Genomic DNA, 57,671 nt, shown 5'->3' with positions numbered 1-57,671 from the left:
ACGGCGCTGATCCGCGCCTGTCGGCCGCCGATGGGGAGACCCCCCTGCAGATCGCTGAGCACTACAACCACGAACCAGCGAAGCGGCTGCTCCAACGCTTCCTCGCACGCAGTGAGAAGCCTGGGAACTGAACCGTCCGGTAGAAACCTGGAGCTGAAATCTGTGCAGCATCTTTGTGCGGAGCCGTGCCGCCACACCCCGCACACGTGACATCGCGGCCTGATGGACCGTCGGGAAATACCTCGTCAGAAAGGCTGTAAATGACCGAGATTCAGCTTCGGGAACACCAAGTAGAGGCACATACACGAATCCGTAGGTGGGTGGGATGGCCTGCGAGGTCATCTGTGCCCCCTCAGGGTGCCCGTGGCACGGTCGTGTCAGCGACCGGATCCGGGAAGACGATCACAGCCGCTGCGGCCGCGCTCGATTGCTTCCGGGACGGCCGGATCCTCGTGATGGTGCCCACCCTGGACCTGCTCGTACAGACCGCCCAGGCGTGGCGCCGGGTCGGCCACACCGCGCCGATGGTCGCGGTGTGCTCGTTGGAGAAGGACGACGTCCTGGAGCAGCTCGGGGTGCGCACCACCACCAACCCTATCCAGCTTGCCTTGTGGGCCAGGTCCGGGCCGGTGGTCGTGTTTGCCACGTACGCCTCCCTCGTGGACCGCGAGGACCCCGAGGACATCACGGGCCGGGTGAAGGTACGCGGCCCGCTGGAGGCCTCTCTGGCAGGCGGAGAGCGGTTGTACGGTCAGTCGATGGACGGCTTCGACCTCGCCATCCTGGACGAAGCCCACGGACTCGCCGGGGACACTGGCCGACCGTGGGCGGCGATCCACGACAACACCCGGATCCCGGCGGACTTCCGGCTGTACCTGACCGCCACCCCGCGCATCCTCGCCTCGCCCCAACCGCAGAAGGGCGCGGACGGCCAGGAGCTGGAGGTCGCGACGATGGCCAGCGACCCTGCAGGCACCTACGGCGAGTGGATTTTCGAGCTCGGGCTGTCCGAGGCGATCGAGCGGAACATCCTCGCCGGGTTCGAGATCGACGTGCTGGAGATCCGGGACCCCTCCCCCGTGCTCGGGCTGTCGGAGGAGGCGCTGCGGGGCCGGCGCCTGGCACTGCTGCAGACCGCGCTCCTGGAGCACGCCGCGCGCCACAACCTGCGTACGGTCATGACGTTCCACCAGCGGGTGGAGGAGGCGGCCGCGTTCGCGGAGAAGATGCCGCAGACGGCCGCGGAGCTGTACATGACCGAAGCGTCCGACCAGGCTCTGGCCGACGCGGACGCATTGCCGAAGTCGTCGATCGACGCGGAGTTCTACGAGCTGGAGGCCGGCCGCCACGTGCCCCCGGACCGGGTGTGGTCGGCGTGGCTGTGCGGCGACCATCTCGTCGCCGAACGCCGCGAAGTCCTGCGCCAGTTCGCAGACGGCATCGACGCCGACAACACGCGCGTGCACCGGGCGTTCCTGGCCAGCGTGCGGGTCCTGGGCGAGGGCGTCGACATCGTCGGCGAGCGCGGGGTGGAGGCGATCTGCTTCGCCGACACCCGCGGCTCCCAGGTCGAGATCGTCCAGAACATCGGCCGTGCCCTCCGGCCGAACCCCGACGGCACGGCCAAGGTCGCACGGATCATCGTGCCCGTCTTCCTGGAGCCCGGCGAGGACCCCGGCGACATGGTCGCCTCCGCCTCGTTCCGCCCGCTCACGGCCGTCCTTCAGGGCCTGCGCTCACACTCGGAACGCCTCGTCGAACAGCTCGCCTCCCAGGCACTGACAAGGCAGCCGCGGACCAAGCCGCACCACCTCGTCCGCGACGAGGACGGGCGGATCGTCGGGGCCAGCGGCGTCGGCGCCGGCGCCGAGGAACTGGACGGCACGCAGGGTGCGGTGGAGTCCGCGCTGCTGAACTTCTCCAGCCCCCGCGACGCGGCGACGATCGCGGCGTTCCTGCGCACGCGGGTGTACCGGCCCGAGTCGCTGGTGTGGCTGGAGGGCTACCAGGCCCTGCTGCGCTGGCGGAGGGAGAACGGGATCACCGGCCTGTACGCCGTGCCCTACGACACCGAGGCCGAAGCCGGCGCCACCGAACGCTTCCCCCTGGGGCGCTGGGTCCACCAGCAGCGGCGCACCTACCGCGCCGGTGAACTCGACGACCACCGCCGGGAACTGCTCGACGAGGCCGGGATGGTGTGGGAACCCGGCGAGGAAGCCTGGGAGAACAAACTCGCCGTACTGCGCTCCTACCACCGCGCCCACGGCCACCTCGCCCCCAGACGCGACGCCGTATGGGGCAACACCGACAGCGAACTGGCCCCGGTCGGGGAGCACATGGCCAACCTCCGCCGCACCCACGGCCTCGGAAGGAACCCCGAACGCGCCACGGCCCGAGCAGTACAGCTGACCGCGGTTGACCCCGACTGGAACTGCCCCTGGCCCCTGGACTGGCAACGCCACTACCGCGTCCTCGCCGACCTTGCTGCCGACGAACCCGACGGTGTCCTGCCCGACATCAGGCCCGGAGTGCTTTTCGAGGGCGACGACCTCGGACGGTGGCTGCAGCGACAGTCCCGCGAGTGGTTCCAACTCTCCGAGGAGCAGCAGCGGAGACTCTCAGCACTGGGGGTGAAGCCCGCCGAGCGGTCGTCGCCAGCCGCCCAGGATGGCGCGGAGAGCGCCGGGGGAAAGACGTCGACGGCCTTCCGGCGGGGGGTCGCGGCCCTTGCCCAATACATCGCGCGGGAAGGCAGAACTGTTGTTGGAAGGGCACACGTTGAAGAGCTGCCGGACGGTTCGGTGGTCAGGCTAGGAGTGTTTCTGAGTAACCAGAAGGCCAGGCGTGACCGTCTGGACGCGGAGCAGCGAGCAGCCTTCGCTGAACTGGGCTACGCCTGGGCCGTAGAGCAGTCCGAGCGCGGCTGACAGCACGTCTGCGGGGTCGGGGGCGCCCGGCAGGACCGGCGGACCTGGGTCTCTGGCACGCGTTTCCCTTTGGCTTGTTATGCCCATTACCGGATGAGCCGACAAGACGTTTGGCTCTGTGTGCGGAGCGCGGAATGGGATGCGGCAAGGGCCGGGCCGGCCGATGTCGGAGCTGTGGACGTACGGTTCTTGGCTGCGGGCGGGACGACGGAGTGTTCGCCGTGGCTGGCGGCGGCCGCCGAAGTGGCCTTCGAGCAGTGTCCGCCGCTGAGGCCGTTTTCAGCCCGCATGGGCAAGCGCACGGCGCCGGGATGGTGGTGGTCGGCGACCACCGGACGGCTCGTGCACTACGGGTCTGGGGCGATGCGGCTGCATCTGATGCTGCTCGACCGCGATCCACGCGTCAGTGGCCTGGCCAGTCGGCCACTGGAACTGCGGTGGCGTGCGCCGGACGGAGTGCGTACGCATGTCCCGCAGGTAATGCTCCGGCTCACCGACGGCCAAGGGGTCTTGGCGGACTGCACCGCCAGAGGGGAGCTTTCTCAGCGGCAGCGGTCCCTCGCGGCGGTGGTGGGCGAGGTGTGTGCGGCGGTGGGCTGGCGGTACTGGGTGCTGGGCCCGGTCGATCCGGTGTATCGGCGCAACGTGACCTGGCTGGCCGGGTACCGGCATCCGCGGTACCAGGCAGAACGGCAGCTGGCTGCGGCGTTGCGGGAGTCGTCCGCCGACCGTACGCCGCTGTGGGAGGGCGTGCACAGGACAGGGGATCCGGTGGTGGTCCTTCCCGCGCTGTTCCATGCTCTGTGGGCGGGGCAGCTGTCCGCGGATCTGGGCGCTCCGATGCATGAGCGGATGCCGGTGTGGGCGCGGGCGGCGTGATGGGTGCACGGGGCCGGGTGTCCGGCGGGCCGGTGGTCGAGGTGGGGGCCCGGGTGCGGTTCGAGGGGCGGGCCTGGACGGTAGCCGCCTTCGCTGGCGGTCAGGTGCGGCTGATCGCCGAGAACGGCGAGATGGCGGCGCTGCTGCTGTCGCTGTTGTTCGCCGACGAGGGGTTCGAAGTTGTGCATGCGCCCGCCGCCTGCCGGGTGCCGCCGTTGGGGGGCCGGCGCCGAAGAAGCCCTCGTCCACGCTCGCTCCTACACCGCCGAACACGGACACCTCGCTCAGGTCAGCGCGACCACCGTGCACCACGGATACCCGCTGGGCCGATGGCTCGCCGGCCAACGAAGCCAGCAACAACGCAAAGTCCTGTCCCCCGAACGGCAACAGGCTCTCAATGCCATCGACCCCTGGTGGTGCCCGCCCTGGAACCTGCGCTGGCAACGCTACTACTACCGCGCCCGCGACACAGCAGACAGCCGCTTCCTCCAGGCCGAGAACGGCTTTGATGACCTCGACGATTCTCGGGCCGCCGACTGGCTGTGGCGCCAGTGCGCCACGTACGACGAACTCCACCCCAAGCAGCGGCAACTCCTCGCCGACATCGGCATCACCACCGACGTGGCCCGCACGGCCCTGCACCATGCACGTACGGCCCCAAAATCACCGGCTGCCGCCTCGGCTCCAGGGACAAAAGACAAGACCAGCCAAGCCAGAAGGGCTGCAGATCCTCCAACTCCCACCGGTCAGCGTCGCGCACGGCGTGCCGCCGAGCCGAAGCGTCCCCGCGAGCCCCGCAGCCGCCTCGGGCACCGCCCCGATCTGAGGCCGGGCTTCGAAACAGCCCTGGCACACGCCCGGGCCTGGCACGCCGAACACGGCCGCCTCGCAGCTCCCCGCGACACCCGGCACCACGGCTACCCCCTGGGCATGTGGCTGTTCAGCCAACGCAACCGCGCCAACAACGCGCCCGCGCAGGGCTGCCGCCCTCACCCCACCTGACCGAACTCACCGCGATCGACCCCTGGTGGAACCCTCCGTGGGACCTGCACTGGCAGCGCAACTACTACCGCGCCCTCAACCACATCAAAGCTGGCGAACCGTTCGACCCCGTCGCCCGGATCCCTGCCCCGGGCACCGTCCTGGGCAGTTGGATCACCCGGGCGGGTCTCCAGTACGACCAGCTCCACCCAGACCAGCAGCACCTGCTGAACGCGATCAGCATCACCGCTCAGACAGCCGAACAGTGGCCGCCCAGCCCTCGCCCCCGGCCCCACGCCGAAGCCCTCACGCACGCCCGTACCTGGGCTAGCGAACACGGCCACCTCTGCCCTCCCATCAAAACCGTCCACAACGGCTTCCCCCTCGGCGAATGGCTCAACCGACAGCGCGAACTCGCGAAGAAACGCAGCAGCCCCTCCCCCACCCAGCAGACACTCGCCACGATCGACCCCTGGTGGAACCCTCCCTGGCCCATCCTGTGGCAACGCGCCTACCACTACGCCCACACCCACCCCCGCCACCCCACCACCCGCCAATGGCTCCAAAACCAGCGACGCACCTGGCCCCTCCTCCACCCCCACCAACAACACCTCCTCACCACCACCGGACTCATCGCAGGCTGAACACCGCCAACACCCGTACCCGGCTCCCTTCCTGTCCCGACAATGGGCAGATGGCCGACGCGCACTTCTTCAATGACGAGCCCTTCCTCGACCACGAGGAAGGGCCTGATCTGCTCGGACACGGGCAATACGCCCAGCATGTGCTCAGCCTGCTGGACCGTGTACGAGCCCAGACCGAAACCGGTGTACTCGCGCTGATCGGCTCCTGGGGCTCCGGAAAGTCCAGCGTCCTGGGCAAAGTGACACGCCGGCTACGGGAAACGGAGAATGGTGAAGGCTGGCTGATCGCGGAACTCAACCCATGGCTGTACTCCGATCTGGAGTCCCTGACTCAGGCGCTGTTCAGCGAGATCCGCGAAGCCCTCCCCAAAGACGAACGGTGGTCCGAGGCGCGGCAGAAGATCGGTGGGTTCGGACGGGCAATCAGCCCTCTGGGGAAAGCCACTGCCGTCTTCGGCCTGGACTCGGAGGGACTGATCCAGGAGGTCAGCAACCGCGTCAGCGGCGACACGAGCGCGTCCGCAGCGAAACGCAAAGCTGAAGAAGCCCTGCGCAAAGCGGGCCGTCCGGTCCTCGTCGTCATGGACGACCTTGACCGCCTCACCCCCGAAGAACTCCTCGTCGTCTTCAAGCTGGTACGCCTGGTAGGCCATCTACCAGGCGTGTACTACCTGATCAGCTTCGACGAACGGACCCTGCTGGACGTCCTGCAACGCAGTGAGCTGGTCGGCAACAGCGAGCCCCGCGCACGCGAGTTCCTGGAAAAGATCGTCCAGGTCCGGCTGGACCTTCCCGCGTTCCGCGAGCGCGACGCCGACCTCCTGGTCGACCGCTCCCTCGCCGCAGTCCTCGCCTCGCACAGCCTGACCCTGACGCCTGGCGAGCAGCAGCGGCTCTCCGAGGCCTACTACCGGCACCTGCAGGCCCGGCTGCGCACCCCGCGCGCCATCAAACGGTTCTTCGGCCAGGTGGATGCCACCCTCGGCCAGCTCACCGGCAACGTCGACATCGTCGACTTCCTGCTCGTCACCTTCCTACGCACCAGCGAGCCCCGCGCCTACCAGTTGCTGTGGCAGCACCGAGCCGAACTCACTGGTACCAGCGTCGACCTGCCCTCGCGCCGCGACGAGCGGCCGGAACAGCGCATCGACCGCTGGCGCACCAGGCTGCAGGACACCGGCGTCGCAGAGCAGCACCTGGACGGCGTGATCGGCCTGATGAGCATGCTGTTCGCACCACTTCGCCAAGCACTCGGCTACGGCGCCGGCACCCAGGCCATCGCGCTGCGGCGCGGCATCGGCAGCATCGACTACTTCGACCGGTACATGGTCTTCGGCATCCCCGACGACGACCTTCCCGAGCACACCTTCGACACCGCCCTGCAGCAACTGGCCGACGGCGCCGCAGAAGCCGAAGCAAGCGAACTGCTCCTGCGCTTGCGCGACGACACCCAGCGCATCACCCGCCGCATCCAGTACAAACGCGCTGCCGCCACTCCCCTGCCAGTGGCCGCACTCCTCAAAGCCGCAGCCCGGCAGTACGGCCACCTCACCTCCACCCCTCAAGGGGTCTTCGGCCTGTTCACCGCGGACCGCGCCATGGACTTCCTCGCAAAAGACCTCCTGACCGACCTGGCCGAGCCCGAGCGGCCCGCAATCCTCAAGACCATGGCTGAAACCCCCGACGGAGCCGTCCTGGCTGCCCGCACCCTGCAACGCGTCATCGCCCGGGAGGACTCCGACAGCCCGGACCACACACAGGCAGCAGCCACCCCCGGCTGGATCAGCGAGGCCCGCTCCCTGATCAGCCACGAGATCGCACAGCACCTCACCCCCGCCGTCAGCCGCCCCATCCACGAACTCACCGAGCTGGAGATCACCCTCATCTGGGCATGGCGCCACGCCGAACCGGAGGCTGCCCGGACCTGGATCAGCCAGCGTCTCGACCAGGAGTGGGCCCCGCTCGATCTCCTCGCCGTACTCCTCCCGCCCGACCGGGCGCCGTCCCCCGTCATCGACAACGACACCCTGCAAAGCCTCGACGCGCTCATCGGCCTCGAAGCGCTGTACAGCCGCCTCCGCCTCCACCTCGACGCCCCCACAACAGACCCCGACAGCCCTCAGGACGAACACCGGGCACGCATCCTCCAAGCACTCCGCGGACACCGCGGCAACATCCCGGGCAGCGGCTGACCACCACCCGCCCCACGCATGCAGACAACACGGAGCAGCAAGCCGTGACAGACAATCCGTTCGCCCTCGCACCCGAGCAACGGCAGCGCCACGTGGACGCCCGCTCGCCAGGCGCCCCGACTGCCGAGCGCACCTCCTCGCCTCCGCCCGCCAGACCTACACCGACACCGTCAGCCCGTACGACGAGTAGACGTAGGCGTGTTGGCCATCCGTGCTATCGGCCGCGCGGCCCGCTGCCGGCGCTCTCGGGACCGGTTCCAGCGCGGGCAATACCCAGGGTTGTTCGGCACTGACGAGACGGCTGGCAAGGGGTAAGACAGGCCTGCCACCCGCCGTCGAGAGCCCCTGTGACCGCTTGGCACAGTCGGCGCACGCCGCGGTTCAAAGGGGCCGGCTCCACGAGCGGAGCCACGCATGCGTCGGCCGCCCCTCTTGCTGAGCAGCGAATCGAGCGCAGCGAGGTCCGGCCACGCTGAACTGTCGGACTGCGCCATCCGTCGCAGATCCCGCGCAGGAATGGCTGTGCGCAAATCCCGCAACGCGCGCATCCTGCTATTGCCATCCAACAGCCACAAGCCAATGTTCCTCTTGCCCCCGGCAGCCTTGGCACCGACCCCTTGGGTCCCCAGGGCCTTCGGCCGGCCCCGCGAAGGCATCCACTCGGACAGCTTCCACCGGAAGTACTCGCTGTATGCACTGCTTTCCGGCATGGCCCGCTTGGCATCCCGGGTGTCCGGGAACACCGCGTCAGTCTCTGTGTAGTCGAGAAACCGGTAGGGCATCCGCCGCCCTTTCCGTGAGCGCACCACCCTGAACCATGGGTTGGACAGCGCTGTGGGAGCCGCTGCGCGCTTGGCGGGCTGCTCAGCCCGCGCACCGCGGTAGGCAGCCTGCTTGCACGCGTCGCTGCAGTACTTGCGCGTACGCCCACGGGCCTTTTGCACGAAGGGCGGCGTGGTACAGCCGACACGCTGGCACCGATGGACAGGTACCTCTTTGACACCCTCCCAGACCAGGGCCGAGTGCTGCGGACCCGTCCGGCTCAACAGCTCCTCACGCAGTTGGGGCCCGAACTCCGAGTCCCGCAGTCTGATCAGCAGGCTCCTGATGAGCTCCTGCAAGCCCTCTACCGTCCAACCAAACTGTCGGGCCATCTGAACGAGTGGAGCCCCGTGCAGATAGTCGAGCAGGAGCCGCCGTTCGGAGTCCCGCAACACCTTGCGCAGGGCACGCCCGAGGACGTCATCGCCGATCCGGCGGCTGACGGGATCCTTGTCCGGCCAGTACTGTTCTCGCCTCACTGCGCTCCTCCCCCGCCCGGCTCCGCAACTGCCGTACTGTCCGGCGACGTCGCACCGCCGGAGAGCGCGGGATCGGCCACCGGCCCCTGCGGGCTTGCCCCCGGTCCCGCACTGAGGCCAGCCTGCCCGACTCCCACCCGCAGCGACTTGAAGAGCCCCAGAAGCGTCCGCCCGCTGCTGTCCAGCATGACCGGCAGATCTTCGAGCCGCGCACGGCGGATAGCCAACGCAGCCAGAACGGCGTGGGCGACAAGCGCGGCCAGACAGACCAGGGCGAGCAACCCCACCACCGCCACAACTGCCCACGGGACGTCAGACATCAGCTTCGCTCCTTCGAGACCGAAAACGCCGATGGCCCCGACGCGTCTTCGCGTCGGGGCCATCGGCGTGAGGCATGAAAAAACCCCGCCGGAGAAGGCGAGGTCGTCTGGTGCAGGCACATGTGTGCCACCACCAAGGCGAGCATAGCCAGGTACAGCCCAAGCAAGACCGGTTCCCGGTATCGAAACCGCGTTTCCGCAGCTCAGAGGCGAGATAAGCAGGGAGGATCTCCAGCAGGACAAGAGAGTATTTCGTAACAACGCCTACCGGCGCCGGCTGCGGGACCCTCGCTCCGTCCTGCCAGGCATCTCGGCGACACCCGACTACGCGGCCCGGCGCATACCCGTGATCAGAGAAAGTGACCAGCGCTCAGAAGAAGATGGCTACAACTGATCAACGACCCTGATACCTGACAAACCCACAGCTCAGACTGCCACCGCAACCAACACCTCAGCCACCCAGCGATCACCTCCCGCCGCCCGCCCCCGAACACAGCCAGACGCGCGAACTGATCAGCCCAGCTCAGCCATCCGTGAACCGATCACAAAAACCGATCCTGGACAGCCGTACTCGCGGAACTCGGCGTGGAGTGGGCGTGAAGGCCGTCAGTCGGCCGGTGAATCGGATGGTCAGCGACGTACACAGCCAGGCACCCAGGACAAGCGTCCTGGGTGCTCGTGCCGTCAGCAGATTTGCCGCATGGGCCCCGTCGGTACAGGGTTTTGACGGTCTGGATGACGGCGTGGACACGGCGGTGCGATCTCAGTGGCCCAGCCCACAGGTCGTCAGCGCCGACGGAGGGAAAACGCCACCGCAAACGCAGCAACCAGCGCCGAGGCCACCCCACCCACCGCCCCGATCGGCCCGGTCAACGAGGGGTGGACCAGGCACAGGTAGAGCGTGGCGCCCAGCACCAGGACGAAGACGATTGCCAGCACCAGGAGCAGCACGGGGTCCGTGCCCGAGGGCTGCGTGGCCGGCGGCTGCTGGGACTGGTTGGCAGCGGTGGACATGAGGGTTCCCTCCCTGGGATGCCTGCGGACGGTCCGCAGGCGGAACGCGGAGCATGAGGCGCCCTCACCCCTTTCGTCACGGGGTGGCGGGCAGGCAGCAGAGTGCCGAGACGGCGGGGTTGAGGCCTGCAAGACGACCGGGATCACCGCCCAGCGGGTGCGGCCGTCTTCCTGGGCTTGCGCGGCCGTGTGATGGCGGTGCGCTGGTACTGGTGGGCCGTGGTGAAGCCGAGTGGGGAGAGCGGGGCTTTGGTGCGGTGCTCGCGTCGCTCAACGAGCCCAAGGGCGACGAGCTTCTTCAGCCCGCGTTCGTGGGTGTCTGGGGACCAGCCGTACCACTCGGGGGCTTTCTCCGCGGGGAAGGTCGACCAGTTCTTCTCGCGGGCGACGACCAAGAACAGGGCCAGGCCCGGCAGGTCCAGGTCCTCGTCACGGCCCAGCGTCCAGAAGGTGGTCGGTATCTGCAGGAAGCGGTTCTCCTCCGCGTCGCCCACGGGGCGATCGTAGGGCTTCCCGCTGCCGTCCTCGCGCAGGAGAGTGACCGTGATCATGGTTCCGCTGCGGTTGCACTCGATGAGCTTGCGCGCCTGCAGTCGGCGCAGGGCCCGCCAGGCACCAGTACGGGCGGACTGGTCGGTCGCGGTCTCGTGGATGTCCATCAGCCGCGCCCACACCGCGCTGTCGTGCGTGGTCGACCAGCCGTTGTCCCCGTTGCTGCACGCGGCCACGATGATCAGGTAGGCCTTGAGGCCCCGCAGGTCTCTCCCGGTCACGAAGTCCTTCAGGGGCCCATGGCGGCTGGCGGCCCCCTTGTTCGCCTGGACGAATGTCTTGCGAAGCGGCACGTTGGCCCGGATCGAACGGGTGAGGACCGCCGTACGCGTGTCCCGCCCGGTCGCGGTCGTCTCCTGTATGTCCCGCTTGGCGGGCGTCGTCGTCTTCATGCACCAGAAGGTAGCCAGCTGAGACCTGCAACCCCAAACGATCCAGCCTCACACGAGCTGACGTACCAGCAGATGGTCATGGACGTCCCAGCGGGTGTTTGTGAGGGCCGGTGAAAGTGCCATGTGACAGATCCAGGTGAGAGACCCAGCTGAAAGGTCAACTGGGATAACTACTGTTTGGGATGGGGGTACGCCTCAGCTCCACAACCCGCATGCCCGGCCGCAGCCGTCCCGGCACGACGGCGGGCCCGACCGACCGCCTTGCTCTTCCGGCCGCCGACCCGCTTCGCGCCCCTGGCCCCGTTACCGCCAGCGCCCACAACACGAGGGCACAGACGGCCCTCTGAGAGCCCTTCAGGCACTGCGACGGGGGAAGGTCGTTTCCCGCTCGGAGGCACCCAGCGAGCCGTACAGCGACTTCTTGACCGGCAGTCGTTCTATGCGCGCCTCGGCCAGGCCGGTGGGGCGGGAGGGGCTCACGTACGGATGGACGGAACAGGCCTGGTTATATCGGCGAGGCCACCGAAGAGTTCCGGGCGCTGGAGTTGACGGGCGCGCAGCCGAACAGTCGACGGGGCTCGCGGCTGTTCGGGATCTACAGGTCGAACTCGAGGTGCTCGATACCGGTGAAGCGGACCTCCTCCAGCTGGCCGGCGCGGCGGCCCATGTCCTGGAAGTACACCTCCTTGAGCGCTTCGGCGGCGATCTGCTGGAGCTGCTGGTCGCTGGCGCCCTGCTCCTGGGCGTTGAAGAGGCGGGCGGCGTACTGCGGCGGCAGCGCCACGGTCAAGTGCCGGAGGCGGTCCTCGTCCGTCGTCCCGATCGGCGCGGTGTAGCCGATCCGGGCGCGGGTGTCGATGACGATGCCGCCGGTGGTCGCCGCCTTCTGCCGCGCCTTGGCGCGGATCTGCGGCTGCCACCGCTTCTTCACTTCGGCCTCCAGGCGGGCGGCGAGGTCCGGGCGGGGCTTTTTGATCTGGTCCTTCACGTACCGCTCGACGGTGCGCTGGGAGATACGCAGCATCTGGGCGACGGCCTTGGTGCCCTTGAGCTGCTTGACCAGGTACCGCATCTGCGCGGGCGCGCTCTTGGGCGCCGGGCGGGTGAACGCCTTCTGCACCGCGGCCTCCAGGCCGTTGCCGAACAGGCTCATCGCGCTCTACCTACTCTCCGGTGTCCTGATCGGTGACGGTGCCGTCTTTGATGTACCGGGCGAGGTTGAGCTCGGGGGCGTTGAACTGCTCGCGGACACCCTCGCCCCACAAGACGGTCTGGGTGCCCTCCCACTTGACCAGGCCCGGGTTCACGCCGAGCTTGAAGCCGCCCGGCAAGGGCTTGCCGTCCCGGTAGGGCAGGAAGTCCAGGGGCGACGGCCCGTCGGAGGCGTAGACGGCGCAGTCCGAGAGGATGGCCACCGGGTACTGCCCGGTGAGGGCGGCGTGCTTGACGATCTTGCGGTGCATGTTGGTCCGGGTCCGGGAGATGACGGCGGCGCGGATGTCCGGGCGCCACGTCGGCCGGGCAAGGGCCCGCCACGGCTGCCCGGGCTTCCAGCCCTCCCCGCGCGGGCGCTCGCGCAGCTTGCCGATGCCGCCCTTCACCGTCGCCTTGACCGCGGACACCACGACCGCCAGTTCGGGGTCGCGCTGACGGTAGCCGTCCATCGCCGCGAGAAACTCCTCCGGCGACAGGTCGGCACCCACCCCGAGGTCGGCCATCGTGGCGAGGTACGCGTCGCGCAGCCGGTTGTACCAGCCGTCCAGGTAACGGCCGTTGTCGTAGCGCACCCACGCCTCGATCGGGCGTACGTCGTAGCCGAGCTCCACCGCGTACGCCACCGTCGGCGTCGCGTACCAAGCCGGCCCCGTCGGACGCTCGCCCTTCGGCGTGAAAGGGCTCGGCAGCAGACTGCCGTCCAGCTCCACCCACTTGTCCTTGGCCACCTTCACGCGGGACAGGTCGACGTGGCTCAGGTCGACCAGCCAGGAACCGGGCAGTTTCGCGTCGAAGACGGGGTTCTTGACGTGCGTTGGCGCGCCCAGGCCGACCGTGAGGCCGTTCGCGCCGGCGGCGAAAGCCATGTTCACGTCGATACCCACCAGGTGGGGACGCAGGCATTCGGCGTCGGTGAGCGGGCGCCCCCAGTCGTACGCCTCCTCCACCAGGACCTCGGCCGGGGTGCGGTGGTGGAAGCGCGGCAGGTCCGCCAGGACCGGGTGCCCGTCGGGGGCCTCGCACGGCGCGCAGTCCACCGGATCCTTCCCCAGCGAGCCGGGGTTGTGCTCGGAGTGCCGCTTGCCCGTCGCGTCCGGTTCGGAGGCGCGGGTCGGCGGGCGCAGGGCGGTCATCAGCTCCAGACCGGTCACGGCGGTCGATCCGCGCGGCGTCATCACGCGGGCCGCATACGTGCCCAGCAGCCGGGCCAGGTCCGCCGGCGGCAGCTGCCCCGTGTCGGCCCAGTGCCGGGTGTCGAGCGCGTCCCACGACGGGATGCACAACTGCACGCAGGATCGCTCCGCGCCCTGCGCAGGGCGGTAGATCCTCGCCCACGGCCCGAACCCGCGCTTGGTCAGCTGCCAGTCGGCGCGCGTCAACTGCTTGATGACCTTGTGTCCCTCCGGGATCCGCCCGGCCAAGCGCTCCTCCTTGGTGAGCGTGACCGGCAGGCCGTAGTGCTCACACGCGGCCCCGGTCAGCACGATCAGCGGGTCGGCGTCCTTGCCCGGCCCCGACAACTTCGGCTGACCGAGCCGCCCTTCGCCAAGCGTCCACTCCACCAGGGCCGCAATCGACTTCGCCGGTACATCCAGGACCAAGCCGCCGACGCAGTACGCCAGCACCTGACCATCTGCGTCGACGTCGACGACCGCAAGCGGACCGTTCTCGAACCGCGCATCGGTCCCGCCTGCCGGAGTGCCGGCGGGGGCGGCCTTCTTCGCGGCCGGACCGCGCGACGTCGGCCGGGTCGTGACCGCCGGACGCGGTACAGCGGCAGGAGCAGCGGGGCGGAGTGCGGTGTTCGCAGGCTCCGCAGCCGGGCCTGTGGGTGCGGTGCGGGCTTGGGCCGGTTCAACTGCCGATGGCGCAGGAGCGGCCGCAACGGCAGGCGTCTCAGGGATCGCCGTGTCCTCAGGGGGCACCGGAGCGTTGGCGGGGTAGAGCCGGGCGAGCTGCTTCAGCATGCGGGCGTAGGCATCGCGCTCCGGCGGCCGCGGCTCGGTCTTGCCGGCCTCCCAGCCGCCGACCGTCGCGCGCCGCACCTGCAGTGCGGCGGCCACCTCGTCCAGCGTCAGACCGTGCGCCTGGCGCAGCCGCTTGCGTTCCGCGGGGGGCGGCAACGGGGAGCGGGACGCGATGAGCGCGTCGACCGCGTCGAACAGCTCGGACATGCAGCACCTCCTGACCCGCAACCCTAGTATGAAGCGAACCTTTCGCGTACCAAACGCGTACGGATAGCGTGAATATCCGGGCTGTGCCGCGATGATCGACGGCATCGAGGTACGCCTGAGAGGGCGCCTCCACACCGCCCGACAGAGGCGGACTGGGCCCGATGACCACCAGCTCGGGGTCTGTCCAATGAACGGTGTAACTCGGGCTGTTGTGGTTACTGGCGGGCCGCTGAGAGGCGGCCGTCGAAGGTGATGCCGAAGGCGTTCAGGGCGGTCTTCCAGCGGCAGGTCGGCGAACCGGTCCAGCGCGGCCTCTTCGGTCGGCGCCGTGTAGACGGGCTTGAGGACCTTCGCGATCTTGTCCCAGTCCTGCCGGGCGGCATAGCGGAAGGAGCTCCGCAGCACACGACGCAGGTCTGGACGATCGTGGCCGGCCAGACCGTCCCGACCGCGTCAGGAAGTGCCTTCAGCCCGTCGCAGACGAGCGTGAGGACGTCGCCGACGCCGCGGTTCTTGATCTCGGTGAGGGGAGCGCAGGGCCCGGGCCAGGCGTAGCGGTGTGTCGAGGTCCGGCGGTGGCCGAGCACCATCAGCGTCCCCGGCTGCCGGTAAGCTCCCCCGACCCCAACCGCGCGAACTCGCCTCCGGGGGCGCGCCCGGCAAAAGCCGAGCGCAGCGGCGGCCCCTTCCCCTGACCGACGCCGCTCCCTTCATCCCTCACCACCCTCATCACCTTCAGGCAGCAGTGGAAAAGGCAGAGAACAGGGGAAGTCGGCGTGTCAGGGCCACTCACCACGGCCCCTGAACTGGGCATATGAGGGTGGTGACGCTCCGTGGGCGCCACTGTTGTTGCCACCGTTGGTGCCACTGTTGGTGCCACCGTTGCTGCAAGGGATGTTGCCGCACTCACCACGGGTGGGTAGCCGTCGGTGACCCCGTCCCGGGTTCTCCGGCAGCCGACCATCGCTGCGCCCCACAGGTGACCTGCCAGCTACTGCCACGGTTCAGCCGCCTGTCGGTGCAACCCTCCCCGCGGCCGGGACGGACTGCGGCAGGCGAGGCGAAGGCCAGGACGGTTCCACCGCCACGCCGCCCCCCGCCCGCCGCGTTCACGAACGGGCCGCCGCGTTCCTTGAGCATCGCCAGGACCTGGGCGCGGGCGTCGCCTACGGCCAGGCGCTCGATGTCGGTGATGATGCCGAGACGCCGCACGTGGGCGTACTCGTCTTCGCCCTTCCACTGCGGGCCAGGTCGGGGTCGATGATGAGGCACAAGGTCAGGTCGAAGGTGTCGAACCCGTCCTCGGTGCGGCGGGTGGGATGCTCGAAGTTCACGTACCAGTTCCGCAGCCCGGAGCCGGTGCAGAAGGCGTTGATGCTGAACCATGCCGTCGGCGGCTTCCACAGCAGCAGTGCGGTGTCCTGCCACCGGCCGGCGCGAGCTCCCACTTGCCGGTGACCATCGCGTCGAACACCTCGGTGCGTACCGGCCGGTTCCCATCGGCGTGGGCCTTGGCGCACAGCGAGGTCGTTCGGCCTCGCTCGTCGCCCGTGGTGCGTCGTCGACATAGAGGATCACTTCGGTGGCGCCGGTCTCGGTGAGGGTTTCGAGTGCGGAGCCGAGCATGGCCCGTCCAAGTCCACGCCCGCGGGCGCCGGGCTCTACTCCGACCGGCGGTGGCCGCCGACAGGCGCCAACGCTCACTCTCGGGGGTGAACCAGATGTGCGGAATCGCAGGACTGGCCGGGCCGGACGCCCAGTGGCACCAGACGACGGTGAAGGCCATGGGCATCGCCCAGCACTACCGCGGACCGGACGGCACCATGCACGCCGCATCCAGCGACGGGCGGGCGGTGCTGGCCATGAACTCGCTGCTGATCGTGGACCCGCTCGCCCACCCCGGCCCCTACCTGGACCGCACCTCGGGGGTGCTGCTGGCCTTCAACGGCGAGATCTACAACTACCGTCAGCAGGCCACCGCCTGGGGCATCGAGCTCGCCGAGAAGGAGACCGACGCCCATCTCGTCCTGAAGGCCTGGACGAAGCTCGGACCGTCCTGCCTGGACGGGCTGGACGGCATGTTCGCCCTCGCGGTCTACGACCCCCGCGTCGGCAAGCTGTTCCTGGCCCGCGACCGACTGGGCGAGAAGCCGCTCTACTGGCGCCTGGACGGTGGCCGGCTCGCGTTCGCCTCCGAAGTCAGCACTCTGACCGGCTACGGCCAGACTCCGCTGATCGTCCGCCCGGAGATGCTGGCGATCGAGACGCCGGTCAGCCTCGACACCCCGTTCCAGGGCATCCAACTGCTGGCCCCGGCGACGTTACTGACCTTCGACGTCGTGAGCGGCTCACTCGACCAGACGACGTGGTGGCGGGTGGAGAACCGGCTGCCGTTCGCGGGCGACTACCGCCAGGCCCTGGCTGCCTTCTCGGTCGTGCTGGCCGACCAGGTTCCGCTGCGGGCCCCTGGCCGCGACTTCGCGCTGCTGCTGTCCGGCGGCCTGGACTCTGCGCTGCTGGCCTACCTGATGCGGCCGCCGGTCTGCGTCACCGTCTCCTACCCGGGCCAGGACCGCCTGGACGAGTCGCAGACCGCGGCCCGGATCGCAGCTGACATCGGCGCCGAACTGGTCGTGGTTGAGCCGGACCACATCGACTTCACCAAGATGCTGCCGCACATGATGTCCGCGCTGGACTACCCGATGGGCAACGCGTCCACGTTCTCCGAGCACATGGCTTACCGCAAGGTCTCCGATCTCGGCCTGAAGGTGGTGGTCGGCGGGCTCGGCCCGGACGAGTTCCTGATGGGCTACATCCGCCATGCCCTGGTCCTGTTCGGCCCAGACGCCGTCCTGACGGCAGGCCTGGACGCCTACCGGCCCCTGGCCGCCAAGCTCCTGCACGCCGCGGGCCAGCAGCTGGAGCCGGCCGAGGCGGTCACCCGTCTCATCCTGCGCGGCCCGGACCCCGACAACCGCATCCGGGACCTGGTCGCCGACGCGATGGAACGGGCCGGCGGCGACCTGGCCAGGGGACTGACCCTGGCCGATCTGGCGACGGCCTGGCGGCCACTGGTGATGACGAGCGACAAGCTCGCCTCCGCCTGCGCGTTAGAGCGCCGGTCCCCTTACCTGGCCCGCGATCTGGTCGAGCCGTCCTACCGGCTCCCGGCCGAGCACAAGATTGCCGATCCGGCGGCGGGCAAGCGGATCCTGCGGGATGCCGCCAAGGCCCTGGGCCTGCCCCGTGAGCTCTGGGGGAGCCGGGACAAGCTCGGCTTCGCCTCCCCGGTCCCCACCTGGCTGAACGGCCCGCTGGCGGGCTGGGCGGACACCCAGATCCACACCGCGCTCGCCGAGGCTCCGCCCTCGCTGCGGCCCCTGCTGACGGGCGGCCTCAAGCCCGGCGGCCGGTTCGACCGCACCAGGATGCAGGCCCTGCTGGCAGCCGCCTGGTTTTCAGACCAGACCGTGAGGGCTGCCGCATGATCCTCAACTCCCTTACTACGGTGACGGGATGCACTCTGACACCACCCGTACCGAGGGCCCGGCCACCGCCCGCGGCGCGGTCGCCATCATCACCAACCGGCGCGGCGAACTCCTCCTGCATCTTCGGGACGACCTGCCCACCATCGCCTGGCCCGCCCACTGGAGCCTGCTGGGCGGCACCGACGACGGGGAACACCCCGCCGAGACGGTTGTCCGCGAGCTCGACGAGGAAGCCGGACTCGCCCCCAGGAATCTCACCGAACTCTTCGAGATCCGCGACGAACACGGCTCCGGCCAGCTGATCACCTTCTTCGCCGCCGACTGGGACGGCGACGAGACCACGCTGCCGCTGGCCGAGGGCGTCAAGCTCCAGTTCTTCGCCCCCGAACACCTCGGCATCCTCACGATCCCCCCGTTCATCGAGGACGGGATCCACCGCTATCTGGCCGCCCGGCCCGCCTGAACCCACCCCTCTGGATGGGCCGCCGGGCGGCGGCCCCATCTGGAAGGACACCGTGAAGCTCACCGTCATCGGCTGCGGCTACCTCGGCGCCACCCACGCGGCCTGCATGGCCGAACTCGGCCACGAAGTCCTCGGCATGGACTGCGACATGGACAAGGTCCACATCCTCAACTCCGGCAAGGCCCCGTTTTTCGAACGCGACCTGGACGACCTGCTGGCCAAGCACACCGCCACCGGCCGCCTGAAGTTCACCGCCTCCTACGCCGAAGCCGCCCACTTCGCCAACCTGCACTTCATCGGCGTCGGCACCCCGCAGACACCCGGCGAGGACACCTACGACCTCACCCACCTGTTCTCCGCGGCCCGCCAGCTCGCCCCGCGTCTGACCGGCCCGGCCGTGATCGCGGTCAAGTCGACCGTCCCCATCGGCACCGCACCCCACGTCGCCGAGATCCTGCGGGCCCACGCACCGGCAGGCGACCAGGTCGAGGTCGCCTGGAACCCCGAGTTCCTGCGCGAATCGTTCGCCATCGAAGACACCCTCCACCCCGACCGGCTCGTTCTCGGATTCCAGAAAGAGCACACCTGGGCCGAGACCATGCTGCGGCAGTGCTTCGAGAAAATCATCGAGTCCGGGACCCCCACGATCGCCACCGACTGGGCGACGGCTGAACTCGCCAAGGGCGCCGCGAACTCCTTCCTCGCCACCAAGATCTCCTTCATCAACGCGATGGCCGAGATCTGCGAGACCTCCGACGCCGACGTCCACCAGCTCGCCGAGATCCTCGGCCACGACCCCCGCATCGGCCGACGCGGGATGCGGCCCGGCCTCGGCTTCGGCGGCGGCTGCCTGCCCAAGGACATCCGCGGCTTCATCACCCAGGCCGCAGCACTCGGCGCCGAAGCAGCCACCGGCATCCTCCGCGAGGCCGACGCGGTCAACCACCGCCGCCGCGAGGCCATCACCGACCTCGCCCGCGAACAGCTCGACGGCAACCTCATGGGCAAGCGGATCACCGTCTGGGGCGCCGCCTTCAAACCCAACACCGACGACATCCGCGACTCGCCCGCCCTCGCCGTCGCCCAAAAACTCCACGAACTCGGCGCCCAGGTCACCGTCACCGACCCCAAGGCCCTCGACAACGCCCGCAAGACCCACCCCGAACTCGACTACATCGACGACCCGATCGCCGCCGTCCAGGACGCCGACCTGCTGCTGCACCTGACCGAATGGGCCGAGTTCCGTCACATCGACCCCCACCGCCTCGCCCACCGCGCCGCCCAGACCCTGCTCATCGACGGCCGCGGCACCCTCAACCCCGACACCTGGCGCGAGGCCGGATGGACCTACCGGACCCTCGGACGCCCCTGACTCCGCCGCACGACGACGACCCGGCACCCGCGGACCCATCGCCGGCCTGGCTGGCGGAGTCGCCGCCTTCGCCATCTTCTACGGCCTGTTCACCGTCGACAGCGCGGCCATCACCTTCCTCGCGGTGTTCATCCTGGCCGGAGTCGAGATCAGCGCACTCGAGACGGCCCCACACTCCGCCGTCGCCACCCTCGAGCAATGTCCGCCGCTGAGGCCGTTGCCAGTCCGCGAGGGGAAGTGGCTGGCGCCGGGAGACGGTGGTGCTCGGCGCGCTGGGAGGACCTCGGTCCGGGGTCTCGTGCCTCGCGGTCGGCCACACCAGTCACGGCCGTCACGGAATTCGACGGGAGGTGCACACGACGTCAGGCTCCGGTCACAGCAGTCGTCGGATATCACCGCGGACCCGGTAGAAGCCGCCGGCCGCCGTGTGCAGGGCGTCCACGACATAGCGCGCCCCCGGCTCCCGTATGGCGCGCGGGAACTGGACGTTCCAGGACGAGTCGTAGCCCTCGGACACCACGTGCACACGCAGGCGGCCGGCCTCCTGGAGGCACTCGACGACGACCGCCCCGGCGGGAGCGTGGGCGACGGTGGCCACCGTGCTCGCGGCCGTGGCCGGCACGTAGGTCGGCAGGGCCGCGGCGAGCTTGATGTCGCGCGCCACCGGCACCGTGCCCTGCTGCGCCGCGGAGAGAGCCGTCTCGCTCGCGTCCACACACACCAGCGAGCCGTCCGTGGTCACCAAGTACAGCCGCTCGTCACGGTACTGCATCGACAGCGCCGAGCCGCCGCCCGTGCTGAGCTTCCACAGGCGCGTGCCGTCCCGGTCGAAGCAGTAGACGGACGACGCCGCGTCACCGGCGAAGACGAACCGCCCACTGGGCGAGGCGGCGCATGAGTACACCGCACTGTCGCAGCCGTACGTGGCCTCGATCGCGCCGGTCGCCTTCGACAGCCGCTGGACCACGCGGTGCGCGGTCCCCGCGTACACGGCATCGTCCTCCTGCCAGCCGAACAGGACTCCGCCGCGGGTGGGCGTGTGCCACAGCTCGCCGCCGCCGTCGGGCGCGTAGGCGGTGACGCCCCGGTGGTGGCCGTGGTAGACCGCCCGGTCATCGGCGCGGATCATCCAGGCGTGCTCGCCCTGGCTGCGGCGGGCCCACTGGTGCTCGTCCTCGTGGTCGATGACGGTCAGCCGGCCGTCGCAGTCCGAGACGTTCAAGATGCCCTCGTGGATGTCCAGCCAGAAGATGTCGACGTCCGCCGCGATGTCGTACGCCGCGAACGGCAGCTTCGAGGACAAGTCGTAGACCCTGCCGTCGTCGCAGCCCGCGTAGATCCAGAAGTCGTCGGCGACCAGGCACTTCACGCCGTCCGGCAGGCTGAAGCGGGCCAGGAGGCCACCGTCGTGGTCCAAGGTGTAGACGTCGCCCGCCTGGTTGCCGACCCAGCAGCGCTCGTCCTCGACATGGATACCGAACGCCGAGGAGCCGGTGCGGAACCGCCACAGCACGGGCGCCACGTCGCGCGCGGTGGACGGAGCCGACGTCACCTGACGCCGGGTCACCGGGCGCGGAGCGCGCTGCCCCAGAACGGCCGGGGCGTATCCCTTGCGGACCTTCTCCCCAACCTTCCTCGCGGCAGCGGTCCGCGCCTTCACCGCCGTGGGGAACGTCGTCGTCTGCCTCTGCCCGGCAGTGCCGATCCGCCCGTACCGCACCGTCACCACCTGGCCCTCGACCGCAACCTCGTAGAACTTGTGCGCGCCGGCGCCTTCCTGCGACAGCTCCAGATACGTCGTCGACACCGTGGTGGACTCGGTAGACATGGCAGACCCCTCCCCCAGGCGGACCCGCGGCCTCTCCCGCAGATCCCACTGCTCAAACCGTAGGAGGAACCACTGACAACCACGGTCCACCGAGCTGCTCATCGTCCAGGACGCGTGAGCCCCAGAACGACCGGCGCTCGTCCGAGTGGAACCGTCTTCGATCCAGAACTGATGGGCCGGCGGGCCAGGGCCGGGCCGTCGGTGCGCAACACAGCAGAGCGAACGTGCTCAGCACATTGTCAAGGGACAGTAGGAGTTCCCCGCTCGCGGACAGTTGATCTCCCCACTGGCGGACGTTGAAGATCCCCGGTGGACAGTTGATCTCCCCGCTTATGGGTCAGGCGAGTGGGACGACGCCTCGTCCGGTGGTGGCCTCCGCGAGGCGGTGGCTGTCGCCCTGGGTGACGACGACGTGTGCGTGATGCAGGAGCCGGTCGACGGTCGCGGTGGCTAGGGTCTTGGGCATGATCTCGTCGAATCCAGACGGATGAAGGTTGCTGCTGACGGCCAGACTTCGCCGCTCATAGGCCGCATCGACCAGGCGGTAGAAGCCTTCGGCGGCGTCCGGCGAGACGGGCAGGAGCCCGATGTTGTCCACGATGATCAAGTCGGTTCGGGTGATCCGACTGATGGCCTTCGAGACGGAGTCGTCAACGCGATGACGGCGGATCAGCGCTCCGAGGTCCTCGATCGTGAACCAGGCGACGGTCATCCCGGCGTCGACCGCTGCTTGCCCGAGGGCCTCGCAGAAGTGCGACTTCCCGGTCCCGGACGGGCCGACAACGCAGAGGTTCTCGCGCCGGCCCACCCACTCCAGCGTCCGCAGCGCCGACTGGGTCGGGACGGGGATCGACGAGGCCTCCTCGTTCCAGATGTGGAAGGTCTTGCCGGTCGGGAAGGCCGCCCGGGCGCGGCGAGTGCGGAGGTTGGCCGCGTCCCGGCCAGCGGCCTCCTCGGCCAGAAGTGCCCGGACGACCTCGGCCGGCTCCCACCGCTGAGCCTTCGCAGTCGGGATGACCTCCGTCATCGCCCGGCGGATGTGAGGCAGCTTCAAGCGCCGCGTCAGGGCGATCGCCTCGTCGAACGCGGCGCCGGTCGTGGCCGCGACAGCTGAGGCCGGGGCAGCCATCCTGGGCCGGACGGGTGCGGTTGCCGTGTCAGTCATCAGGAGTTCCTTCTCTGCGGTTGGCTAGATTGAGCGAATGTTCGAACGAGTGGGTGCTGAAGAGTCCGCGGCCCTGAAGAAGCTCGCCCGAAGGGTCCGCGACGAGCTGGCCGCCGCGGGCCTGCCCGTGGTCGCGCCGGAGCTCGACCCGGTCCTGGCCGGCGGCGCCGAGGTGGACATCGACGACGGTGACGACGCGGCGGGCGGTGTGTTCGTGGCCTGGCAGGCAAGCCCGCGCCTGCGGGCCTGCGCGAGCCGCGCGTTTCGGCTGAAGCAGCTGGACGAGCCGGTGCTGCGGCATTCCAGCGCGGTCGGGGCCGCGATGATGCAGGCAATGGCCCAGATCCTGGCCTCGGCTGGCTTCAGCGTCGAGGACGCGCGCGACGAATACCGCCCCCAGCAGTTGCGGGTCCTGGCAGGCCCGCCGTCCGGGCAGCCACCGATGTGGGCGGTTCGCGACGACGAGCTGGAGTTGCCCGGCTGGCAGGACGGCCCGACCGGTTGTGCCGGCTGAGCCGAAGGTCGATCACGGCGTCGTGAACCCGGACCAGGCGGAGGTGCGCGGTTGCAGGCTGTGGGTCTCGCTGCGAGCGGATCGGCTCTGCGCGGTCGTGCTCACCCTGGTGGTCCAGGATCGACAGCAGGTCGCCCTCGGCGAACCGGCCGACGGTGGCCGCGGAGCCAAGCGCCCGGTCGACATCGGCAGTGCCGTAGAGCTTGGCGAGCGCGACCGCGTCGGCCATCTTCGCCCTGATCCGGCGGACGCCGGTCGCGGCGGCTTCGACCAGCCAGGCCGCCGCCCCAGGTCCGATGGCCAGGAACTGGGCCTCGGCTGGGTTCGTCGGCTTCGGGGTGCGCTCGCCGCGCGCGGCGTCGGGGTAGTGCTCGTCCGCGATCCGCGGGCTCCCCGCAGTGGAGCGCGGGTGCCGGGCGACCTCAGCCACGCTGCCTGCGGTCATCGCGCTGACGATCAGCTCGTCGGCGTGGAAACGGACCCAGACGCGCTTGTCGACGAACTGGTGCGGGACCCGAGTAGCGAACCAACTCGACCGAGATCGTGGAGTCCTTGCCGACCCGGCGGGTCTCCCCGAACGCGGCGGTGAACGGATGCTCGGGCACCGGGTGCAGCCGCAGCCGTTCCTCGGCCAGCAGCTCGGCCGGGATCCGGCGGGTCTCGCGGTGGGTGCGGCCGTTCACCTCGGCCATGAAGTCCTCGCAGGCCTGCTGGAGTTCGGCGAAGTCGCCGTAGTCGGGGCGGAGGTTGACCGCGGTGGGGACCAGGTCCCGCTTCGCGATCCGGACCGTCGCCTCCGTCCCGCCCTTCGAGGCCGGGTCAGCCGGCATGCACGTCCTGACGACCGTGCCGTAGTAGCGGGCGATCGGCACCAGCTCGGGGTTGCGGACCGTGTCCTCTGACACACCTTCTCACCGCCGGCGACGACTCCGTCAGCCAGCACGACAGCACGGAAGTCGGTCTTCTTCCAGCGCACCGTGCCAGCGGCACGGTCGACTGCATAGGTGGTGTCGGCGGCCGCGACCACCACCGTATCCGCGTCGACTCCGATGATCTGCGGCGCGAGAATCCCATCAGCGCCGATAGGGTCCGCAGCCAGCCCGCCGGCACTGGCAGCAGCCGCAATCTCGGCCGACCATGCCCGATCGCCGGAAGCCGTGTCGACCGCAAGCACCTCGATCACCGGTCGGGACGGGGCCGTCCCCTTGCCCTTCACCACCCTCTCCCACGCGGCATACACGCTCTTCCCACCGGCTGCCTCAACCACGAGCGGCGCGGCACGAAGACTGCCGAAACCCCCTACCTCGGCAGCGTTCTTCTGGGGAGATCAGCATCGACGTCCTCCGACACCGCGACTCACCGTCCTCGGCCCCATCGGCCTGTCGCTCCCGCAACTGCCGCACGGCAGCGGCGGCCTGGAGCAAGCCGTCCACCCCTACGACCGGGACATTCCCCGCCCCGGAGTTGTCATGTGCGCATTACGGCTTGCTCCTTGAGCGGTGCATCAACCGGTTCAAGCAATGGCGCGGTATTGCGACCCGTTACGAGAAGACGGCCACGATCTACTTGGCCGGACTCCACATCGCGGCATCTTCCTCTGGTCTGCTCGATGATCCGAACGAAAGACCCTAGATGTGGAGTTGGTCGTAGGGGGTCCGGGACCACTGCAGAGAGGGTGTGCCCGTGGGCTCAAGGCCGTGCGGCCAGTGATCACCGCACGGTGTGAAGGCCGCGTAGCCCGCGTCGACAGCCCACCTGACGACGTCCATTCGCCTTTCCCGGTGGCCGTTCCTGTCGAGCATGCTGAGCAACCGGGTCAAGGCACCGGGATCGCATGCCAATGCCTCCTCTCGGAAACAGAGGATGGCTTTCTCAAGGTCGGTGTCGAACAGTTCCTGTCCCAGGTCTCCAAGCCCGCGACGCCCCGCCGCTGCCGCTTTTCGCAGTACGTTCACCGCGCGATCGACTTCTCCCGAATGCGCGAGGTCTCTGCCCCAGGAAACCAGGGCGTCGGCATCACCGGCGTCGACCGCGTGCCGGTAGAGCCTCTCGGCCTGTTCGGTGTCTTCCTGCCAGATGTGGTGGGCCAGTTCGCGGAGGCCCGCGGTATTGCCCTCGTCGGCCGCTGTCAGGAATGCGGCCGTGGCGCGATCGCGCTGTCCTGTGTCCCAGAGTCTTCTGGCCAGGAGAATCCAGGCGCCAACGTCGCCCAGAGCAGCTGCCCCTTGGTACGCGTCCTCGGCCTGTTCCCGTTGCCCTGTTTCCCACAGACGCCAGGCAAGATCACACAGCGCGCCGGGGGCTCCCGCCGCGGCGACGGCCCGGAACAGCGATTCCGCGTATGCGTGCAGACCCGCCTCCCACCAGCTCTTGGCCAGTTCGCGCAACTGCTGCGGATGTCCGGCGGTCGCCGCTTCCCGACAAGCGGCCTCGGCCTCCAGATACTTACCAGCTTTCCGTAGACGGGCCACGAGCGCAGCGGGTTCACCGGCCGCTGTCGCCTCCCGGGCGATTGCTTCGGCCTCGGTCTCTTCGCCCGCGTCCCAGCGGTGCCGGGCCAGTTCGGTAAGCCCTTCGGGAACCCCCGACGCGGCAGCCTCGCGGAAAGCGGTCTCCGCCCGGCCACGGTCGCCTGCTTCCCACCAGCGCTTGCCGAGGTCGACGAGTGCCCTGATGTGACCGGCCGCGGCACTCGCCCGCAGCGCTTCCTCCGCTTCTTTGCGGCGGCCGACCCACCACAGCCGCCACCCCAGGTTGGCCAGGGCTTCCGGCTGTCCCGACGAGGCAGCCTCACGGAACATCTGCTCGGCCAGCGCGTACTCCTTCCCCTTCCACAGCAATTGCGCCAAGTGGCAGAGCTCCTGGGGGTGCCCCGCCGCTGCGGCTTGCCGGCACGCCGCCCGGACACTGTGCTCCCAGCCCAGCTCCAGCAACACGGGCACAAGCTGCGTGAGAACGTCCGGCCGCCCTGAAGCCGCGGCCCGGCGGAATGCCGTCCCGGCCAGTTGCGTCTCACCGTCGTTCCAGAGCGCGGTGGCGAGCCTGGCGAGGGAGTTGGCGTCACCGGCTTCCGCGGCACGCCACTCGAGATGGTGTTCCCATCGCAGGCGGTGCCTCATGCCGGCGGCCTGGGAAAGAGCCCCTAGGTCCTCACTACGCGTCAGATGCGAATGGGCCGCGTACCAGAACGAGGACGGCGGGCAGAGCGTTTGTCGCGTTGTGCGGCCCTGCTCGTCGAGATAGTCCGCGAGCCTCAGCAACGTGTCCTTCGGGGGCGACGGTGTGGCCGCCGCCTGCGGGGTGCCGGGCGCGTCGAACCGGGGACGCGGGGAGATGACACTCAGGGGACACTGCATGCCGTGCACCGGGCGTCCGAGCTCCGCGAAAGCGGCCTGTGCACCTCCGTTCGCGAATGCGGTGTAGTCGGAGTCGTCGAGATAGTCAGCCACGGCAACGGTCAGAAAGGTGTGGGGCAGGTTCCAGCCGACGCCGAGACGCCGGGCGTCCATGGCCACTTCCAACAGTGCGCGGGCGGCTGGCGTACCTCGCTGGTAGCGCTCCAGTAACTGGGGTGCGCCTGCGAGGTGTTGTGTCACCTGTCCGCCTTCGGCGGCGCGGGCCAAGGCTTCCCTGAGCAGGAGGTCCCCGTCCGCGACCGCGGCAGCGGCGGCCAGGGCATCCGTGTCGAAGTGCCCGGGAACTGCGAGAGTGCGTCCCGCCAGGAGTTCCCTCACCTGGCTGTGCTGGTCGGTTGCCCCCATGGCCGGCGGCGCGGTGTACCGGTCGGCGTACTCCGGCCAGAGGGTGCCCAGGACCAGTACAGGGCCGCGCTCCCGGTCGGTGAGCAATCTGCGCACGGCTGCGGCGATCCGCTCTCCGCTTCGTGGGTCATCGAGATAGTGCTGGGCCTCGTTCAGCCAGACCACGGTCCGGGGCCGCACCAGGCGCAGGCCCTCCAAGGCCGCTTCGGCCCGCTCCGGGTCGAACGGATGCCAGAGCACCCATCCCCTGTCAGTGAGCGGCTGGACCGCTTCCCAGCAGGCCCTGGTCTTGCCCGTGGACGACCCACCGACCAGGACCAGCATCCTGCTGAGCCCTTCCTCCACGTCCCGCACGACGCCGTCGAGGACCTCGTCGTGCTCCCTCCGCACATAGGTGGGGAGTGCCTGTACCGAGGAACCGTGGCCGTCCCGACCGGCCGGGGCTCCCGCGGGTCCGGCTGGGTGCACCTCCAGATCGTGCGGATCCCACATGCCGATCGGCTGGACCGGTCCCGGCCCTGACTCGCGTGAGGGTCTTGGTGCGGAAACCGAGGGCCGTCGCAGCTCCAGCAGTTCCTCCAGTGGCAGATCCAGCACTCTGGCCAGGGCAGCCACTGTGGCCGCCGACGGCACTGGGCCCCCTGCCTGGAACGCCAGCTGCGTAGCCGTTCGCCCCAGCCCCGCCCGCGCGGCGAGCTGTGTCTTCGTCAGCCCGGAGCGGGCGAGCGCGTCCCCCAGCCTTCGCCGCAGTTCGGCAAGTTCCCGGTTGTCGCCGGCGTCTTCGGTCACGTGCCCGTCCCCCGTGCTGTGGTGTTCGGCAAGGTTCATCTTCCTCCGCACGAACCCTGACGAACACCGCTTCTGCGACGTTGAGCCGTGCCGACATCCGCCACGCACGCGGGAGTTCACCGTGTCCATCGCCCTTACCCTGCTCATCACCGCCCTCGTCGTCGTGATCGCACTGCTCGCAGCCGCCTGCGCGGCTGTGCTCTCACGTCTCGACGGCGCCACCTACCCCACCGCCACCAAGAGCGCCGCCCTGGCGTTCGCAGCGGTGCTCAGCCTGGCTGCCGCCGTCACTGCGGCAGTGACGCAGATCTGACCTGATGGGCAAGCCTGCTAGGCCCTGATCCAAACGACAGCCCCTAGGTGAGCCGAGACGAGGACAGCTCAACGATTCACTCTCGAAGGAGCGCCCGCTCCAACCTCCGCTTCGCAGACAAACGCATCGCCGACCTCGAAGCCCAACTCCTCGAACTCCAGCAGGCAGCACGTTAGATGAGCGGCGGCCGTCCCAACCGGATCATCCGCCACACAGTGCGCCATTTCATCGGCTGACGCGGTCCGCAAGCAGTACGGATGCCCTCCAGGAATCCGGCGCCCCAGGCCTTGAGTCCGGTCAGGGAATGAGTGCGGGCCAGAGTGAGAAGTGTCCACACGCCCAGATAGGCCGGGATCAACGGCAGGGGCAGTCGGCGTCGTGCCAGCCAGACCCGATTACGAGCGGTGAAGCGGTAGTACACCGCATGCCGGGCCGGGGAGGTCTTGGGATGCTGGAGGACAAGGTCGGGTTCGTAGAGGATCTTCCAGCCACCGTCGAGGGCCCGCCAGGCCAGATCCGTCTCCTCGTGCCCGAAGAAGAACTGCCCCGGCCACAGGCCAATCTCGTCGAGCATCGCCACCGAGAAGGCATGGCCGCCCCCGAGGAAAGCGGTCACCAGACCACGGCGCATCGGGTCGCCAGCACGCAACCGGGGCACGTGGCGCCGCTGAGTCTCACCATGCTCATCGGCGACGCGGAACGACACGATCCCGAGCCCGGAATCAGCCGCATACAGCTGCTGCACCTTGTGGAACACATCGTCGGCAATGAGCAGACCGTCATCGTCCAGCTCGACGACGACGTCCACCTCTCCTGACCCGCACAGGAACTGCAGACCGACATTGCGGCCGCCGGGACAGCCCAGGTTCTCTTCGAGCGGGATCTTGGTCACGTCGCCTGACACCTCGGTGAGCGGAGTCGCATTGCCGACCAGGACAACCCTCGCGGGAGGCACGTCCTGCATTCCCACCGAGGCGATCAGAGCGTCCAGTTCCTGCGGGCGCGTGCCCATGGTCACGATGACAACTCCGATGCGTGGCAACGACATTGCAACGAACTCCAGTAGTCGGCGAGGTGCTGCCTGATGCTAGTCGCGCAACGCGGCTACTCCGACGTCACTTGCATGTCCGCGACGTGTTCGCCCTGGTCAGGTGCCATACGGTCCGCTTGAAGGTCGGTAAACTCGACCAGGTCTCCGTGGACCTGGACGCATCAACCACGGTCGTGTCCCGCTCGTACTGGTGGCCGCAGGAAGGCCTGCGCGTCGCGCACCGCGGCAGTGCCGATCCGACCGACAGTCAGACGCCCACCAACACCACAATCCCGCGAGGAAGAGCACTGGACTCCGCGCACTGAGCAGCCTCGCCGGCTGTGGAGGCTGGAGATGATGCTGCGAGAAACGCCCGCCATGCGCGGTCAGGCTGTGCAGGGGCGATCCTTCGGGGTTGACGGTCGCGCCTTCGGTGAACCGGCCTGGCACCGGCCGCGTCGTGTGGGTCATGGACCGTATCGACGAACAGCATGTGTCCGAGCCGGGTTTGGTGGTCCTGGACATCACCTCCCACGATGAGGCGACCGCGCTCGCGGTGATGAGCGAGCTGGAGAAGTGGTGGGCCACCTCCGGCATCGGCACCCTGCGGCGGGCGCCCGCGGAGCCGGGGGTGAAGGCCCGCGTCTATGCGGACATCCGACGCCCCGGCCCCCAGGCGTAGCGCGGCGGTCGGCGGCTGCCTGAACCGGTCGCGCCGCGGGGCCGTGCTGGGAGAGCGCTGCAGGGCAGTAGCCGGCGGCTTCAGTCTTGTGCGCCGCGGTGCGTGTCAGTGTATGTGGCGGTGTAGTCCTCCACGGGCATGGCGCTGTCCGCGGCGTAGTCGGCGCGCGCCTGCCGGTCTGCCTCGGTGATTTCTGGGTGTACTGGGGGTATCTGGGGTGCGCGCCAGAGTTGGACCAGGTGGTGCTCTCCGTGGTCGCCGATGCCGGGTTCGGGGTCGTCGACGTGGCAGTACAGGCGCATGCGCACCCAGTCGTAGCCGTCGGGGGAGGGCGGGACCTTAAGGGGAGGTTCCTCGTCCGGCCATGCGTCCAGGATGTCGCCCTGTTCGAGGGTCGCGAGGTGGAGGGTGGGGATGTCGGCTCGCAGGCTGATTTCCTCCGCGGGCTCCCACTCGCCGCTGGTCTGGGGGGCCGGTGGGGTGTCGTGGACCTGGATGGTCATCTGGAGGGGGCCGGTGTCGGTGGTGGTGAGGACGACGGCGTTCGCGTCGGTGGCCGGGCCGCAGCGCCAGCCGAAGGGCATCTCTGGGGGGTACTCGTAGTCGTCGGTGAAGCCGATGAGGTAGCCGTTTTCGCCGAGGTCGACGGTGAACGAGGATTCTCGGACCAGCATGGGGAGCCTCCTTGAGCGGGGCAGGGTGCCCCTTCCGAGTGAAGCGGGAAGGGGCACCCTGTCTGGCGGGGAGTGTAGGCGCTTAGCTGATCACGTAGAACGGGTCGTGGTCCATGACGTGCATCTGGCCGCGCCATGCGGTGATACGTCCACCCTGGGCCTTGTTCTCGTTGACCTTGACCCAGGTGATCTCCCGGCTGGTCTCTTTCTTGCGCCCGGCCGGTCTCAAGGCCCTGCCGGTATGCCTCCACGAGGGCTTTTTCGTGGTCGGTGGTGTGCAGTTTGCAGGCGAAGCCTGGACCTGAGAACTGCGCACGGCAGGGAGTGCCGGACTTGGTGGGGCGCCCGCAGGGCCGGTGATGTACCTCTTCGAACACGGGGGTTCCTCACATAGTGGTGGAGTGGCGGCAGGGGTGTGAGGCGGTGGCGTCTACAGGGTGGTCGGCAGTGAGATCACCGGCTGGGAGATGGCCTGCGGGATGCAGGCGGGAGCGGTGCGGCCCGCCTGCAGGCAGGTCAGGGTGAGGAGTTGGAGGTAGCCGAGAGAGACCGGCCGTCCAGGGAGCTTGCCGGTTGCCTGTTCGAAGCGCTGGAGCGTGGCGGGCTTGATGCCCAGGTGGCTGGCGGCGTCGTGGAGATCAAGTCCTGCGACTTCGCGGGCTTCCTGGAGGGGTTCGGCGTTGTCGTGCCAGACCTGCGGCACCCTCTCAGTGGTCTCCCGGGCAACGGCGGCCCGGGCCGTGGCCAGGACGGCCTGGATTCGGTCGGTACGGGGTCCGAGCAGGAACCGGGCCAGCCGGGCAGCGTCGGCCCCGCGGTCGACGCCCTCACTCCAGGGCTGGGAGGCCTCCTCGTACACACGGCCTCGGGCCGTGGCGCAGTCCTCGCGCTCACCGGGGTCGGCGCCGTAGGTGCGGTGCCGGTCGCTGGTGCAGGCCAGCGTGCTGTCCTTCGCGAGGTCCATGTCGCGGCACTCGTCGTCGGTCTCGATCCCGTCGATGACGTCCCGGACCTGCTGGCGTTCCTGCGGGGAGAGGACGCTCGCGAGTGCCTCCGCGGCCGCTTGGGCTTCGGGCCGGTCGGCGGGCTCGAAGCTGCCGCCCCAGGCGTGGGATGCGTCTTCTCCCTCCGCCTTCTGGAAGGCCACGTCGATGGCTTCGAAGGTGTGCGGGCTCCAGGCGTGCATCATCAGGATGATTTCCTGCAAGGCGCGCTGGGCGGCTGGCTCCGTCTCCTGGACGGCACTGCTGCTGTGTCGGCGCCGGGTTCCGCTCATCCAGTCGGTGAAGGCATCAGGCCGGCGGGAGTCGGACGGTTGTGTGTTCGCGAACCAGCGCACCGCCCTCCCGACGCAGGGGTGCGCGTGCTGGATGGCGGCATACCAGCCGAACAGTGCCTGGCGGTAGTCATCCACATGCCGGTCCTCGGCAAAGGTGGCGGTCTCCGTGCGGCAGCGCTGCTGGCATTCCGCCGCGCTCACCCGGTACAGGGCGGCACGGGTCTCGGGGAACGTCAGCAGAGCTGTATTCAGGTGCTCATATTTGGGGCCGCGGTCGCGGCGCCTTTCGAGCCCGCGGTCGAGGAAGACGTGGAAGCGGGGTTCCTCACGCCAGTGGGCCGCAGCACTGCGGACACGGACGTCGCTCTGCCACGCGCCGGTCGCGATGGCCTACCGCAGCGCCGAGGCCACGTCCCGGCGCAGTGTCACACCCAATGCGATCAAGACCGGCAGGCACTGGGGATCATCCCCCAGCGCGGACATCACCAGATTGACGTCATCGTGACGGTGAAGATGACGCTGGAACACGAACGCCCCCCATTGACACAACAGACCCCGGCCTGGCTCCCCGCAAGAACGTGGAGCGCAGTGCCTTCATCCTGCACCAGAGCTCGGACATCCGGCCGGCAGTCTGCTGGGCTGCCCAACCGAGCGTCATGCGGAGCGGATTGCTCGGCTCCCCCACACGGCCCGGCGCTCCCCCGCGCGCGTGCGCGAGGTTGGCTCTGGCCTGCGCCGGAATGCACCCGAGGATCTCAGCGATCTCCGAAGGAGTCATATTCACGAGGGTCAGTGTCATGACTTCCCACTGTCGTCGCGGCAGCGCCGCGATCACGGTGCCTGCGATCAAGGCGAGTTCGGCTGCCCTGAGGTCGTGGACAGACGCGGGGTCGACGAGCTGGTCCGAAGGCATTCCCGTCTGTTGATGCCCGGCGAGCTAGCAAGCCACACGGAATGCGACGGTCCGCACCCAGGCTTGGGGTGCTTCCACCTAGCCCCAGTACTCGACGAGTCTGGTCATGGCTTCGGCCGACGCGTCCTGCGCGATAACCTCGGTGAAGCCGCGGTGGGTGACCAGCATGGCGATCACCCGGGGACAGTGCTGCTTGAAGAAGGCGACGAAGCTGTCGGGCTCACCGTCCACTCCGATCGTCCCTCCGGTCCGGGCGGGATGCGTGTCCGCTCCTGCGCTTGACGACGATAGTCAGCAGGACCACCAGTACAGCTGAAGTGAACGTGATCGCAGCCGACTTGGTGGTCATATACAGGCTTCCCAAGCCTCCCAGACCGGTGTTGATGACAAGCACCAGACCGGCTGTCTCACCAGATTCGGGGGCGGCGGCCGGTCCGGCTGCGTCAGAGCTCCTTTCCGGTAGCAGACCGGACACCGGCCCCGGCTCGTCGGGATCCTGCAGGCGGCTTTGCGTCATGCCTACCTAGAGCACCTGAAGACCCCGAACGTGAAATGTGACCCGGACACGCTGCCGGACGATTCCGTCTGCCGGCCGGCGAGGACACGGCCGCCGGCCCGCGCCTGTGCCTCCCTGCACTCCGTGGACATAAACGACCCGATGATTCAACCTTCTTGGTCCGTGCGCCCTGTAGTGGGCAGTTCCGGGGGCGCAGGGCCACGGGAAGAGAGAAGGCGGAGCACTGGAACTCATGAATATTGACCTGATGGCTGTTCTGCCCCCGGTCGTGTTCGCTGGTGTGGGACTGTTGCTCCGGCCCCGCAGCGGGACATTGAGCCTCTGGGACGTCCTGCACGAGTTGGTCCGAGCTCGGAGGGATGCAGCCATGGAGCGGGAGCGTCGGGCCACACTACGGATGATGCTGGATCACCCGGGGACGCTGCGACAGACGGTCACAGTCGGCCACGAGCGCACGGCGATTGGTGAAGGAGAAGCCGGAGATACCCGGAGTGTGTAGCCGCCAGGATGCGGAGGAGGACAGTGCGTGAGTCCCGGATCCGAGGATTTCCCTCGGTTCTTCGCTCACTGGGAACCACAGGTCCGGAGGTATCTGATCTGGCTTGAGGGCGATCCTTCAGTGATCGAGGACGCGGCGCAGGAGACCATGCTCAGTGCTTTCCGGTACTGGGAGAAGCTCCGCGGCTACGAGCAGCCCCGCGCATGGCTTTTCAAGATCGCCGGGCAGCGGTTGGGTGATGCTCAGCAGGCACGTCGAAAGGCAGGTCTGAGTACTGATCCCTTTGAGCTGCCCGATCGTGTCCGCATCGAGGATGACTTCGCAGCCCGTGACGACCGGCTGGCTATCCTGGACGCCGTACGCAAACTACCGCCGCAGCAAGCAACCGCGATCGCACTGCAGTGGCAATACGACCTGTCCCTGCGCGAGATCGCCGACATCATGGCCATCTCCACCGGATCAGTGAAAACGCATCTGCACCTGGCGCGAAAGGCCCTCCAGCAGCAGCTCGGTGAAAGCGAGGGAGGTGACCTGTGAGTATCGAGGACCGCCTTCGCGACGCCGCCCGCGCTGTAGAGGGCATGTGGACCGACTCCGACGCTACACGTGGTCGGCTCGCGCGCCTGGAGTCGCAGCTCGCTCAGGAGGGGCACGACGATGCCGTGCACCACGTGACCGCTGCACCCGGGCTGGTGCGGCGCATGCTGCTCGGCTCGCAACTCAGGCGGCTGCGCGAGACGCGCGGCATCACGCGCGAGGCCGCGGGGTACTCGATCCGCGCGTCCGAGTCCAAGATCAGCCGACTGGAGCTGGGCCGGGTGAGCTTCAAGACGAGGGACGTCGAGGACCTGTTGACGCTGTACGGCATCACCGACGAGGCGGAGCGCGCCTCGCTCGTCTCCCTCGCCCGGGAGACTGCTGTGGCGGGTTGGTGGCACCATTACTCGGACGTCCTGCCGAACTGGTTCCCCACCTATGTGGGCCTGGAGAGCGCAGCGTCGCTCATCCGGGCGTACGAGGTGCAGTTCGTGCACGGGCTGCTGCAGACCGAGGCGTATGCACGTGCAGTGGTCAAGCACGGCATGAAGGGCGCGAGCGAGGCCGACGTCGAGAAGCGGCTGGCGCTGCGCCTGGAACGCCAGAAGTACCTTGTCTCCGAGAACGCCCCCGACTTCCACATCGTCCTGGACGAGGCCGCGCTGCGCCGCCCGTACGGCGACCGCGAGGTGATGCGCGGTCAGCTCCAGCACCTGATCGAGATCTCCGAGCGGCCCAACGTGCGGCTGCAGATCATGCCGTTCGGCTTCGGCGGCCACTCCGGCGAGAGCGGCGCCTTCACTATCCTCTCCTTCACGGAGCCAGACCTCACCGACGTCGTCTACCTCGAACAACTCACCAGCGCCCTCTACGTGGACAAGCGCGAGGACGTGGCCCACTACGAGAAGGTACTCAAGGAGCTCCAGCAGGACAGCCCCGGTCCGGACGAGAGCCGCGATCTTCTACGGGGCCTGCTCCAACTTTCCTAAGTTGTCGTCACCGGTGGAGACCGGGAACGCCTGGCCCGGCGGCGGATGGCTTGCTGCCGCCTTGGGCAAGCGTCTAACAGGCCCTAACAGAAGCCGTTGATCATGTGACTGTCGGTGGGGATGCTCGTTGGTCTGGTCGTGGGAAAACGACAGTCTCGGCCATGGATTGTGTCGGACGAACTGTGGTCGCTCATCGAGCCGTGCTGCCCAAGCCGGGGCCGAAGCTGGTGGAAGGCCGGCCGCGGGTGCCGGACCGGCAGGCGTTGTGCGGGATCCTGTTCGTGCTGCACACGGGCATCCAATGGGAGTACCTGCCGCAGGAGCTGGGCTTCGGTTCGGGGATGACATGCTGGCGGCGCCTGGCGGCTTGGAACGAGGCCGGGGTATGGGACGAACTGCACGTCGTGCTGCTGGAGAAGCTGCGGGCGGCGAAGAAGCTGGACTGGTCGCGGGCGGTGATCGACTCTTCCCATGTGCGGGCCGCTCGGCGCGGCCCAAAAGCGGTCCCAGCCCGGTCGACCGCGCACGCCCGGGCAGTAAGCACCACGTCCTCACCGACGGCCAGGGCATCCCGCTCGCGGTCTCGCTGACCGGCGGAAACCGCAACGACGTCACGCAGTTGCTGCCGCTGCTTGACAAGATTCCGGCCGTGGCCGGTGCCGTCGGCCGGCCACGGAGGCGGCCGGACGCCCTGCTTGCCGACCGCGGCTATGACCACGACAAGTACCGGCGCCTGCTGCGGGCGCGTGGCATCCGTCCCGTGATTGCCGAACGAGGCCAGGAACACGGCTCTGGCCTGGGCCCTTTCCGTTGAGTCGTTGAGCGGACGATCGCCTGGTTCCACGGCTTTCGCCGCCTGCGGATCCGATGGGAGCGACGCGATGACATCCACGAGGCCTTCCTCGGCCTCGCCGCCTGCCTCATCACTCACCGCCACGTCCAACGCCTTTGTTAGCAACTCTAAGCGGGAGTGGCTGGTTGAGCTGGAAGCGGACAGCCTTGGTGGGCCGTTGGCGTCCTGGGCTCGCGTGGTGCGGGTTCGGCAGTCACAGCAGGCCGACCGTGGCCAGAGCTGATGCTGTGTCTGCGGGTTGGGGATGAACGTGTCCGTGTTCGAGGCTCTTGAGGAGCACCCTGTCTTTGGTGACGAGATCGGCGTGGAAGGTCGACCATGTGCGGCACACGCGGCAGACCAAGCCGGTCAAAAACGGGCGTAGCAGGTGCAGATCATGCATGGAGTCCCAGAGATACAGGCTGCCGATTTCTAGGTCGTTCCTGGGCATGGCGGCCGTCTTGGTCGGTACGACGGGATGATCTCCCATCAGTTCGCGATAGTGCACCTGAGCTGTTTGGGTAAGGCTGTCCCACTGGATCGCGGTGACATGCACGAGAGGCAGGTCGGCAAGGAATCGGGACCGTTCGATGAGCAAGGTCAGATCGGCGAAGGCTTCCGTCACCGCGGGCGGGAGATCGATGGGGTCAAGACGACGAAGATGAGCGTCGTCGTTGCGGCGTTCACTCAGCCGTTGGCGTGCATCAGCGGCGTCCTCGCCTGCAAGCAGGGAACGGATGCCGTAGATGGGGTGCTGATGCGGCAGCGCGCGCAGTTTGCGGCTGCTGGCTGCCTCCTCTAGGACGGCAACCCAGTCGCCGAAGCCGGGGCCGCTGCGCCCGCTGAGGAGCTTTGCCTTGATCGCCGTGGTGGAACCCAGAGGGATACCGGCTTCCCAAGCGAGTGCCAGCGCGAGCAACGCGCTGTAGCAGAGCAGGATTTCTGCCGCCTCCAGGACAGCGCTGTAGGCCGCCTGTTGATCGCCGGCGCTGATCCGGGCTTCGCTCTCACGCCAGCGGTAGGCAACGGGATAGGGGAAGCGTGTGCGCACGGTGTATCCGAGGTCGTCGAGGAGCGTCGCGGCTTCCACGCGCAGGCGCAGTCCACGGCCCTGGGCGACAATTCTGTCTCGGGCCTGCATCGCTGTATTGCTAGTGAATGCGGACTCGAGAAGTGTCTCCGCATCATTGCGCCAGGTCTCCAGTCGGTGGCGAGCGGCGTCGAGATCGTCAAGTGCCGCGGTCAGGACGTCGTCTGGCTGGGGCACGGGAAGCTCCAGCATTCGCTTCATCGTGATGTGCACGGAGGACCTGCCGACCAGTTTGTCCGCCAGCGGCGTGCGCAGGAACTGGGCGACCAGGCGAATCTGCTGTGGCGTGGTAGTGGCGCGAGGTCTGAGAGCGATCGTCGTGTGAGCGGGCGCGGCGGGGAGATCCTGCTCGGTAACCTCGGCGACGATCAGACCGGGCAGGTCGTACCGTCCATGTATCTCGCGGACGATGAGAATCGCCTGATTGCAGGAGGCACCCGGGCGGGGCTTTCACCCAGTAGCTTTCGTCCGTGGGCAGTGCGATGGAACCGCCACGCAAGACGTCCCGGCCTCCCAGGAGCCGAACAGCACCGGGTTGTTCCTCCGTACTGATCCATTGTGAGTCTGCCGCCATGTTGATACGCGGGACGGCCTCGTAAAGCTCGCCCAGCGTGGTGATGCTGCCGAAGCCGGCCAAGTCGGCTCGCTGCAACACGACGTCCGGATGGTGACGGTCAAAGTCGAGGCTCTCCTCGGTGGGCGGCAGTTTACGGACTACGTATCCGTACCGGGTGCTTCCGCCTCCGCGCTGCAACAGGACCTCGAAGTCCTTCTCAACAGATGCGCCCTCGTCCGTGTGCGGCACCCGGAAGATCTTCATCGGCGGCCGGGATGCCTGCTTGGCCTTCAAAAAGGCGGCTGCCACGATGACAGACTGATGGATCTGCGGGATCACGCCCGTGCCGTAGAGAACGACCAGCGTATCCCAGTGCTCAGCCAGCGTCGTGCGCAGCTGCGCCGCGCGCGGCGATTCTGAGGTCCAAAGCTCGGCAGGAGTCAGGACCACCAAGACACTGTCAGCGTTGGCGGGACGACATGCGCCCAGGACGTCGTCGTAGGCGAAATGGGACGCATTTCGCTTCGCCCTCCCCCCGGTGCCGGTGTGACGCTGCCACGGTGGCACGAGGAGAAGCGGCCCCTGCGCCAGCAGGCGCGTGGCGCTGACGCTGAGTTCCTGCCAGGACGGCCCCTGAGCGGCACGCCATGACGGGGGCAACTCGAAACGAGGCTGGTCCTCCTCTGAAGTGGTGGTCAGTACCGTCACAGGGCCCGGCGCCAGATGCGAGAACCCCGTCGTGAGCAGTCGCTCAAACGACGGGCTGAGCGGTCCCTTCCCCTCGGGCATCTTGGCCCCTCCCCCTCGGCGCCCTCCCGGAGGCCGGCAGGTGGCCCTGCCACTTCCCACACCCGGGTACACAAGCGGTGATCTTACTCAGGGTCGAAAGACGCCGCGGGGTGGACGCGGTGGCGGATGAGGGCATGCGAATGGGGGCCGGTGGCCTTCGGCTGCTCGCTGTGCGCGGCTCGGCGCGGGGCTGTTGAGGATGTGTGGGCGTATCGGCCGCGGTGGCGGGTGGGTGGCGCCCCGTCATGTGGTGTAGCCGTGCGGACCTGCGCGAGGCGGCTCAGCTCGCTGGCCCGGACGCCGGTCGGGCCGACGCGCGGCTGTTCGCGCTGCTCGTGGGAGCCGACACCGCGATCCGACCTGGCACCGGACGCAGCGAGGCCATGACCTGCCCAGCCATGGCCGCGCCGCACTGCACCACTTCGTGTGACACGACCGGCAGGTGTGCGTGCGGCATGACCGGTGACTGCTGGACGTCGGTCATGGCCATTCGCGGCAGTGCGTCGATGTTGCGGGTCTGGCGGTGGAGTTGGGACGGAGTGGGAGTGGGTGACGCGGGCCGGGTGGCTTTCGGCGCGGATCAGGGCGAGGTGTTCGCTCCTGCGGCCTGCACCAGTGCCACCAACTCGACCGCTACTACCGGCGGCTCCGCAACCCTGAGCAATCAACGCTCATAGTGCGCAGAACTCGGAAACTCGCAGGTCACACCGACTCGGCCGACGCACCCCACCAAATTAGCCACCAGAAGCAATCAGTGGATCCCGCTCTCCGAACTGAGCAATGCACAGGTCAGCCTCGAAGGACTGCCCATTTTCAGGAAGGCCGCGACACCATCACCCGCGTCCAGCAGGTCAACCGGGCGTTGGACTGTTCACTGGAACTGGAGACCGAACAGCTCATCAACGAGCTCCTCAACAGCCCGGGTGCGGCAGTGCGCATGTAGGGCCCGCGATTCCGTGACCGATTCCAGGATCATGAGCACCGTTTGAGCATTTCCGGGTGATCACGAGCAGTGCTCACGGTCGGTAGTTGTCGACAGGGGTGTCCGACGGCTCTCCCCTGCGCTGTCCCGCCGGGCCGCGAGCAGGGCCAGCACCCCGAGCACAATCAGTCCGGGTGCGCCGGAGACGGGATAGAGAATCTGCAGCGGCACGCCGATGGCGAGCAGATACCAGCCCAGCTGTGCCGGGAGCCTGCCGGTGTCACGGGCGATGCGTTGGCTGAGTGTGCCCAGGGCGAGGAGGCCGTTACTCACGCTGTGGGTTTCCGGGGACGGCGTTCCAGAATCCGTCGCGAGCCACATCACCGAAGGTGCTAGAGGCGATCAGGGCGACCGCGAAGTGCTCTGCCGTCAGTCCGATCACCAATCGGGGAATCAACCGGGTCATCGTCAGTTTCCTCGATTCGTATGAGCCTTGAGTCTCTTGATGACAAGGCGCCGGCCTCGGCGGCGAGGGGCGCGAGTGGAGGCGGCGACGTATGCCGTCAGCCCCCCAAGCGCCAGACACAGCGGGGAGTACAGCGCCAGGTCCCAGCGGGTGAAATCGGTCGGCTGGCTTGTCAGAGCGGAGGAAACCAGACCAATCGAACCTCGCAGAAGCAGCACGCCTGCGACGCCCCATACGCCCTGGCGCACCAAACGACGTGGCCGCACCTGCGGGACCAACTCGGCCCGGGCCGCGATCACATAGGCCGCCACCCCGAGCGCCGCCGCGACTACGGCAGTCAACTCCGGTGAGGGCAGGTCGGCTTCAGCGACCCCAACGACCGTACGGGCGAACTCGGCACGGCTGGCCAGTGGCCAGGAAGAGAAGGTCCAGATCCCGTGCAGTGTCCCGACCGCGCCGAGGCCGACTGCGGCCGTCCCACCAGCGAGTTTCGTCAGCGTCATACTGCTCCCCCAACCATTCCGTACAACCCTGTATGGAGTGACCATACAGTACTGTACGGACATGGCTAGAAGGCACCTCACCCCCCAGGACTGGTCGACCGCGGCGCTGCGCGCGATGGCACGCGGCGGAGTCGCCGCAGTGTCGGTCAACGCACTCGCGGGCGAACTGGAGGCAACACGGGGCAGCTTTTACTGGCACTTCAAGGATCGCGATGCGCTGCTGACGGCCGCGCTGGAGGTGTGGGAGCGGGACGACACCACAGCGCTGATCGCAGAGTTGGGCGATATCACCGACCCCCGGGAGCGGCTGACGGCCCTGTTCACCATCGCGCTGGGGCAGGAAGACATCAACGGCCTGGAGCCTGCGATCGTCGCCCACGCCGATCACCCCGCCGTCGCCCCGGTCCTGCGCCGGGTCACCGAGCGGCGGGTCGCCTACCTCACCGATCTCTACACCGAACTGGGCCTGGACACCGCCGCGGCCCGGCGTCAGGCAGTCGCCGCGTACGCTGCTTTCCTTGGATGGCTCGAACTGCGCCGCTCCGCCTGCGACATCGTGCCCGAAGTCGCCGCCACCGGCACCACCGCCACCGTCGCGCTCGAGCACCTCATCACCGGGCTGGCCCGATCCGCCATGCACCAGGCAGAGCCGGAGTAGAGCGCGCCACCGTCCCCGATCACCCCGCACGCCCACAAGCCCGGAAACCGGTCAGCACTGACACTGTCCCAACTGTCCGGATTTCGATGTTTCCGCAGCAAACAGTGCTCACCCAATCGCGGACCCTACAGCGCAAGGTCCTGTAGGCGACGGGTTCGCAGATGCGCAGCGTGTCGCTACCGGCTGGAGGCCACGGCGCGGGACGCGTACGCGAGCAGTTCGCTGATGGCTGCCTCGTTGGAGGCGGGAGGTCGTGTACGCCACTCCGTCAGCGTGTCCCGGACGGTCTGCGCAACTGCCTTCGCGTGCTGCGCCAGGTCGTCCTCCAGCGTTGCCACGTCCCCGGTCGCCGTGCGGCCGGTTACAACGATGGGCCCGGCCAGCGGATACAGGGCCATGCCGCGCCAGACACTCGCCAGGGCCCATGCAGCCAGATTCTGGGGAAGGGCGAGCGTCCGGCCGCTGCCGTGAATGTGCAAAACGGCCCGCTGGTGGTACGCCCCCCTGGTCGACGGCGTCGGGGGATCCCACGTGTTCCGGATCGCCGAATGCGCATCAGGCTCAGGGAGGTTGATGTCTGTGACGGTGGCGTCCGGGTCGATACGCAGCGCGCGCATGGGGTCCTCCTCATCATCAGGGGCGAGGGCTGAGCAGTGTGTTGAGGCACGCTGCGCAGGGGCTGCGCAATGATCGCGCTGTCTGCGCAATGCAGGGATGATCAGGGGTTTTTGCTGATTGCGCAGACTGTGGGGCCTGATGGGATGCCCGATACGCAAGCGGTGCGCATTCGCCGGCTTACTGCTGCGCGTCGGCGTGGTGGCGGGTGAAAGCCTGCCAGCGTCGCTCGAAGTCGTCGATGTTCTCGGTGACGTACTCGGTGGTGACGGGCTTGTTGTACTGGGCGGTGATTCCGCGGGCTGCGCACTCCTGCGCAACGCGTCCGCCGCAGGCTCCTCGTCGCGCATCCGGTGCTCTGCCCAGACGTTGTAGACGCGGGAGGGCAGAAAGTAGCGGCGCAAGTTGGCCGGGCTGACCGGTCTCCCACCGCGGCCGTGCATGCCCTTCGCTGCGAGATAGGCGGACAGTTGCTCGGCCGTCGGTTCGTTGCCGCGCTCGGTCTGGTAGTCCATCCAGGCCAAGTGGTAGCGGTCGACGGTGGTGAGGGCAGTTCGCTCCCCTGTTGACCCCTGCGGTCCTGGCGACGAGTCATCGATGGCGGCGTTCACCCGAGGGCTGCGCTTGTCCTTGGCGGCCTGTGCGCCCGCGCCGGCGAGCGCCGCCTCGGGAACCTGTTCCTGCGCGAGGAGCTCATCAGCGGTCCGCTCGCCGGGATCGGCGGCGGCCCCGTCGGCGGGCGGTTCAGCGTCGCCGAACTCGCGCTCCTGGAAGCTCGTGACCAAGTCCGCCAGGTCGTCGCCCGTGATGGGTCGGCCGCCGTCTCCTGTGATGGTGTCCCGCTCGTAGACGTACGCCGCGAGGGCAGCGGCATCGGGATAGGCGCCGCGTTCCCGCTCGTAGGTGCGCCAGGCGCTGTAGAAGTAGTCGTACCACTGGTCGGCTGGCTGGTCGGTCGCCTGAGGTTCGTCGGACGCGACGGGCTCCTCAGCGCGCACCGCGTAGCGTTCCTGGAGGACCTGGAGCAGGGGCTGCACCTGCTCCTGGGAGAGCGGGCTTCCGGCCCCGGTGGTGATGCCGTAGGCGTCGCGGAGCCAGAAGGCCCACTGTGCGGGAGTTGGCTCGACCTGGAACCGCGCGATGAACGCCTGGTAGGCCTCAGAAGCTGTGTCGGGTCCTGACATGACAAGTCCGCCCAGTGCTGAGCCCAAGTCGCCAGGCTGTGCTGATGACGTCCCGGGCAAGGTGTTCGTGAACGCGTTGATGCATGCTCCAGGCAGGGAAGCGGCTGGCGGCATACCCGCCCGCTTGGTCACAAGTGGGCGAAGCCAGCTGTGCGGCGGGACAGCAATGGTGATGATCGGGGAGTGGCAGGACTCGGGGGACGCCGCCAGCGGCGCAAGTGGCAGCTGATCGGCGCCCTGGGCGCCCTGGCAATCGTGGTGAGCACCGTATACGCGGTCCGGCAGATCATCCACGGTGGTCTGCAGCCCGGCGACACTGCAGCTGTACTGGGTCTCCCGTTGGGCGTGGCCGGGCTCGTGGCTGCGGTTGTGGCGCTACGCAAGCCGGTCGAGGGCAATGACGCCGAGCTTGCCCGTGGCTGGGCCGCGACGCTGGCCAAGCAGGTCGAGGCCGGGGAGAGCGCGGTGTGGCGGCAGCTGCTGGGCGACGATAACCGGCGCATCAACCTCACCTACGTCCTGCACCCCGTCGCGGTCCGCCCGGCCACCGCGCTCGCCGCCGGGCGCCTAACCGCCGATGGACCGGGCCCGGCGACGCTGCCGGACATCGTCACCTACTACCGTTCCATCCAGCCGCTGCGCCTGATCGTCACCGGCGCCGCCGGGGCGGGCAAGACCGTCCTGGCCCTGGAACTCCTGCTGGCTCTCATCGACGGCCGTAACGAGGACGGCCCCGTACCGGTCCGCATCCCGCTGTCCCGGTGGGACACCGAACGCCAGTCCCTGTCCGAGCTGCTGCAGCAGCGGCTGACCGAGGCCTACGACTGGCCCCCCGACCTGGCCGCCGGCCTAGTGCGGCACCACCTCGTCCTGCCGGTCCTAGACGGCCTGGACGAGATGGACCCCCTGGCCCTCGACGGTTCCCCCGACCCCGACGCGCCCCGCGCCACCGCCGTCGTGAGCGCCCTCAACGCCTACCAGCAAGGCCTTGACGCTGGGCCCCTCATCCTGACCTGCCGCACCCGGCACTACGACGCCCTGGCCCGGCGCACCGAGGTCCTGGACGCCGCCCGCATCGCCGTTGCCCCTGTGGGCACCGAGGACGCCCGGACTTACCTCACCGACCGCGCCCTCGATAAGGCCCGCTGGCGGCCCCTGACCGACCACCTGGCTGCCTTCCCCGGCGGTTCCCTGGCGACCATGCTGTCCACCCCCTGGCGGCTCTGCCTGACTGCCACCGTCTACCACCACGACGGCAACCCAGCCGAACTCCTCACCCTCCCCGACGCCGACGCCGACGCCCTGGACCGTCACCTCCTGGCCCGCTACATCCCCGCCGCCACCCGCACCACCCCCAACCCCCGCGGTTACACACCGCAGGACGTCCACCGCTGGCTCCACTACCTCACCACCCACCTCGACCCCAGTGGCACCCTCCACGCCACGGCCCCCGCGAGTGCCGAGGCCACCGACCTCGTCCTGCACGAACTGTGGCCTCTCGCCGGACGCGCCCGAGTCCGCGCAACCGATGTCCTCCTGGCCGCCCTCGCCGTCCTTGCCCCTTTGCCCCTCGCCTGGATCGCCCCTCAGTCGCTGACAGGCCTGCTCGCCGCCATGAACGGCGCACTCGCCGTTGTGGCTGGGGTGTGCTCCTTCCCAGCTGGCAGCCCCAGCAGTCTGAAGAACCCGTTCAGAACCCCTCAAGGACGCAGAAGCCTCGCGGCCGGACTCGCGGCCGGACTCGCGGCTGGCCTCGGGGTCGGGGTCACGGCGGGGGTCACGTCCGGGCTCGGGGTCGGGGTCGGGGTCACGACCGGGCTCCTGGCCGGGCTCTTGGTCGGGCTCGGGGTCGGGGTCACGACCGGGCTCCCGACCGAGCTAGTGGGTGCCCCGGGGCCGAGTCTTGGAGCCCGCGCTGCCATCAGGAACGACGCGTTGGTCGGGCTCGCGTTCGGGCTCGCGGGCGGGTCCGCCTTCGGGCTCGCAGTCGGGTCCGCAGTCGGGCTCACGTTCGGGCTCACGTTCGGGCTCACGGTTGGGCTCGCGGGCGGGTCCGCCTTCGGGCTCGCAGCCGGGTCCGCAGTCGGGCTCACGCTCGGGAACGCGTTCGGGTCCGCCTTCGGGCTCGCAGCCGGGTCCGCAGTCGGGCTCGCAGCCGGGTCCGCAGTCGGGCTCACGCTCGGGCTCGCAGGAGGGCTCGCGGGCAGTGCGCGGGCTGCACGCCGGTATCTGGTGTTCCTGCTCTGCTCGCGCCGCCGTCTGCCGTTCCGGCTTGGCCTGTTCCTGGACTGGGCCGTCACCGCAGGACTCATGCGCTGCAGCGGACCCGCCTACCAGTACCGACACCGTGAACTCCAGCATTGGCTCCGCCAGCACCCCCAGCCCCCATCCGCGCCTTGATGACACAGCCACTGCCGAGGCTCATACGACACGTACGTCCGGACTGAGCACCCGTGCGGGAAGGCGTCATCACGACGCTCTTCAGAACGGCGCCGTCGTCAACTCCGCCAAACGTCACCGCCCCGACCTGCGAAAAGAGGATGTGACACAGCTTCTGAGCTTGTTCCTTAACCTCTGGCTTGATCATCAGCGTCCGTCAGGCCGCTCGTTCGGGTGATCGCCGGACGTGGGTACGGCCTTCTCGTGATCCTGAACTCTGCGACGAGGTCAGGGTGTTCACGAAGAAGGCCGTGGTGATGAGTGTGCTGGAACGGGTCGGCGAACGGGACGCGTTCGTGGAACTGTCACACTTTCGGACGGACTTCTACGGGTGCTTGTCGGCGCGGGCGGACGCGTTCTTCGAGCTCACCGACGTGTTGCTGTGTGCGGACGGGCCGGTGAAGACGCCCGTGGAGCTGTCTCTGCTGGCCGAGCATCGTCGCGGCTACGGCTCGCTGTACGCCGCGTTGAACCACGGCCGCCTGGACGTGGACCGGCTGAGGGACCTTCCGGTGTCGCTGCCGCTGCCGCGTTTCAACGGGCGGCTCGTGCTCACCGTGGACGTCTCCCCGTGGCTGCGGTCGGACGCGGCGTGCTCGCCGGAGCGGCTGTTCTGCCACGTCCACGGCCGTTCCCGCGCAGCCGCACAGATCATCCCGGGCTGGCCGTACTCTTTCGTCGCCGCGCTCACCCCGGACCGCACCTCGTGGACCGCCGTGCTGGACGCGGTCCGCCTCGGGCCCGCCGACGACGCCGCGGCCGTCACGGCCGGCCAGCTCCGGCAGGTGGCCGAACGCCTCATCGCGGCCGGCCAGTGGCAGCCCGGCGACCGGGACATGCTGATCGTGATGGACGCCGGCTACGACGTGATGCGCCTGGCCTGGCTGCTGCGGGACCTGCCCATCGAACTGGTCGGCCGCCTGCGCTCGGACCGTAACCTGCGGCTCCCGGCCCCGCCCCGCGTCTACCAGCCCAAGGGCGGCCGGCCGCCCAAGCACGGCAAGGAGTTCGGCCTCGCGAAGCCGGAGACCTGGCCGGAGCCGTCGGTCGTGACGGTGAACGACACACCCCGCTACGGCAAGGCCGAAGCCCGGGCAATGGGACCGTCTCCACCCGGAACTGCAACAGCGCTCCGCCTGGATTGACCACGACGGCGAACTCCCCGTCATCGAGGGCACATTGATCCGGCTCAAGGTCGATCACCTGCCGGGTGACCGCGATGCGCCGCCGGTATGGCTGTGGTCCTCGGCCACCGGGGCCAGCCCGGCCGATGTCGACTTCGACTGGTCGTGCTACCTGCGAAGATTCGACCTGGAACACACGTTCCGCCTGTTCAAGCAGACCCTCGGCTGGACCCGGCCGCGACTGCGTGACCCGCAGGCGGCGGACCGCTGGACCTGGCTCATCATCACGGCGCACACCCAACTCCGCCTCGCCACCCCGCTCACCGCCGACCAGCGCAAGCCCTGGGAGAAAGCGACCCGTCCCAGCGTGGCCCTCACCCCGACCCGCGTCCGGCGCGGGTTCCGACACCTTCGACCTCACCTGCCTTGCCCGGCCCGCGTGCCCAAACCCAGCCGCCCCGGCCCCGGCCGCCCACCCGGCTCCAAGAATCGGCGGCCCGCCACCCGCTACGACGTCGGCAAAACCGTCAAACGGCCCAGCACCCTCTACGAACGAGACCAAGCCAGAGGTTAAGGAACAAGGTAAGAAGCTGTGTCACATCCCCTTTCTACAGGTCACGGCGCTATGAGGCTCTCTCGTGATCTGGCTTGCCGTTCGGGTGAGCGTTGAAGGACGGGCAGCCGAACGGCAGCGGAAGGATCTTCAGGCGACGGCCGCGAGGACAGCCGGGACCGCGTTGGGGCGGCGGTGCTGTCGGGCCAGACGATCGGCTGGACGTCCTGTCTCTCAACCCGAGGCGTCCGGCAGAACCGCGGCGATAACGCGGCTGGCGGCCGATTCCTTGGCGATGGGTCGTAGATTCTTCGTAAGGCTGGTTTGGGAATGGAGCGTAGTGATGAGATCGGCGAGCAGGGCGTCTGAGGCTGCCCAGAGTTCACATCCCCACAACCCATCCGACATGCCCGTTTCAAGCCTGATGCGCTGCTTGTCGTCGGCTCCCGCGAACCTGTGCGTTCGACCCGTCACTTCAGTCACGCCGAAGAGGGTCTCTGGTCGTGGTTCGAAGAGATGGGCCAGAACTGTCAGGTCCGTTGGGGCCAGCCGCTGTCCCTGTGATGATGCGTGGCGGCTCTCCTCCCGCGGGGAGTAGCCCCCCGGTCGATCCCAGACCCAGGAGTAGGCAAATTCCGAGAAGCTTGCGGAACAGGGAAACCACGACTCGAAGTCTTCGTAGGTGATCAAAACTTCAGGGTCCGGGCTGCCGTCCAGCCGCACGGCCCAGTAGCAGACGCCCTGGTTTTCGATCATGAACGGTAGGAGATTCTGCTCGTCAATCGGGTGGGGCGCATCGTCGTCCCCGACGGATTCGCCGTAAGGGCCGTGTGATCGACCGAGGTCTGCGACGGCATAAGGGATGTCATCGCTGTGACGTTGGAGAATCCTTACCGCCGAGTCCAGTGAGTACCACTCGCGCAGCGACGCAGGCAGCAGGTCAATGTTGCCCCTCGCCTCCAGCTCGTCCAGTGCAGCAACTGCGGACGCGGAGACGATGTACGGTTCACCAGCCAAGGCGAGGGCACGCTGGTGGTATTGCAGGTTCATGTTCTCCTTGGTTCCCTTACGGCCGAAATCGCGGGCACGGTTGCTGCCCAGGGCCTGGCGCACATACGTCCGTGGCAACGCTCGCATGGAACGGCCTGCCGGGTAGTGAGAATGCGGTACTCAACATGCTGCCGTGCCGATCACTCAGGCGACTGCTGCCAACAGCGTGCCGCCACAAAACTCCAGGTAGTCGTCGTCAGTCGCCGAGAGGGACGACAAGATCGGGGTCTGCGCGGCCAAGTGCCGGTATGCGGTGTAGTAGCCATGCTCGTAGCGCTGGCATGAGGCGATCGCCAGCCGTGCCGCGGGCACTTGGGCACCGCGCATCGGGAGGGTGCGGGTGCGACCCGCACCAAGCAGGCCACGCCAAGTCCCGTTCCAAGTCGAACCGCTGCTTCGCACCGTGATGACTTTCCTCGTGCTCTGGTGAGTTCTGGATGAACGATCAGATGTGAATGAAATGGAAGGTGCCGAGGGACCGGAGGGCTGCACCTGGCTAGTCGGTAGTCTGCCGTCCGAGGGACGTGAACGCCGCTGCCGCGGAGTTGCGCGCGATGAGCTGCATATCCCTGTGGCTGAGGCCCGCCTCGGCGACCGCCTTGTGGTATTCAGCAGACACGCGGGTAGCGCTGGGGGTGGGGTTGTCGGTGTTCAGGGTGACGGGAACACCGGATTCCATGAGCAGAAGGACAGGGTGCTCGCGCAGGCTTGGGACTGCCCGGGTCTGGACGTTGCTGGTGAGAGCGAGTTCGAGAGTGATGTTGTCCTCAGCAAGCTTCTGCATCAGCGCAGGGTCTTCGGCGGAGCGGACCCCGTGACCGATGCGGTCCGGGTGGAGTGTGGTCAGCGCCGCCCAGACGCTTTCCGGTCCGGCGGCCTCACCGGCGTGGATGGTGACGTGCAGGCCCGCTTCGCGGGCCCGCGCGAAGGCGGGGGCGAACAGCTCTGGCGGGTAGCCTGCTTCGTCGCCGGCCAGGTCGACGCCGCAGAAGTGGTGACCCCGGCTGAGGATGCTGTCCATTTGGCGTGAGGCGGAATCCGGGCCGAGGTCTCGCACGAGGATCCCAATGAGGCCCACCGGGAGGCGGAAGTCGGCGGAAGCCTTGCCCGCCGATTCTGACACCACGTCGATAATGTCGATGGGGTCGAGTCCGGTCTGGGTATGGATGAACCAGGGGCTAAAGCGGAATTCGACGTAGTCGAGGCCGTCGTTGAAGCAGTCTTCGATTGCTTGGCGGGCGATCAGTGACCAGTCTTCGAGCGCGCGTGCGGTGGAGCAGGCGACGTCGATGTGCCGAAGGTAATCCAGTAGGCCAGCGGTTCTGGAGCTGTTGGTGATGACGACTTTGCCGAGTGGATGCTGTTCGTCGGCGAGCCAGTGGTGATGCCGTCGGGCAAAGTCCAAGGCTGTGGACGGGCGGATGGAACCCTCGAGATGGCGGTGCAGGTCGATGAGTTTCATGTAGTCCTCTATATCTAGAGCAGTAGCTGATGCGCTGGTCCTGCTCGCGCTGTGGGATGGCACGGGGCGTGCTGTTCGAGTCCTCCTGTGGTGCGTCGGGAGTGAGCTCGTACGGCTGCCAACGGCATGTCAAAGCAATGACCCGATGTGCTGCCCGGAGAGCGTGGGAAGGGTCATCGCCCTGTGGTGCATGGCGTGTCAGTGCGACGTGATTAGCCCGGCGGGGGTGCCGTTTCCTGACGGAAACGGCACCCGTTCGCGTGAGGTCAGCGTTGTACGCTCCGGTCACGGCGGTTCAACAGGTCGACCAGGTCGGATGCAATACGCTGCTCGATACGTGCAGGGACGGACTGGACCGCGGGGGCCAGCCTTTCTGTACACACGGCCGCCAGGCTGCGCGCTTGCAGGGTGAGGCCGAGGTCCATGGCCTGGATGGGGTTGCCGTTCGCTGCGGTCAAGTTGAGCATCCGGCCGTTGTCCAGGAGGATGATCTCGCGGCCATCGTGCAGCATGTACCCGCGTCGCCGGGACGGGTCCCCGTACTCGATCGTGCGAAGCGACATCGCCACAAGCGCGTCGATGTCCAGCTCCCACGGAAAGTGGCCGACTCCTGCCAATACGGCACCGTCCGGTAGGGCAGCGAGCTCAGCGGTACCGATGACACCAGGGTGGCCGGTCGCCATGAACACGATCTGGGCGTCGGAGACGACCTCGACGGGAGTGCCAACGCGATGACCGCTCATGATCGCGTGCAACGCTCGCATCGAGTCGATTTCGCAGACTGCGACCTGGGCGCCCAGTCGGGCCAGAGTGTCGGCGACTCCTTTGCCGCACGGCCCATAGCCGAACACAGCGGCGCGCACTCCTGGGATCATCAGATTGGTGGCATTCATCAGCCCTTGCACCACGGTCTGGCCGACCCCGAACTCGTTCTCCACGAGGAGTTTAAGAGTCGAGTCGTTGATCACCACGATGGGCTTGCCGGACTGGTCGGGGCTCTCTCGCAGCCTCAGCCCGCCAGTCGTGGTCTCCTCTGTGCCGCCCAGGTAGCTGGCAGGCGCTCCTGACGCCACGAGGGACAGGGTCAGGTCGCCGCCATTGTCCAAGGTGATGTCCGGGTCGCACTCCAGGACCCTGGCGATATTCCGTGCATGGTCGTCTTCGTCATCACTGCGCTTGCTGAAGACGGACACGCCGATGTCACGCAATGCGTCCGCCACGTCGTCGTGGGTCGTCCCAGGCGAGCCGGTCAGGGAGATCTGGGTGCCGGCTCGCGCGAGCAGTGTCACCAGAGCAGCCGTCTTCGGCTCGATGTGCAGACACATGGCCAGACGCTTGCCGGACAGGACCGGCGTCAACTCGCTGACCGCTTGTGCCGTCAGCGGCATGTGCTTCATTGCCCAGTTGGTTTCGGGGTGGGGCAGGCTGATATCTGCCGCCGGAGCTATTCCGGGCATGGCAAAGTTCCTCGATTCGGTTAACAGCTAGGACGCGAAGGATGACGCTCCGTGATCGCAAGCGAAGGCGACCACAGGGTCAGAGATGGGATTGGCCTCGCTCAGGGTGCCTAGCTGCTAGCCGTAAAAGTCACACCGGTAGGAGTGGTCGCCGAAGATTGGCACCACAACCCCACACCGATGGATACACATGCAGTGAATGTAACGGGCGACCGCATCGAAGGGAAGAGCTGGTCCCACATGCTCGGCGCGCGCCCCGTCCAGGCCCGCCTTCGGGTGCCGAAGGCTCCAATGGCGGAGAACCTCAACGTCCGGCCAAGCTCCGACTGCCGGCCCTCAACGCCACGGCGAAGTCGATCACCACTCTCGACGGCACGCGAGTGCCGTTCACCGCGGAAGCGCAGGGCGACTTACTCCTCGATCTGAGCGGGTTCACGACGGATCCAGCCGCGGACCGTGCCCTCCTTCCAGCCCAGATGGGCGGCGCCGGACGCCTGTCCTTCACAGGCCCGCGACGAGGTATCGGAACCGTCGCCGCTGGCAATACGGTTCTGCCGGGCGAACTGGCCGACAGCGCCGTCAACATGCCCGTCGTGATGGGCCCCTGCAACGGCAAGCCCTGGGACGAGATGCAACTCGGCATGCTGGACTGGTGCGAGTCGTGCAGCCCGCGGCCCACGCGGGACGACCCCACGGTCGTGATCACGAACAACTACTACAACGCTCCACGCCTCCGCTACGTGGTCGAGGGCCGCGAGAGACAGGCGGGGCCCGTACACACCCTGTCAACAGCGATGCGGGAGCCGATTTGGTAAAGCATCGGCAAAGAGGCGGGACGGCGGGGGCCGGACACAGTCCTTCATCATGACCGGCCCTCCATACGGCACACATCTGCGGGGAACCCGATGGCCCGAAGCGTCCTGATGCACAACGTCGAGCAGCGGCTGCGACTCACCGAGTCGATCCGCTGCCGCCCGGACATCCTCAGACGCACGGGGAGTCGGATGCCGATCCCCGCCGCGGCGTTCCGCCTCTCCGGCTGGAGATCCGTGTCACGGTAATACACATTCCTTTTGGGCGTTCCCCCCCGTTCATTCTCGAAGTCACGCATGACGTCCGAGATTTCGCTCAAGGGTGCGTTCCGTCAATTCCTGTGCGATCTTTCCGGATTCAATGACCCCTGCCTTCGGGCGCAATCCACGGGGCGCGAAAAAAATCAAATGGGGCTCTGAACGCAATCGAGAATCGACACGTACTCCATGGCACGCGGATCGAATCCGAACCGCGTTTCGCCATCGAGGACGGAGTTGAAAGTGTCCCGAAAGAGAATGATCACCAAGAAGAAGAAAATCGTCCTGCTAGTCGGCACCGCCGCACTGGTCGGCGGTGCGGCATTCGCGATGGCCGGAACCGGAAATGCCGGCCAGCGGCAGGGCAACGAGTCGTCAAGGTGCAACCAGCTGGCCAGGCTTAAGGCGGACCACCAGCGGTTCATCGCCAATGAGCGGGCCAACCCCAACGCCAACTCCCGGGCGAGGATCGCCAGGTCGCAAGCGATAATCGGTCAGATCAGGAAGCAGGAGCAATCCGCAGGCTGCAACAACCGGCAGGGAGGAGGTGGTCAAGGCGCTCAACGCGGCGGCAACCGGCAGGGAGGAGGTGGTCAAGGCGCTCAACGCGGCGGCAATGGCAGGTGCAACCAGCTGGCCAGGCTTAAGGCGGACCACCAGCGGTTCATCGCCAATGAGCGGGCCAACCCCAACGTCAATTCCCGGGCGAGGATCGCCAGGTCGCAAGCGATAATCGGTCAGATCAGGCAGCAGGAGCAATCCGCAGGCTGCAACGGGTCGGGCCGCCGCCAGGCGGGCCAGGTGGTCTGCAAGGGGTCGACGGTGACACTGTCCGGAGAGGGCGGCGCACCGGCGGCATCAAGCAACCAGTTCCCTGAGGGGACGCGGCTGAGGGTGACAAACCTCGACAACAACAGGTCGACGACCGTCAAGGTGAATTCGCCCTCCGGAAGCTGTGTGCTGCTGAACAACGCGGCGTTCGAGCAAGTCCGCGAACAGGGCAAGAACGTCATCCAGAACGTGCGCGTCGAGCGCGTCGGATAGCTCGGGAACAGCACCGGGTGACCCGCTCCCGCCTCACCCTCCCCTGGGGCGGGAGCGGGTCACCCACCTCCGCACTACCAGGAATTCACCTCGATCCAAACGGAGGCATTGCACGACACCGGAAATGAGGTCCTGAGACGCATACGACTCTGCACAACAGGACGCCCACCGGAGTGAGGTGGCGATTCCGGGAGGTGTATCTGAAAGATCGTCCAAGTCCGTGAGGTCGCAGGTTGGCCGGGGGCTCGCTGTGGGCCCCCGGCCTCCCGGATCGGACGTGAGCCACAAGAAGAATCCGGCAGTCAAGCCCGATGAGCTCGCGGATGAGGTCGTCGAGCGGTTGATGGAGCGTGCCGATGCCCCAGGGGCGGCCCTGCTGGGCGACGGCGGTGCGCTGCCGGGCCGCATACGCCCGACGTCAGGCACCCAACGCCACACGCACGCGCGTCGACCCGGCGCCGCCTCCTGCCGTGCCAGGCGCGGTGAAGACGCCCCTAGGCCAGTGACGCAGGAGGCTCGGCCCCGATGTATCCCCTTCAGCCAGAGGGCTTGTCAGGAGGGACCGACAGGGGTGCGGGCCGCACGCCGCTGATACGCCGCGGCCCCGCACCCCGCCCATGGCGGCGGCTGGCCGTACTGCCGCACCCACACCAATTAAGGCACAAGGAGGAGCGCTGATGCGCCGACGAAGTTCAGTCTTACTGGCCGTGGCCATGCTGTGTGCTGCGGGATTCGCCGCCATGCCTGCGGGATGGACCCCCGCTCCTCAAACGCCGGACGGGCTGAATTCTTCAGCCCGTCCGGCGTTTGAGGACATGCCGCCGAAGGCCGCGGCGGCGGGCACCGCCGAGCCGACCGAAGGGCGGGAGGTGTTCTCGCCGGACGGCACCATCACCCGGGTGATATCCAAGCAGGTCAAGACCGCAGCCTCGGCGGCCGCCGTCAAGGCGACCGCCGCCGAGGTGACCGCCCTTCAGAACACCGGACCGTCTGCCTCGCGATTCGACATGGTGATCGTGGGCGACGGCTACACAGCCTCACAGACGGGGCTGCTGCGTCAGCACGCACAGGCGAAGTGGAACGAGATCGCCGCCACGGCCCCGTGGAACAAGTACCGCCAGCTCATCAACGTGTGGCTGGTCAACGTCCGGTCCAACCAGTCCGGCGTGGACAACGACCCCTCTCCGGGCATCAACCGTGACACCGCCCTGGACATGCGCTTCTTCTGCGAAGGTCTCGAGCGGCTGCTGTGTCTCAACGAGTCGAAGGCCAAGGCGTACGCCGCCCAGGCCCCCGGCGTCGACGCGATCGTCGCCGTCGGCAACACCACCAAGTACGGCGGCGCCGGCTACCCGAGCCTCGCCACCGCCTCCGGCGGCAACGCGCAGTCCGGCCGCATCGCCATCCACGAACTCGGCCACTCCGTAGGCGGCCTGGCCGACGAGTACGACACACCGGGCACCACCTACCCGGGCGGTGAACCCAGGGAACCGAACGTCACCACCGACCCGCGCGGTGCCAAGTGGGCGTCCTACCTCGGACGGAACACCCCCGACGGCGGCGTCATCGGGGCCTACCAGGGCGGGCGCTACTACGAGCGCGGCATCTACCGCCCGTCGCAGGACTCCCTCATGCGCAACATCAACAAGCCCTTCAACCTCATCGGTCTCATCGCGATGGAACGGGCCATCAGCTCCAAGATCAGCTGAACGCCGGCGCCCGGGGACAGGCCTGCACCAGCCACGAGGCGTCGCGCACCGGCAGCCTGACCAACGGCTCCGCCTGCCAGCCCGAAGGCGGTTCCTTCATCGCCGCTGGCACACACCGCGCCGGCCTCTGCGGCCCCAACGGCAGCAACTTCAGCCTCGCGCTGCCGCACTGCAACGGAAAGCACCTGACAGACCGTCGCGACCAGCAGGTCTCCCGCACGCTCACCCACCACGGATCCAGCGGCCACCACACCTACCAGGTCCGCTCCCTCCCGGGATCGAGGTCGTACACGCTGGGTTGCAACGCGCCCTGCCCCCAGTGACATGACGGGTGACACGGGTCCCCGGCACCTCAGGTGCCGGGACCCGCCCCCTCATGTCATCGGCCCGAACACACCGCCCCTGTACCCATGGGTCACGCGGCACCCATCCGACTGTTCCCGCTCCAACGCACCGCCTCTGTGCCGACGCCGGTCCCATGTGGCGCGGTGAACCAACTCGGCAGGAACGAACAATCGGGCGGGAGTTGCCTGGGTCCGTTGGCTGTTGGAGCCGCTGTTCCGGGCTCGGCGGGGAGAGTACGAGTTCGACGACGGCTTTGCCGTCAGGTGCGTTCGAGAACCGCGGCGTGGCGCCGAAGACACGGGCTTGCCCCGCAGCGATGGTCAGCCCGAGACCGTGACCGGTCCTATCCCGGGCATATTCAGGACGCAGGCACGGGGATCGCCCAGGCGGGCGTCGAGATCGCCGGTGCTGATTCTGCGGGCCACCTGGGCGGTGCCGTGCAACCGACGCGTGATACGGGAGAGGGCGAACAGCCCGCCGAGGAGTGCAGGGACAATCGCGAAGGCGGAGGAGACGTTGATGGAGCGGTCCAGCCCGCGGATCGCGGCGGCTCGCTTGGTGCAGTCGACATGGACCGCCAGCGCCTTGCCGTCGGCGGGGGCGACGGCCCACATCACCGGATGGCCGTCGTGGTCGGCGAGCTGAGTGCCGCGCTCACCCCGCAGCGCCATGGCGCGCAGCGAGGCGGGCAGGTCCGCGGGATCCACTGCGGCGCTACGGCCGAGAGGGGCCCGGCTTCGTACGGGCAGCTGACCGGGATGTCCTGCACGCGGGTCAGGGAGCGGAAGCCGACCGCGGAGAAGGTGGTGGGGTGCACCGGAAACTGCTCCCTATCTCCTGCCCGGATTGCGGACACAGGTGTGGCGTGCGGGTAGTACGCGCACTGACGAGGCATCTAGGCCCTCGGCACAGAAAGTCATACTGGAGGCACCTACAGCAACCGCCCTGCCTTTCCTGCCAGTTGACGTCTCCTCGTAGCCCGGTCTGTTATCCGCCTCGGCGGTGACGAACAAGCTCCCTCCTGTACCAACCGAGGCTCGTCGCACCGGCAGAAGTCCCGTGTCCTCCCACGGTTGATGAGGTGCACCGCTGGGCGGCCGGTCTGGACGCTCTGCACGCTCAGAGCGGTGGGTATTTCCGGAGGCCGGAGACGTATCGGCGGGCAATGGAGTATCTGCGCGGGCTGCTCGGCGCCCTTGGAGCGCAAGAATGTAGAGCGGCAGCGGCTACTCCGTCTTGATCGCCGTCAGCATGTTCAGCTTCGCCGCGCTGTGCGCCGGCCACAGCGCGGCCAGCACGCCGACCACCCCGGCCAGCAGCAGGAAGATCCCGATCCGGTCCCACGGCATGACCAGGGCGTAGTATTTGACGTCCGCCTTGAGCGTCTCGCCGATCGCCCAGCCCAGGAACGAGCCGAGCGCAACACCGATCACCGCGCCGAAGAGCGAGATCACCACCGCCTCCAGGCGGATCATGCGCTTGACCTTGCGGCGGTCCAGGCCGATCGCCCGCAGCATGCCGATCTCCTGCTGACGCTCGAAGACGGACATCGCCAGGGTGTTGATGACGCCGAGCACCGCGATGATCAGGGCCATCGCCAGCAGTCCGTACATGATGTTCAGCATGGTGTTGATCGCTCCGCCGAACTTGTTCCGCATGTCCTGCCGGTCCATGATGCTCATCGCCGGGCTGTCGCCCAGCGCGTCCACCAGCGCCTGCTCGTTCGCCTTGGTCGCGCCGCCGTCCATCTTCACCCAGATCTCGGCGATGTACGGCTTCGCCTGGTACGGAGCGACGGCCTTCGTGGACACCAGCACCTGCGAGAGGCGGTCATTGTCCTGGTAGATCGCACCGATCGTCAGGTTCTTCGTCCCGACCCTGCCGCCGTCGCTGTCGTCTGGGAACTCTACCGGCACGGAGTCACCAGCCTTGTAGCCGTTCGACTCCGCCGTCTTCTGGGCAACCGCAATCTGGCCCTTGCCGAGCGTGGCCATGGAGCCGGAGACCGTCTTGAGGTTGAGGACCTTCTCCACGTCTCCGGGGGTGACCGCGGAGGCGGTATGGGCATTGCCCTTGATCCTCAGCACGGTTTCCTGATTCGGGGAGACCGCGCTGACACCCTGCGCCTTCTCCAGCGCGGTGAGCGCCGACTTGTCGAGGACGCCGCCGCCGGCCATGGTGACCATGTAGTCGGCGCGGATGTTGTCCGTGGTCGACTTGGCGACGGCCTGGTCCAGCGTGACGCCGAGGACCGTGAGGCCGGTGACCAGCGTGAGGCCGATCGCCAGCGCCGAGGCGGTGGCACCGGTGCGGCGCGGGTTGCGGACCGCGTTCTGCCCGGCCAGCTTGCCCGCCACCCCGAACACCCGGTGCAGCAGCGGCCGCGCCAGCGCGATGAC

Annotated in this window: 46 protein-coding genes and 4 pseudogenes (1 of these 50 running past the window's edge); 23 read left to right on the top strand and 27 right to left on the bottom strand. The window is 68.1% G+C overall.

Annotation, left to right across the window (positions count from 1 at the left end):
- The 6 genes from ACI2LP_RS31645 to ACI2LP_RS31620 all read left to right on the top strand — a co-directional run.
- On the top strand, nucleotides 1–131 hold the 3' end of the coding sequence (locus ACI2LP_RS31645) for an ankyrin repeat domain-containing protein (RefSeq protein ID WP_404727971.1). The gene continues 241 nt to the left of window position 1, outside the view; 131 of the gene's 372 nt are visible here — the last part of the coding sequence; its start codon lies beyond the left edge, outside the window; its stop codon occupies nucleotides 129–131.
- Between the two features lie 129 nt (nucleotides 132–260).
- Nucleotides 261–2,927, top strand: a complete 2,667-nt coding sequence (locus ACI2LP_RS31640) for a Helicase associated domain protein (protein ID WP_404727970.1) — start codon at nucleotides 261–263, stop codon at nucleotides 2,925–2,927.
- A 288-nt stretch (nucleotides 2,928–3,215) separates the two neighbouring features.
- Nucleotides 3,216–3,806, top strand: coding sequence for a TnsA-like heteromeric transposase endonuclease subunit (locus ACI2LP_RS31635; RefSeq protein ID WP_404727969.1), 591 nt, complete (start codon nucleotides 3,216–3,218; stop codon nucleotides 3,804–3,806).
- A 186-nt stretch (nucleotides 3,807–3,992) separates the two neighbouring features.
- Nucleotides 3,993–4,808, top strand: a complete 816-nt coding sequence (locus tag ACI2LP_RS31630; RefSeq protein ID WP_404727968.1) for a helicase associated domain-containing protein — start codon at nucleotides 3,993–3,995, stop codon at nucleotides 4,806–4,808.
- The gene (locus tag ACI2LP_RS31625; protein WP_404727967.1) at nucleotides 4,739–5,431 is read left to right on the top strand and encodes a helicase associated domain-containing protein; all 693 of its coding nucleotides are present in this window, start codon (nucleotides 4,739–4,741) and stop codon (nucleotides 5,429–5,431) included. The genes ACI2LP_RS31630 and ACI2LP_RS31625 overlap by 70 nt, the downstream gene beginning before the upstream one ends.
- Before the next feature lie 50 nt (nucleotides 5,432–5,481).
- Nucleotides 5,482–7,623 (top strand): P-loop NTPase fold protein, encoded by a 2,142-nt coding sequence (locus tag ACI2LP_RS31620; protein ID WP_404727966.1) that lies wholly within the window; start codon nucleotides 5,482–5,484, stop codon nucleotides 7,621–7,623.
- 1,297 nt (nucleotides 7,624–8,920) lie between these two features.
- Here ACI2LP_RS31620 and ACI2LP_RS31615 read toward each other — a convergent pair.
- The 8 genes and pseudogenes from ACI2LP_RS31615 to ACI2LP_RS31580 form a co-directional block, all read right to left on the bottom strand.
- Nucleotides 8,921–9,244: a hypothetical protein gene (locus tag ACI2LP_RS31615; RefSeq protein ID WP_404727965.1), complete on the bottom strand. Its 324-nt coding sequence runs from the start codon at nucleotides 9,242–9,244 to the stop codon at nucleotides 8,921–8,923.
- Nucleotides 9,245–10,030: 786 nt separating this feature from the next.
- Entirely contained in the window at nucleotides 10,031–10,258 is a 228-nt protein-coding gene (locus ACI2LP_RS31610; RefSeq protein ID WP_404727964.1) for a hypothetical protein, read from the bottom strand.
- A gap of 143 nt (nucleotides 10,259–10,401) precedes the next feature.
- A complete protein-coding gene (locus ACI2LP_RS31605) occupies nucleotides 10,402–11,202 on the bottom strand; it encodes a hypothetical protein (RefSeq protein ID WP_404727963.1) in 801 nt (266 codons plus the stop codon).
- A 354-nt stretch (nucleotides 11,203–11,556) separates the two neighbouring features.
- Nucleotides 11,557–11,682, bottom strand: a complete 126-nt coding sequence (locus ACI2LP_RS31600) for a hypothetical protein (protein ID WP_404727962.1) — start codon at nucleotides 11,680–11,682, stop codon at nucleotides 11,557–11,559.
- Nucleotides 11,683–11,797: 115 nt separating this feature from the next.
- The gene (tpg, locus tag ACI2LP_RS31595; protein ID WP_404727961.1) at nucleotides 11,798–12,355 is read right to left on the bottom strand and encodes a telomere-protecting terminal protein Tpg; all 558 of its coding nucleotides are present in this window, start codon (nucleotides 12,353–12,355) and stop codon (nucleotides 11,798–11,800) included.
- A gap of 10 nt (nucleotides 12,356–12,365) precedes the next feature.
- Nucleotides 12,366–14,591 (bottom strand): telomere-associated protein Tap, encoded by a 2,226-nt coding sequence (gene tap, locus ACI2LP_RS31590; RefSeq protein WP_404727974.1) that lies wholly within the window; start codon nucleotides 14,589–14,591, stop codon nucleotides 12,366–12,368.
- 306 nt (nucleotides 14,592–14,897) lie between these two features.
- A pseudogene (locus ACI2LP_RS31585) lies at nucleotides 14,898–15,139 on the bottom strand (transposase); the annotation flags it as partial.
- 618 nt (nucleotides 15,140–15,757) lie between these two features.
- A complete protein-coding gene (locus tag ACI2LP_RS31580) occupies nucleotides 15,758–16,039 on the bottom strand; it encodes a DUF402 domain-containing protein (RefSeq protein ID WP_404727960.1) in 282 nt (93 codons plus the stop codon).
- Nucleotides 16,040–16,312: 273 nt separating this feature from the next.
- On the opposite strand from ACI2LP_RS31580, the gene ACI2LP_RS31575 reads away from it, so the two are divergent.
- From ACI2LP_RS31575 to ACI2LP_RS31565, 3 genes are read left to right on the top strand one after another with little or no spacing between them, the layout of a single operon-like run.
- Nucleotides 16,313–18,079 carry an asparagine synthetase B family protein gene (locus ACI2LP_RS31575; RefSeq protein WP_404727959.1) on the top strand — a complete coding sequence of 589 codons (1,767 nt, stop codon included), beginning with the start codon at nucleotides 16,313–16,315 and terminating at the stop codon, nucleotides 18,077–18,079.
- Between the two features lie 28 nt (nucleotides 18,080–18,107).
- A complete protein-coding gene (locus tag ACI2LP_RS31570; protein WP_404727958.1) occupies nucleotides 18,108–18,542 on the top strand; it encodes an NUDIX domain-containing protein in 435 nt (144 codons plus the stop codon).
- A 52-nt stretch (nucleotides 18,543–18,594) separates the two neighbouring features.
- Nucleotides 18,595–19,914: a UDP-glucose dehydrogenase family protein gene (locus ACI2LP_RS31565; protein WP_404727957.1), complete on the top strand. Its 1,320-nt coding sequence runs from the start codon at nucleotides 18,595–18,597 to the stop codon at nucleotides 19,912–19,914.
- Nucleotides 19,915–20,287: 373 nt separating this feature from the next.
- Here the strand turns inward: ACI2LP_RS31565 and ACI2LP_RS31560 are convergent, their stop codons facing one another.
- On the bottom strand, nucleotides 20,288–21,742 hold the full coding sequence (locus tag ACI2LP_RS31560) for a WGR domain-containing protein (RefSeq protein ID WP_404727956.1): 1,455 nt from the start codon (nucleotides 21,740–21,742) through the stop codon (nucleotides 20,288–20,290).
- 337 nt (nucleotides 21,743–22,079) lie between these two features.
- Entirely contained in the window at nucleotides 22,080–22,871 is a 792-nt protein-coding gene (gene istB, locus ACI2LP_RS31555; protein WP_404727973.1) for an IS21-like element helper ATPase IstB, read from the bottom strand.
- Between the two features lie 73 nt (nucleotides 22,872–22,944).
- Between istB and ACI2LP_RS31550 the strand changes: the two genes are divergently transcribed.
- A complete protein-coding gene (locus tag ACI2LP_RS31550) occupies nucleotides 22,945–23,421 on the top strand; it encodes a hypothetical protein (protein WP_404727955.1) in 477 nt (158 codons plus the stop codon).
- A 12-nt stretch (nucleotides 23,422–23,433) separates the two neighbouring features.
- On the opposite strand, the pseudogene ACI2LP_RS31545 reads toward ACI2LP_RS31550, so the two are convergent.
- A pseudogene (locus tag ACI2LP_RS31545) lies at nucleotides 23,434–24,311 on the bottom strand (Mu transposase domain-containing protein); the annotation flags it as partial.
- A 738-nt stretch (nucleotides 24,312–25,049) separates the two neighbouring features.
- Nucleotides 25,050–27,971 carry a hypothetical protein gene (locus ACI2LP_RS31540; protein ID WP_404727954.1) on the bottom strand — a complete coding sequence of 974 codons (2,922 nt, stop codon included), beginning with the start codon at nucleotides 27,969–27,971 and terminating at the stop codon, nucleotides 25,050–25,052.
- A gap of 121 nt (nucleotides 27,972–28,092) precedes the next feature.
- Between ACI2LP_RS31540 and ACI2LP_RS31535 the strand changes: the two genes are divergently transcribed.
- Entirely contained in the window at nucleotides 28,093–28,284 is a 192-nt protein-coding gene (locus ACI2LP_RS31535) for a hypothetical protein (protein WP_404727953.1), read from the top strand.
- A gap of 172 nt (nucleotides 28,285–28,456) precedes the next feature.
- Here the strand turns inward: ACI2LP_RS31535 and ACI2LP_RS31530 are convergent, their stop codons facing one another.
- Nucleotides 28,457–29,332: a glycosyltransferase family 2 protein gene (locus ACI2LP_RS31530; RefSeq protein WP_404727952.1), complete on the bottom strand. Its 876-nt coding sequence runs from the start codon at nucleotides 29,330–29,332 to the stop codon at nucleotides 28,457–28,459.
- A 119-nt stretch (nucleotides 29,333–29,451) separates the two neighbouring features.
- Between ACI2LP_RS31530 and ACI2LP_RS31525 the strand changes: the two genes are divergently transcribed.
- Nucleotides 29,452–29,640, top strand: coding sequence for a hypothetical protein (locus ACI2LP_RS31525; protein ID WP_404727951.1), 189 nt, complete (start codon nucleotides 29,452–29,454; stop codon nucleotides 29,638–29,640).
- A gap of 89 nt (nucleotides 29,641–29,729) precedes the next feature.
- A complete protein-coding gene (locus ACI2LP_RS31520) occupies nucleotides 29,730–29,996 on the top strand; it encodes a DUF6207 family protein (RefSeq protein WP_404727950.1) in 267 nt (88 codons plus the stop codon).
- An 80-nt stretch (nucleotides 29,997–30,076) separates the two neighbouring features.
- On the opposite strand, the gene ACI2LP_RS31515 is transcribed toward ACI2LP_RS31520, so the two are convergent.
- The 4 genes from ACI2LP_RS31515 to ACI2LP_RS31500 all read right to left on the bottom strand — a co-directional run bounded on the left by ACI2LP_RS31515 (nucleotide 30,077) and on the right by ACI2LP_RS31500 (nucleotide 33,093).
- Complete coding sequence (locus tag ACI2LP_RS31515; protein WP_404727949.1) at nucleotides 30,077–30,670, bottom strand: hypothetical protein; 594 nt, start codon at nucleotides 30,668–30,670, stop codon at nucleotides 30,077–30,079.
- Between the two features lie 82 nt (nucleotides 30,671–30,752).
- Nucleotides 30,753–30,899: a hypothetical protein gene (locus ACI2LP_RS31510; RefSeq protein WP_404727948.1), complete on the bottom strand. Its 147-nt coding sequence runs from the start codon at nucleotides 30,897–30,899 to the stop codon at nucleotides 30,753–30,755.
- Nucleotides 30,900–31,100: 201 nt separating this feature from the next.
- Entirely contained in the window at nucleotides 31,101–32,150 is a 1,050-nt protein-coding gene (locus tag ACI2LP_RS31505; protein ID WP_404727947.1) for a helix-turn-helix domain-containing protein, read from the bottom strand.
- Nucleotides 32,151–32,940: 790 nt separating this feature from the next.
- Nucleotides 32,941–33,093, bottom strand: a complete 153-nt coding sequence (locus tag ACI2LP_RS31500; RefSeq protein WP_404727946.1) for a hypothetical protein — start codon at nucleotides 33,091–33,093, stop codon at nucleotides 32,941–32,943.
- Nucleotides 33,094–33,905: 812 nt separating this feature from the next.
- Here ACI2LP_RS31500 and ACI2LP_RS31495 point away from each other — a divergent pair.
- From ACI2LP_RS31495 to ACI2LP_RS31485, 3 genes and pseudogenes are all read left to right on the top strand, one after another.
- On the top strand, nucleotides 33,906–34,415 hold the full coding sequence (locus tag ACI2LP_RS31495; protein WP_404727945.1) for an RNA polymerase sigma factor: 510 nt from the start codon (nucleotides 33,906–33,908) through the stop codon (nucleotides 34,413–34,415).
- Nucleotides 34,416–34,579: 164 nt separating this feature from the next.
- Nucleotides 34,580–35,404 (top strand): helix-turn-helix domain-containing protein, encoded by an 825-nt coding sequence (locus ACI2LP_RS31490; protein WP_404727972.1) that lies wholly within the window; start codon nucleotides 34,580–34,582, stop codon nucleotides 35,402–35,404.
- A gap of 120 nt (nucleotides 35,405–35,524) precedes the next feature.
- A pseudogene (locus ACI2LP_RS31485) lies at nucleotides 35,525–36,359 on the top strand (IS5 family transposase).
- Nucleotides 36,360–36,450: 91 nt separating this feature from the next.
- On the opposite strand, the gene ACI2LP_RS31480 reads toward ACI2LP_RS31485, so the two are convergent.
- From ACI2LP_RS31480 to ACI2LP_RS31465, 4 genes are all read right to left on the bottom strand, one after another.
- The gene (locus ACI2LP_RS31480; RefSeq protein WP_404727944.1) at nucleotides 36,451–37,518 is read right to left on the bottom strand and encodes a restriction endonuclease; all 1,068 of its coding nucleotides are present in this window, start codon (nucleotides 37,516–37,518) and stop codon (nucleotides 36,451–36,453) included.
- On the bottom strand, nucleotides 37,466–38,671 hold the full coding sequence (locus tag ACI2LP_RS31475; RefSeq protein WP_404727943.1) for a hypothetical protein: 1,206 nt from the start codon (nucleotides 38,669–38,671) through the stop codon (nucleotides 37,466–37,468). The genes ACI2LP_RS31480 and ACI2LP_RS31475 overlap by 53 nt, the downstream gene beginning before the upstream one ends.
- A 1,003-nt stretch (nucleotides 38,672–39,674) precedes the next feature.
- Nucleotides 39,675–39,926 carry a DUF6463 family protein gene (locus ACI2LP_RS31470; RefSeq protein ID WP_404727942.1) on the bottom strand — a complete coding sequence of 84 codons (252 nt, stop codon included), beginning with the start codon at nucleotides 39,924–39,926 and terminating at the stop codon, nucleotides 39,675–39,677.
- Nucleotides 39,927–40,061: 135 nt separating this feature from the next.
- Complete coding sequence (locus ACI2LP_RS31465) at nucleotides 40,062–40,562, bottom strand: DUF3995 domain-containing protein (protein WP_404727941.1); 501 nt, start codon at nucleotides 40,560–40,562, stop codon at nucleotides 40,062–40,064.
- 61 nt (nucleotides 40,563–40,623) lie between these two features.
- On the opposite strand from ACI2LP_RS31465, the gene ACI2LP_RS31460 reads away from it, so the two are divergent.
- Nucleotides 40,624–41,220: a TetR/AcrR family transcriptional regulator gene (locus tag ACI2LP_RS31460; protein WP_404727940.1), complete on the top strand. Its 597-nt coding sequence runs from the start codon at nucleotides 40,624–40,626 to the stop codon at nucleotides 41,218–41,220.
- A 176-nt stretch (nucleotides 41,221–41,396) separates the two neighbouring features.
- Here the strand turns inward: ACI2LP_RS31460 and ACI2LP_RS31455 are convergent, their stop codons facing one another.
- On the bottom strand, nucleotides 41,397–43,019 hold the full coding sequence (locus ACI2LP_RS31455) for a hypothetical protein (protein ID WP_404727939.1): 1,623 nt from the start codon (nucleotides 43,017–43,019) through the stop codon (nucleotides 41,397–41,399).
- 183 nt (nucleotides 43,020–43,202) lie between these two features.
- On the opposite strand from ACI2LP_RS31455, the gene ACI2LP_RS31450 reads away from it, so the two are divergent.
- Nucleotides 43,203–45,419 (top strand): NACHT domain-containing protein, encoded by a 2,217-nt coding sequence (locus ACI2LP_RS31450; RefSeq protein ID WP_404727938.1) that lies wholly within the window; start codon nucleotides 43,203–43,205, stop codon nucleotides 45,417–45,419.
- Between the two features lie 296 nt (nucleotides 45,420–45,715).
- Nucleotides 45,716–47,156: pseudogene (locus tag ACI2LP_RS31445) on the top strand (NF041680 family putative transposase).
- Nucleotides 47,157–47,369: 213 nt separating this feature from the next.
- Here ACI2LP_RS31445 and ACI2LP_RS31440 read toward each other — a convergent pair.
- The 3 genes from ACI2LP_RS31440 to ACI2LP_RS31430 all read right to left on the bottom strand — a co-directional run bounded on the left by ACI2LP_RS31440 (nucleotide 47,370) and on the right by ACI2LP_RS31430 (nucleotide 51,104).
- Nucleotides 47,370–48,248 (bottom strand): hypothetical protein, encoded by an 879-nt coding sequence (locus tag ACI2LP_RS31440; RefSeq protein WP_404727937.1) that lies wholly within the window; start codon nucleotides 48,246–48,248, stop codon nucleotides 47,370–47,372.
- Between the two features lie 433 nt (nucleotides 48,249–48,681).
- A complete protein-coding gene (gene add / locus ACI2LP_RS31435; RefSeq protein ID WP_404727936.1) occupies nucleotides 48,682–49,647 on the bottom strand; it encodes an adenosine deaminase in 966 nt (321 codons plus the stop codon).
- A 266-nt stretch (nucleotides 49,648–49,913) separates the two neighbouring features.
- Nucleotides 49,914–51,104, bottom strand: coding sequence for an adenosylhomocysteinase (locus ACI2LP_RS31430; protein WP_404727935.1), 1,191 nt, complete (start codon nucleotides 51,102–51,104; stop codon nucleotides 49,914–49,916).
- 380 nt (nucleotides 51,105–51,484) lie between these two features.
- Between ACI2LP_RS31430 and ACI2LP_RS31425 the strand changes: the two genes are divergently transcribed.
- The 4 genes from ACI2LP_RS31425 (at nucleotide 51,485) to ACI2LP_RS31410 (ending at nucleotide 54,927) form a co-directional block, all read left to right on the top strand.
- A complete protein-coding gene (locus ACI2LP_RS31425; protein ID WP_404727934.1) occupies nucleotides 51,485–51,919 on the top strand; it encodes a hypothetical protein in 435 nt (144 codons plus the stop codon).
- A gap of 90 nt (nucleotides 51,920–52,009) precedes the next feature.
- Complete coding sequence (locus ACI2LP_RS31420) at nucleotides 52,010–52,165, top strand: hypothetical protein (RefSeq protein ID WP_404727933.1); 156 nt, start codon at nucleotides 52,010–52,012, stop codon at nucleotides 52,163–52,165.
- Between the two features lie 267 nt (nucleotides 52,166–52,432).
- Nucleotides 52,433–53,218 carry a hypothetical protein gene (locus tag ACI2LP_RS31415; RefSeq protein WP_404727932.1) on the top strand — a complete coding sequence of 262 codons (786 nt, stop codon included), beginning with the start codon at nucleotides 52,433–52,435 and terminating at the stop codon, nucleotides 53,216–53,218.
- Nucleotides 53,219–54,033: 815 nt separating this feature from the next.
- A complete protein-coding gene (locus tag ACI2LP_RS31410) occupies nucleotides 54,034–54,927 on the top strand; it encodes a M64 family metallopeptidase (protein WP_404727931.1) in 894 nt (297 codons plus the stop codon).
- A gap of 665 nt (nucleotides 54,928–55,592) precedes the next feature.
- On the opposite strand, the gene ACI2LP_RS31405 is transcribed toward ACI2LP_RS31410, so the two are convergent.
- A complete protein-coding gene (locus ACI2LP_RS31405; RefSeq protein ID WP_404727930.1) occupies nucleotides 55,593–55,979 on the bottom strand; it encodes a hypothetical protein in 387 nt (128 codons plus the stop codon).
- Nucleotides 55,980–56,498: 519 nt separating this feature from the next.
- The coding region (locus tag ACI2LP_RS31400) for an FtsX-like permease family protein (RefSeq protein ID WP_404727929.1) at nucleotides 56,499–57,671 on the bottom strand (1,173 nt) is incomplete at its 5' end.

This window comes from Streptomyces sp. NPDC019890 (genome assembly GCF_044903445.1).
In the GTDB taxonomy this organism is placed as follows: Bacteria; Actinomycetota; Actinomycetes; order Streptomycetales; family Streptomycetaceae; genus Streptomyces.
This window is presented reverse-complemented; position numbering and strand designations above follow the sequence as displayed.

Coding starts and splice junctions, on each gene's coding strand:
- ACI2LP_RS31640 (WP_404727970.1), top strand. CDS start 261: ATGACCGAGATTCAGCTTCGGGAACACCAAGTAGAGGCACATACACGA.
- ACI2LP_RS31635 (WP_404727969.1), top strand. CDS start 3,216: ATGGGCAAGCGCACGGCGCCGGGATGGTGGTGGTCGGCGACCACCGGA.
- ACI2LP_RS31630 (WP_404727968.1), top strand. CDS start 3,993: ATGCGCCCGCCGCCTGCCGGGTGCCGCCGTTGGGGGGCCGGCGCCGAA.
- ACI2LP_RS31620 (WP_404727966.1), top strand. CDS start 5,482: ATGGCCGACGCGCACTTCTTCAATGACGAGCCCTTCCTCGACCACGAG.
- ACI2LP_RS31615 (WP_404727965.1), bottom strand. CDS start 9,244: ATGTCTGACGTCCCGTGGGCAGTTGTGGCGGTGGTGGGGTTGCTCGCC.
- ACI2LP_RS31610 (WP_404727964.1), bottom strand. CDS start 10,258: ATGTCCACCGCTGCCAACCAGTCCCAGCAGCCGCCGGCCACGCAGCCC.
- ACI2LP_RS31605 (WP_404727963.1), bottom strand. CDS start 11,202: ATGAAGACGACGACGCCCGCCAAGCGGGACATACAGGAGACGACCGCG.
- tpg (WP_404727961.1), bottom strand. CDS start 12,355: ATGAGCCTGTTCGGCAACGGCCTGGAGGCCGCGGTGCAGAAGGCGTTC.
- tap (WP_404727974.1), bottom strand. CDS start 14,591: ATGTCCGAGCTGTTCGACGCGGTCGACGCGCTCATCGCGTCCCGCTCC.
- ACI2LP_RS31575 (WP_404727959.1), top strand. CDS start 16,313: ATGTGCGGAATCGCAGGACTGGCCGGGCCGGACGCCCAGTGGCACCAG.
- ACI2LP_RS31570 (WP_404727958.1), top strand. CDS start 18,108: ATGCACTCTGACACCACCCGTACCGAGGGCCCGGCCACCGCCCGCGGC.
- ACI2LP_RS31560 (WP_404727956.1), bottom strand. CDS start 21,742: ATGTCTACCGAGTCCACCACGGTGTCGACGACGTATCTGGAGCTGTCG.
- istB (WP_404727973.1), bottom strand. CDS start 22,871: ATGGCTGCCCCGGCCTCAGCTGTCGCGGCCACGACCGGCGCCGCGTTC.
- ACI2LP_RS31550 (WP_404727955.1), top strand. CDS start 22,945: ATGTTCGAACGAGTGGGTGCTGAAGAGTCCGCGGCCCTGAAGAAGCTC.
- ACI2LP_RS31530 (WP_404727952.1), bottom strand. CDS start 29,332: ATGTCGTTGCCACGCATCGGAGTTGTCATCGTGACCATGGGCACGCGC.
- ACI2LP_RS31515 (WP_404727949.1), bottom strand. CDS start 30,670: ATGCTGGTCCGAGAATCCTCGTTCACCGTCGACCTCGGCGAAAACGGC.
- ACI2LP_RS31490 (WP_404727972.1), top strand. CDS start 34,580: ATGCTGCTCGGCTCGCAACTCAGGCGGCTGCGCGAGACGCGCGGCATC.
- ACI2LP_RS31480 (WP_404727944.1), bottom strand. CDS start 37,518: ATGCTGGAGCTTCCCGTGCCCCAGCCAGACGACGTCCTGACCGCGGCA.
- ACI2LP_RS31475 (WP_404727943.1), bottom strand. CDS start 38,671: ATGCCCGAGGGGAAGGGACCGCTCAGCCCGTCGTTTGAGCGACTGCTC.
- ACI2LP_RS31465 (WP_404727941.1), bottom strand. CDS start 40,562: ATGACGCTGACGAAACTCGCTGGTGGGACGGCCGCAGTCGGCCTCGGC.
- ACI2LP_RS31460 (WP_404727940.1), top strand. CDS start 40,624: ATGGCTAGAAGGCACCTCACCCCCCAGGACTGGTCGACCGCGGCGCTG.
- ACI2LP_RS31455 (WP_404727939.1), bottom strand. CDS start 43,019: ATGTCAGGACCCGACACAGCTTCTGAGGCCTACCAGGCGTTCATCGCG.
- add (WP_404727936.1), bottom strand. CDS start 49,647: ATGAAACTCATCGACCTGCACCGCCATCTCGAGGGTTCCATCCGCCCG.
- ACI2LP_RS31430 (WP_404727935.1), bottom strand. CDS start 51,104: ATGCCCGGAATAGCTCCGGCGGCAGATATCAGCCTGCCCCACCCCGAA.
- ACI2LP_RS31420 (WP_404727933.1), top strand. CDS start 52,010: ATGGCCCGAAGCGTCCTGATGCACAACGTCGAGCAGCGGCTGCGACTC.
- ACI2LP_RS31415 (WP_404727932.1), top strand. CDS start 52,433: ATGATCACCAAGAAGAAGAAAATCGTCCTGCTAGTCGGCACCGCCGCA.
- ACI2LP_RS31410 (WP_404727931.1), top strand. CDS start 54,034: ATGCCGCCGAAGGCCGCGGCGGCGGGCACCGCCGAGCCGACCGAAGGG.